51 protein-coding genes (2 of these 51 running past the window's edge) are annotated in these 56,531 nt (G+C 74.0%); 20 read left to right on the plus strand and 31 right to left on the minus strand.

Going from position 1 to position 56,531, the window contains the following annotated elements; translation table 11 throughout:
- Positions 1-89 carry the 3' portion of a DUF5994 family protein gene (locus ACA514_RS21250; RefSeq protein WP_375042934.1) on the plus strand. Its footprint begins 319 nt before the window's first position, so 89 of the gene's 408 nt are visible here — the last part of the coding sequence; its start codon lies off the left edge, out of view; it ends in the stop codon at positions 87-89.
- A gap of 67 nt (positions 90-156) precedes the next feature.
- The gene (locus ACA514_RS21255; protein ID WP_375042935.1) at positions 157-552 is read left to right on the plus strand and encodes an STAS domain-containing protein; all 396 of its coding nucleotides are present in this window, start codon (positions 157-159) and stop codon (positions 550-552) included.
- A 42-nt stretch (positions 553-594) separates the two neighbouring features.
- Here ACA514_RS21255 and ACA514_RS21260 read toward each other — a convergent pair whose 3' ends face one another.
- From ACA514_RS21260 to ACA514_RS21270, 3 genes are all read right to left on the minus strand, one after another.
- Complete coding sequence (locus tag ACA514_RS21260) at positions 595-891, minus strand: hypothetical protein (protein WP_375042936.1); 297 nt, start codon at positions 889-891, stop codon at positions 595-597.
- Between the two features lie 131 nt (positions 892-1,022).
- Positions 1,023-1,421 (minus strand): STAS domain-containing protein, encoded by a 399-nt coding sequence (locus tag ACA514_RS21265; RefSeq protein ID WP_375042937.1) that lies wholly within the window; start codon positions 1,419-1,421, stop codon positions 1,023-1,025.
- Positions 1,422-1,435: 14 nt separating this feature from the next.
- Entirely contained in the window at positions 1,436-1,825 is a 390-nt protein-coding gene (locus ACA514_RS21270) for an STAS domain-containing protein (protein WP_375042938.1), read from the minus strand.
- Positions 1,826-2,557: 732 nt separating this feature from the next.
- On the opposite strand from ACA514_RS21270, the gene ACA514_RS21275 reads away from it, so the two are divergent.
- Positions 2,558-2,830 carry a MerR family transcriptional regulator gene (locus ACA514_RS21275; RefSeq protein ID WP_375043122.1) on the plus strand — a complete coding sequence of 91 codons (273 nt, stop codon included), beginning with the start codon at positions 2,558-2,560 and terminating at the stop codon, positions 2,828-2,830.
- Positions 2,831-2,902: 72 nt separating this feature from the next.
- Here the strand turns inward: ACA514_RS21275 and ACA514_RS21280 are convergent, their stop codons facing one another.
- Entirely contained in the window at positions 2,903-3,799 is an 897-nt protein-coding gene (locus tag ACA514_RS21280) for a LysR substrate-binding domain-containing protein (RefSeq protein WP_375042939.1), read from the minus strand.
- A 71-nt stretch (positions 3,800-3,870) separates the two neighbouring features.
- Here ACA514_RS21280 and ACA514_RS21285 point away from each other — a divergent pair, with 71 nt between their 5' ends.
- The 3 genes from ACA514_RS21285 to ACA514_RS21295 are packed head-to-tail and all read left to right on the plus strand — an operon-like array spanning position 3,871 to position 6,393.
- Entirely contained in the window at positions 3,871-5,067 is a 1,197-nt protein-coding gene (locus tag ACA514_RS21285) for a thiolase family protein (RefSeq protein ID WP_375042940.1), read from the plus strand.
- On the plus strand, positions 5,064-5,759 hold the full coding sequence (locus ACA514_RS21290; protein ID WP_375042941.1) for a 3-oxoacid CoA-transferase subunit A: 696 nt from the start codon (positions 5,064-5,066) through the stop codon (positions 5,757-5,759). The genes ACA514_RS21285 and ACA514_RS21290 overlap by 4 nt, the downstream gene beginning before the upstream one ends.
- 1 nt (position 5,760) lies before the next feature.
- On the plus strand, positions 5,761-6,393 hold the full coding sequence (locus tag ACA514_RS21295) for a 3-oxoacid CoA-transferase subunit B (RefSeq protein WP_375042942.1): 633 nt from the start codon (positions 5,761-5,763) through the stop codon (positions 6,391-6,393).
- A gap of 58 nt (positions 6,394-6,451) precedes the next feature.
- Here the strand turns inward: ACA514_RS21295 and ACA514_RS21300 are convergent, their stop codons facing one another.
- Genes ACA514_RS21300 through ACA514_RS21315 form a run of 4 tightly spaced genes read right to left on the minus strand, consistent with a single transcriptional unit; the run spans position 6,452 to position 10,356 of the window.
- Positions 6,452-7,705, minus strand: a complete 1,254-nt coding sequence (locus tag ACA514_RS21300; RefSeq protein ID WP_375042943.1) for an FAD-dependent monooxygenase — start codon at positions 7,703-7,705, stop codon at positions 6,452-6,454.
- Between the two features lie 22 nt (positions 7,706-7,727).
- A complete protein-coding gene (locus tag ACA514_RS21305; protein ID WP_375042944.1) occupies positions 7,728-8,357 on the minus strand; it encodes a maleylpyruvate isomerase family mycothiol-dependent enzyme in 630 nt (209 codons plus the stop codon).
- Complete coding sequence (locus ACA514_RS21310) at positions 8,357-9,187, minus strand: fumarylacetoacetate hydrolase family protein (RefSeq protein WP_375042945.1); 831 nt, start codon at positions 9,185-9,187, stop codon at positions 8,357-8,359. The genes ACA514_RS21305 and ACA514_RS21310 overlap by 1 nt, the downstream gene beginning before the upstream one ends.
- The gene (locus ACA514_RS21315; RefSeq protein ID WP_375042946.1) at positions 9,187-10,356 is read right to left on the minus strand and encodes a cupin domain-containing protein; all 1,170 of its coding nucleotides are present in this window, start codon (positions 10,354-10,356) and stop codon (positions 9,187-9,189) included. The genes ACA514_RS21310 and ACA514_RS21315 overlap by 1 nt, the downstream gene beginning before the upstream one ends.
- Positions 10,357-10,401: 45 nt before the next feature.
- Here ACA514_RS21315 and ACA514_RS21320 point away from each other — a divergent pair, with 45 nt between their 5' ends.
- Positions 10,402-11,193, plus strand: coding sequence for an IclR family transcriptional regulator (locus ACA514_RS21320; protein WP_375042947.1), 792 nt, complete (start codon positions 10,402-10,404; stop codon positions 11,191-11,193).
- 161 nt (positions 11,194-11,354) lie between these two features.
- Here ACA514_RS21320 and ACA514_RS21325 read toward each other — a convergent pair whose 3' ends face one another.
- Positions 11,355-12,380, minus strand: a complete 1,026-nt coding sequence (locus ACA514_RS21325) for a saccharopine dehydrogenase family protein (protein ID WP_375042948.1) — start codon at positions 12,378-12,380, stop codon at positions 11,355-11,357.
- 106 nt (positions 12,381-12,486) lie between these two features.
- Between ACA514_RS21325 and ACA514_RS21330 the strand changes: the two genes are divergently transcribed.
- Positions 12,487-13,449 (plus strand): helix-turn-helix domain-containing protein, encoded by a 963-nt coding sequence (locus ACA514_RS21330; RefSeq protein WP_375042949.1) that lies wholly within the window; start codon positions 12,487-12,489, stop codon positions 13,447-13,449.
- Between the two features lie 17 nt (positions 13,450-13,466).
- On the opposite strand, the gene ACA514_RS21335 is transcribed toward ACA514_RS21330, so the two are convergent.
- From ACA514_RS21335 to ACA514_RS21370, 8 genes are all read right to left on the minus strand, one after another.
- Positions 13,467-13,871: a hypothetical protein gene (locus ACA514_RS21335; protein WP_375042950.1), complete on the minus strand. Its 405-nt coding sequence runs from the start codon at positions 13,869-13,871 to the stop codon at positions 13,467-13,469.
- Between the two features lie 106 nt (positions 13,872-13,977).
- Positions 13,978-19,461 (minus strand): carboxyl transferase domain-containing protein, encoded by a 5,484-nt coding sequence (locus tag ACA514_RS21340; RefSeq protein WP_375042951.1) that lies wholly within the window; start codon positions 19,459-19,461, stop codon positions 13,978-13,980.
- A gap of 183 nt (positions 19,462-19,644) precedes the next feature.
- Positions 19,645-21,705: a SpoIIE family protein phosphatase gene (locus tag ACA514_RS21345; RefSeq protein WP_375042952.1), complete on the minus strand. Its 2,061-nt coding sequence runs from the start codon at positions 21,703-21,705 to the stop codon at positions 19,645-19,647.
- Between the two features lie 69 nt (positions 21,706-21,774).
- Entirely contained in the window at positions 21,775-22,431 is a 657-nt protein-coding gene (locus tag ACA514_RS21350; RefSeq protein WP_375042953.1) for a GntR family transcriptional regulator, read from the minus strand.
- 146 nt (positions 22,432-22,577) lie between these two features.
- A complete protein-coding gene (locus tag ACA514_RS21355) occupies positions 22,578-23,411 on the minus strand; it encodes an ABC transporter ATP-binding protein (protein WP_375042954.1) in 834 nt (277 codons plus the stop codon).
- Positions 23,408-24,196, minus strand: coding sequence for an ABC transporter permease (locus ACA514_RS21360; RefSeq protein WP_375042955.1), 789 nt, complete (start codon positions 24,194-24,196; stop codon positions 23,408-23,410). The genes ACA514_RS21355 and ACA514_RS21360 overlap by 4 nt, the downstream gene beginning before the upstream one ends.
- Positions 24,193-25,023, minus strand: a complete 831-nt coding sequence (locus tag ACA514_RS21365) for an ABC transporter permease (RefSeq protein ID WP_375042956.1) — start codon at positions 25,021-25,023, stop codon at positions 24,193-24,195. Before ACA514_RS21365 ends, ACA514_RS21360 begins: the two co-directional genes overlap by 4 nt.
- The gene (locus tag ACA514_RS21370) at positions 25,020-25,979 is read right to left on the minus strand and encodes an ABC transporter substrate-binding protein (RefSeq protein ID WP_375042957.1); all 960 of its coding nucleotides are present in this window, start codon (positions 25,977-25,979) and stop codon (positions 25,020-25,022) included. The genes ACA514_RS21365 and ACA514_RS21370 overlap by 4 nt, the downstream gene beginning before the upstream one ends.
- Positions 25,980-26,293: 314 nt before the next feature.
- Here ACA514_RS21370 and ACA514_RS21375 point away from each other — a divergent pair, with 314 nt between their 5' ends.
- Positions 26,294-28,105, plus strand: a complete 1,812-nt coding sequence (locus tag ACA514_RS21375; RefSeq protein WP_375042958.1) for a tannase/feruloyl esterase family alpha/beta hydrolase — start codon at positions 26,294-26,296, stop codon at positions 28,103-28,105.
- Between the two features lie 109 nt (positions 28,106-28,214).
- Entirely contained in the window at positions 28,215-29,009 is a 795-nt protein-coding gene (locus tag ACA514_RS21380) for an SAM-dependent methyltransferase (protein WP_375042959.1), read from the plus strand.
- 6 nt (positions 29,010-29,015) lie between these two features.
- On the opposite strand, the gene speB is transcribed toward ACA514_RS21380, so the two are convergent.
- Both speB and ACA514_RS21390 read right to left on the minus strand, forming a co-directional pair.
- Entirely contained in the window at positions 29,016-30,041 is a 1,026-nt protein-coding gene (gene speB / locus ACA514_RS21385; protein ID WP_375042960.1) for an agmatinase, read from the minus strand.
- An 86-nt stretch (positions 30,042-30,127) separates the two neighbouring features.
- Entirely contained in the window at positions 30,128-31,048 is a 921-nt protein-coding gene (locus ACA514_RS21390) for an SDR family oxidoreductase (RefSeq protein ID WP_375042961.1), read from the minus strand.
- A 186-nt stretch (positions 31,049-31,234) separates the two neighbouring features.
- On the opposite strand from ACA514_RS21390, the gene ACA514_RS21395 reads away from it, so the two are divergent.
- A complete protein-coding gene (locus tag ACA514_RS21395; RefSeq protein WP_375042962.1) occupies positions 31,235-31,972 on the plus strand; it encodes a TetR/AcrR family transcriptional regulator in 738 nt (245 codons plus the stop codon).
- 152 nt (positions 31,973-32,124) lie between these two features.
- Complete coding sequence (locus ACA514_RS21400; RefSeq protein WP_375042963.1) at positions 32,125-32,529, plus strand: hypothetical protein; 405 nt, start codon at positions 32,125-32,127, stop codon at positions 32,527-32,529.
- Between the two features lie 136 nt (positions 32,530-32,665).
- Here the strand turns inward: ACA514_RS21400 and ACA514_RS21405 are convergent, their stop codons facing one another.
- Both ACA514_RS21405 and ACA514_RS21410 read right to left on the minus strand, forming a co-directional pair.
- On the minus strand, positions 32,666-33,397 hold the full coding sequence (locus ACA514_RS21405; protein ID WP_375042964.1) for a response regulator: 732 nt from the start codon (positions 33,395-33,397) through the stop codon (positions 32,666-32,668).
- Positions 33,394-34,662 carry a sensor histidine kinase gene (locus ACA514_RS21410; RefSeq protein WP_375042965.1) on the minus strand — a complete coding sequence of 423 codons (1,269 nt, stop codon included), beginning with the start codon at positions 34,660-34,662 and terminating at the stop codon, positions 33,394-33,396. Before ACA514_RS21410 ends, ACA514_RS21405 begins: the two co-directional genes overlap by 4 nt.
- A 224-nt stretch (positions 34,663-34,886) precedes the next feature.
- On the opposite strand from ACA514_RS21410, the gene ACA514_RS21415 reads away from it, so the two are divergent.
- A complete protein-coding gene (locus tag ACA514_RS21415) occupies positions 34,887-35,579 on the plus strand; it encodes an ABC transporter ATP-binding protein (RefSeq protein ID WP_375042966.1) in 693 nt (230 codons plus the stop codon).
- The gene (locus ACA514_RS21420; RefSeq protein ID WP_375042967.1) at positions 35,576-37,969 is read left to right on the plus strand and encodes an FtsX-like permease family protein; all 2,394 of its coding nucleotides are present in this window, start codon (positions 35,576-35,578) and stop codon (positions 37,967-37,969) included. The genes ACA514_RS21415 and ACA514_RS21420 overlap by 4 nt, the downstream gene beginning before the upstream one ends.
- Before the next feature lie 7 nt (positions 37,970-37,976).
- On the opposite strand, the gene ACA514_RS21425 is transcribed toward ACA514_RS21420, so the two are convergent.
- The gene (locus tag ACA514_RS21425; RefSeq protein WP_375042968.1) at positions 37,977-38,903 is read right to left on the minus strand and encodes an oxygenase MpaB family protein; all 927 of its coding nucleotides are present in this window, start codon (positions 38,901-38,903) and stop codon (positions 37,977-37,979) included.
- 84 nt (positions 38,904-38,987) lie between these two features.
- On the opposite strand from ACA514_RS21425, the gene ACA514_RS21430 reads away from it, so the two are divergent.
- Positions 38,988-39,605 (plus strand): TetR/AcrR family transcriptional regulator, encoded by a 618-nt coding sequence (locus tag ACA514_RS21430; RefSeq protein ID WP_375042969.1) that lies wholly within the window; start codon positions 38,988-38,990, stop codon positions 39,603-39,605.
- Here the strand turns inward: ACA514_RS21430 and ACA514_RS21435 are convergent.
- The gene (locus tag ACA514_RS21435) at positions 39,590-40,264 is read right to left on the minus strand and encodes a phosphatase PAP2 family protein (RefSeq protein ID WP_375042970.1); all 675 of its coding nucleotides are present in this window, start codon (positions 40,262-40,264) and stop codon (positions 39,590-39,592) included. The genes ACA514_RS21430 and ACA514_RS21435 overlap by 16 nt on opposite strands.
- 174 nt (positions 40,265-40,438) lie before the next feature.
- Between ACA514_RS21435 and ACA514_RS21440 the strand changes: the two genes are divergently transcribed.
- Entirely contained in the window at positions 40,439-41,692 is a 1,254-nt protein-coding gene (locus tag ACA514_RS21440) for an alpha/beta hydrolase family esterase (RefSeq protein ID WP_375042971.1), read from the plus strand.
- Between the two features lie 36 nt (positions 41,693-41,728).
- Here ACA514_RS21440 and ACA514_RS21445 read toward each other — a convergent pair whose 3' ends face one another.
- A complete protein-coding gene (locus ACA514_RS21445) occupies positions 41,729-42,649 on the minus strand; it encodes an NADP-dependent oxidoreductase (RefSeq protein WP_375042972.1) in 921 nt (306 codons plus the stop codon).
- Positions 42,650-42,678: 29 nt separating this feature from the next.
- Positions 42,679-43,872, minus strand: a complete 1,194-nt coding sequence (locus tag ACA514_RS21450; protein WP_375042973.1) for an MFS transporter — start codon at positions 43,870-43,872, stop codon at positions 42,679-42,681.
- A gap of 60 nt (positions 43,873-43,932) precedes the next feature.
- Here ACA514_RS21450 and ACA514_RS21455 point away from each other — a divergent pair, with 60 nt between their 5' ends.
- Positions 43,933-44,922 carry a transcriptional regulator gene (locus ACA514_RS21455; protein WP_375042974.1) on the plus strand — a complete coding sequence of 330 codons (990 nt, stop codon included), beginning with the start codon at positions 43,933-43,935 and terminating at the stop codon, positions 44,920-44,922.
- Between the two features lie 26 nt (positions 44,923-44,948).
- Here ACA514_RS21455 and ACA514_RS21460 read toward each other — a convergent pair whose 3' ends face one another.
- The gene (locus ACA514_RS21460) at positions 44,949-45,383 is read right to left on the minus strand and encodes a hypothetical protein (protein ID WP_375042975.1); all 435 of its coding nucleotides are present in this window, start codon (positions 45,381-45,383) and stop codon (positions 44,949-44,951) included.
- A 204-nt stretch (positions 45,384-45,587) separates the two neighbouring features.
- Entirely contained in the window at positions 45,588-46,202 is a 615-nt protein-coding gene (locus ACA514_RS21465) for a TetR/AcrR family transcriptional regulator (protein ID WP_375042976.1), read from the minus strand.
- Positions 46,203-46,352: 150 nt separating this feature from the next.
- Between ACA514_RS21465 and ACA514_RS21470 the strand changes: the two genes are divergently transcribed.
- Together ACA514_RS21470 and ACA514_RS21475 are read left to right on the plus strand one after the other, a co-directional pair.
- Positions 46,353-47,522 carry an acyl-CoA dehydrogenase family protein gene (locus ACA514_RS21470; protein ID WP_375042977.1) on the plus strand — a complete coding sequence of 390 codons (1,170 nt, stop codon included), beginning with the start codon at positions 46,353-46,355 and terminating at the stop codon, positions 47,520-47,522.
- Position 47,523: 1 nt separating this feature from the next.
- A complete protein-coding gene (locus ACA514_RS21475; protein ID WP_375042978.1) occupies positions 47,524-49,635 on the plus strand; it encodes an acetate--CoA ligase family protein in 2,112 nt (703 codons plus the stop codon).
- Positions 49,636-49,694: 59 nt separating this feature from the next.
- On the opposite strand, the gene ACA514_RS21480 is transcribed toward ACA514_RS21475, so the two are convergent.
- Together ACA514_RS21480 and ACA514_RS21485 are read right to left on the minus strand one after the other, a co-directional pair.
- Positions 49,695-50,834, minus strand: a complete 1,140-nt coding sequence (locus ACA514_RS21480) for a thiolase (RefSeq protein WP_375042979.1) — start codon at positions 50,832-50,834, stop codon at positions 49,695-49,697.
- The gene (locus ACA514_RS21485; protein ID WP_375042980.1) at positions 50,831-51,286 is read right to left on the minus strand and encodes a Zn-ribbon domain-containing OB-fold protein; all 456 of its coding nucleotides are present in this window, start codon (positions 51,284-51,286) and stop codon (positions 50,831-50,833) included. The genes ACA514_RS21480 and ACA514_RS21485 overlap by 4 nt, the downstream gene beginning before the upstream one ends.
- Positions 51,287-51,421: 135 nt before the next feature.
- Here ACA514_RS21485 and ACA514_RS21490 point away from each other — a divergent pair, with 135 nt between their 5' ends.
- Positions 51,422-52,930: an MFS transporter gene (locus tag ACA514_RS21490; RefSeq protein ID WP_375042981.1), complete on the plus strand. Its 1,509-nt coding sequence runs from the start codon at positions 51,422-51,424 to the stop codon at positions 52,928-52,930.
- A gap of 49 nt (positions 52,931-52,979) precedes the next feature.
- Here ACA514_RS21490 and ACA514_RS21495 read toward each other — a convergent pair whose 3' ends face one another.
- Entirely contained in the window at positions 52,980-55,778 is a 2,799-nt protein-coding gene (locus ACA514_RS21495) for a hypothetical protein (RefSeq protein ID WP_375042982.1), read from the minus strand.
- A 60-nt stretch (positions 55,779-55,838) separates the two neighbouring features.
- Positions 55,839-56,531 carry the 3' portion of a M20/M25/M40 family metallo-hydrolase gene (locus tag ACA514_RS21500; protein ID WP_375042983.1) on the minus strand. 465 nt of this gene lie beyond the right edge of the window, so 693 of the gene's 1,158 nt are visible here — the last part of the coding sequence; its start codon lies off the right edge, out of view; the stop codon is at positions 55,839-55,841.

Here is a 56,531-nt window from a genome sequence, read left to right on the forward strand (position 1 = left end):
AGGCCCTGGCCAAAGCCGCCGCCGGGACCGGCGACGCGTTGCCGGCGGAGATCCTGGCCTCCTGCGACATCTCCACCGCCCGGCCCTGAGCCCGCGCTTCCGCACGGCTCCCCGGCCGCCGTCAGGCCGGGACCCCTTCCGTCATCGGAGACCACCATGACCACCTTCATCACCGCCGCCGCCGTTGCCGGGGCCGCGGCCAAGGCTCCCGCCGAAGTGGCGATGCCCGCTCACCGGCGCCCGGCCCACACCATCGTCGCGCTGCACGGCGCCCTGGACGCGGCGGCCGCACCGGCGCTGCGCGAGGACCTGATCGGCGTGCTGCGGAACTGCGGCCGGCTACTGACCCTCGATCTCAGCGGGGTGCCGTCCGGCGACGAGACCGGGCTCGCGGTCCTGGTCGGCACCCTGCACCGCGCCGCGGCGCTGGGCGTCACCGTCCGCCTCGACGCACCCGGCGGGCAGCTCGCCGAACTCCTCCACCTCACCGGGCTGGACCGGGTGTTCCGCACCCCCCTGACTCCGCATGGAGGCATCGAGTCCGCGGCGTGACGACCGCACGGCACCGGCACCGGCGCCGGCGGCCGTGCCCGGCTACAGGGGCTCGCTGACCCACTGCCAGCCGCCGTCCGCGGGCCGGGCGCTGATCAACTGCGGGCTGCCGGAGTCCGCGACCTCGGCGATCGTCCGGATCAGCCGGCGGTGGAAGTCGTCGGGCGGGTTCGCGCCGCCCGTCGAGCCCTCCAGCAACGTCACGCTGACCTTCGCCTCGTCGCGCAGCTGCACGGTCAGCCGGCCGGTCTTGTCCAGCCGGAGGATCACGATCGCATCGGCCCGGATCAGATCCCCGTCGGCCGCCATGATCCACACTTCGGGCATCGTCCCGCTCATGAGGCTCACCTCCCTGTACCGGGGAGTCCTGGCCCCCACCACTCCAACATACGGTGCTCCTTCCCGCTCTCACCGGTGCGGGGGCGAACGGTTATCCGCCCGGTACCGGGCTATCGGCAGGGCCGTTCCGGTCAGCCGGGCCCGTGCGGCCCGGCCTGGTGGATCACGACGGCCGCCTCCACCGAGGGATAGATCGGAATGATTCGGGTGAAGCCGGTGGTCCGCAGCACCTGGCGAACGCGCTGGTTCACCGCCGCGACGGCGAGCGTGCCCGCCTGATCGCCGCGGTCGTCCGCCTGCTGTGACGGCTGGAGGAGGCGGTGCAGGCCGGCCAGCACGCTGAGGCCGTTGGAGTCGACGAACTCGACGCGGGCGAAGTCCAGGATGAGATGGTCGGCGCCGTCGCCGAGCAGAGCGGCCAGGTGACCGCGCAGCTCGGAGGCGGACGCGACGTCCAGGTCACCGGCCAGCGACACGACGGCCAGACCGGCACCGTCCGGCGCGAACCGGCTTTTCACGGTCAAGCCCATTGCGGACACCCCCGTCAGTGGGGAGCGATGCGGTGGATGGCGTGCCGGACGGTGGGACTGACCCCGATGTGCTGGTCCAGGCCCGTGCGGGCCAGGATCCTGCGGCACACCTCCGGCGGCCGGGCCACGACCAGGTCCCCGCGGTGGGAGCGGACGGTCTTCCATATGGCGACCAGGGTGTTGAGCCCGGACGAGTCGCAGAAGGTCACCTGGTCCAGGTCCAGCACGATCCGCGGCCGGCTGAGCGAGGCGGTCGTCGCGATCGCCCGCTCCCGCAGCTCGCCGGCGGTGAACACGTCGATCTCTCCATGGACGTGCACCACCGCGCAGGACGCGGCGTGCTCGATCTGGACCCGCAACCGGCCTTGAGGGGCTCCCTCCCGGGAAGCGGCCATCTGCGTCATCCCGTCTCACCTCCAAGTGCCGGACGGTCTACCCCCGCGCGGCCGGAGCACTCATGATCGATGCAGGGAAGCAGGGAATGTGATCTACGAAACTCTGTAGTGATCGAGGTAGATTTTCGAACCGAGGCCGGGTAGTGTTCCTGTCATCGAAGAGAGACGAGTCCATGAGAGGCGGCAGAGGACGAACTGCCGGAACGTATGGATGACGCCGACCGGGCGTGCCGGGGCCAACGCAGTGGAAGGGGCTCCGGCAGCCGGCCGGCACCGCGGCCAACGGGCCGCGGTGAGCGACACAACGCAGGAAAACGCAGTACTCAGAGAAACACGTAGTACCGGTAGTGATGTCGAGGAAAGGAGGGTTCGACGCCATCGGGATCGCCCGCTGCAGGCTCCAGTCACGCCGCACGGGTACCGCAGCTCCACGGATTGGACGGTGGTCTACGGTCACACATCCGCGATCCCTGCGACGCCGCCCCCGTCTGGGCGGCCGACGTGGAAGACCGGTTCGTCAGAGCCGGTAGATGGTGTTGTACCTCTGGGCCCCGGCGCCGCAGTCTGGCGCCGGGGCCCCTGTTGTCGTCGCTGCCGACCGAGGGCAGTACGGAAGGTTTAGTGAACGCAACCGAGTCGGCCCGCGCCGGCGACCAGTCACACCAGGACGACCCGCGTACAGGCGCGCTCGCAGGCGCACTCGAGGACAAGTTCGACGACGAGGACTACCCGGCCTACAGCATGGGCCGCGCCGCCGAGATGCTGGGCGTGACCCCCGCGTTCCTGCGCAGCCTCGACACCTCCCGGCTGATCGTCCCGCAACGCTCCTCCGGCGGCCACCGCCGCTACTCCCGCTACCAGCTGCGCATGGCGCAACGTGCCCGCGACCTGGTCGACCAGGGAACCCCCCTCGAGGCGGCCTGCCGCATCATCATTCTGGAAGACCAACTCGCCGAAGCCCAGCGCATCAACGCGCAACTGCAGCAGGAGCGCACCTCCCCGCACCCGGAGTAGCCGGACGGGGCACGGCTGTCCTGCCAGGGCCGCCGCGGAACCGCGCGCCCCTGGCGGGCGACTGTGGTGGGCTCACGCTGGCGTGCCTCGGACGATCTGCCGGACGACGGCGACGGCTCGGGCGAGGTGGGTCTCCGTGCGGTCGGTTCGGTGGGCGAGCGCGAGGTCGACGCTCACGGCGGGCCGGACCAGCGGGCGGAAGACGACGCCGTCCAGGGCCAGGGCCGTCACGGGTTCGGGGACGACGGCCACGCCGAGGCCGCCCGCGACGAGGGTGACCAGGGTGGAGGTCTCGCCGACCTCGTGGCGGATCCGGGGCTCGGCGGCGGCGTCGCGGAAGAGGCCGAGCACGACGTCGTACATCACCGAGCGGCGGTCCGCGGAGTGGACGATGAGGTCGGCGTGCGCGATGTCGGTGACCCCGATGCGCGGGAGGGCGGCCAGGGGGTGGTCGGCGGGGACGGCGACGACGAGCCGGTCCCGGCGCAGCGGCAGGACGGTGAGCGAGAGGTCGGCGATCGGCGGGCGCAGCAGCGCCAGGTCGATCGCACCGGTCCGCAGGGCCGCGGCCTGGTCGGGCACCAGCATCTCGCCGCGGAAGGAGAAGTCGACTCCGGACAGCTCGAGCGAGAGGCCGCGGGACAGGGCGGGCAGCAGGCTGTAGGTCGCCGAGCCCACGCAGCCGATCGTGAGGTGGCCGACCGCGCCGGCCGCGATCCGGCGGGCCTCGTGCGCCGCCTCGTCCACCTCGCCGAGGATCCTGCGGGCGCGGGCCAGGTAGCCGCGGCCCGCGTCGGTGAGGTCGACCCGGCGCGTGCTGCGGTGGAGCAGCTCGACGCCCAGGTCGCTCTCCAGCCGGCGGATCGCCTGCGACAGCGGCGGCTGGGCCATGTTGAGCCGCTCGGCGGCGCGGCCGAAGTGGAGTTCCTCGGCGACGGCGACGAAGTACCGCAGGTGACGTAGATCCATATTTGCTGCATATCAATGGGAGCGAATATTGATACTTCACTGTATCAAGGGAGGTCACCTAGCCTCGGGGCATGAGCTCCTTTCTGTACTCGGCCGTCCGGACCCCGTTCGGGCGGTTCAACGGCGCCCTGTCGGGCGTGCGGCCCGACGACCTCGCGGCGGGCGTGATCACCGCGCTGCTGGAGCGGGCGCCCCGGCTGGACCCCGCGGCGATCGGCGAGGTCGTCTGGGGGAACGCGAACGGTGCGGGCGAGGAGAACCGCAACGTCGGCCGGATGGCCGCGCTGCTCGCCGGGCTGCCGACGAGCGTGCCGGGGACGACCGTCAACCGGCTGTGCGGGTCCAGCCTCGACGCGGCGATGACCGGGTCCCGGACGATCGAGACCGGCGACGCCGACGTGGTGCTGGCCGGCGGGGTCGAGTCGATGACCCGGGCGCCGTGGGTGCTGCCGAAGCCGCCCAAGGGCTTCCCCGCGGGCGATCTCACCGCCGTCTCGACCACGCTGGGCTGGCGGCTGGTGAACAAGCGCATGCCGAAGGAGTGGACCGTCTCCCTGGGTGAGGCCAACGAGCTGCTCCAGGAGAAGTACGGCGTCGGCCGCGAGCGCCAGGACGCGTTCGCCCTGCGCTCGCACCGGCTCGCGGCGGCCGCGTGGGACGAGGGCTTCTACGACGACATCGTGGTCCCCGTCGAAGGGTTGAAGCGGGACGAGGGCATCCGCGCCGACACCTCGCTGGAGAAGCTGTCCGGGCTCAAGCCCAGCTTCCGCCCGGACGGCACCATCACCGCCGGCAACGCCTCGCCGCTGAGCGACGGCGCGTCCGCGCTGCTGCTCGGCTCCGCCGAGGCCGCCGACCGGATCGGCCTGGAGCCCATCGCGCGCATCGCCGGACGGGGCGCGTTCGCCCTCGACCCGCAGGAGTTCGGGTACGCCCCGGTCGAGGCGGCGAACCGCGCCCTCGCGCGGGCCGGGATCGGCTGGGACCGGGTGGGCGCGGTCGAGCTCAACGAGGCCTTCGCCGTCCAGTCGCTGGTCTGCGTCGACGCCTGGGGAATCGACCCGGAGATCGTCAACACCAGGGGCGGCGCGATCGCGATCGGCCACCCGCTCGGGGCCAGCGGCGCCCGCGTCCTCGGCACGCTCGCGAAGGTGCTGCGCGAGCGCGGCGAGCGCTGGGGCGTCGCCGCCATCTGCATCGGCGTCGGGCAGGGCCTGGCCGTCGTCCTGGAGAACACGGGCGTGAACGGCGCGGAGGCGGGGGCATGAGCCGGGCGGAGATCCTGGAGAGCGTCGACGAGGCCGTCCGCGGGATCGAGGACGGCAGCACCGTCCTGGTCGGCGGCTTCGGCTTCGCGGGCATGCCGTTCGACCTCATCGACGGGCTGATCCGGCAGGGCGCGAAGGACCTCACCATCGTGTCCAACAACGCCGGGAACGGGGACGTCGGGCTGGCCGCGCTGCTCAAGGCCGGGCGCGTCCGGAAGGTGATCTGCTCGTTCCCCCGGCAGAGCGACTCCCACGTCTTCGACGGGCTGTACCGGTCCGGGAAGATCGAGCTGGAGGTCGTGCCGCAGGGCAACCTCGCCGAGCGGATGCGCGCGGCGGGCGCGGGCATCGGCGCGTTCTACTGCCCGACCGCCGTGGGCACCCCCCTGGCCGAGGGCAAGGAGACCCGGACGATCGACGGGCGCGTCCACATCCTGGAGTACTCGATCAAGGGCGACGTGGCGCTGATCAGCGCCCACCGCGCCGACACGATGGGCAACCTCGTCTACCGCAAGACCGCCCGCAACTTCGGCCCCGTCATGGCGACGGCCGCGACCACCACGGTCGTGCAGGTGGGCGGGGTCGTCTCCGCCGGGGACCTCGATCCGGAGGCGGTCGTCACGCCCGGCATCTTCGTCGACCGGGTGGTGCGGGTCGAGGAACGCCACTACACCGTCCAAGGAGCGCGCTGACATGTCCCTCACTCCGGACGAGCTCGCCGCGGTCGTCGCCCGCGACATCCCGGCGGGCTCCTACGTCAACCTCGGCATCGGCCGCCCCACCAAGGTCGCCGACCACCTCCCGGACGGCTCCGGCGTCGTGCTGCACACCGAGAACGGCATGCTCAACATGGGGCCGGCCGCGACCGGCGACCAGGTCGACCCCGATCTCACCAATGCCGGCAAGGTCCCGGTGACCGAGCTTCCCGGGGCGTCGTACTTCCACCACGCGGACTCGTTCGCGATGATGCGCGGCGGCCATCTGGACGTGTGCGTGCTGGGCGCGTTCCAGGTGTCGGCCACCGGGGACCTCGCCAACTGGAGCACCGGCGCGCCGGGCGCCATCCCGGCCGTCGGCGGCGCGATGGATCTCGCCATCGGCGCCAAGCAGGTCTTCGTGATGATGACGCTGTTCGACAAGGAGGGCCGGTCGAAGCTGGTGCCCGCGTGCACCTACCCGCTGACCGGGGTCGGCTGCGTCAGCCGGGTCTACACCGACGTCGCCGTCATCGACGTGGGCCCGGACGGGGCGGCGGTCCGCGAGACCTTCGGCATCACGGTCGACGAGCTCCGCGACCGGGTGCCCGTCCCCCTCAAGGGCGCCTGAACGGCCGGGATGGTCCGGTGTCGGGCCGGCGGCCGAGCCCGCCGGCCCGACACCGGGCTCAGCCGCCGATGCCGGTGAGCGCGTCCGCTTTCGCGGACGACAGCGGGATCGGCGTGAACATCGGGGGCTCGTCGGCGGGGTCCAGCGCGGTCGGCCCGTAGAGCCAGTCCACGAACGTGTAGTCGTAGGTGTCGCGCTGCCGCAGCAGGACGTTCCGCTGCCGCCGGGCGAGCCCGTCGAGGTGCCACAGCTCGCCCCAGGCGCGGGAGGTGGTGACGACCCGGCGGCAGTGCTCCGGCCGGACGGCCTGGTAGGCGGCGAGGACCGCCGGCCAGCCCTCTTCGGCGAGGTGGCGGGCGACGTGCTCGCCGAGCACCCAGCCGTCCTCGATCGCCATGATCGCGCCCTGGGCGATGTACTGCAGCGGGGGGTGGGCGGCGTCGCCGAGCAGCGCGATGTTGCCGTTCACCCAGGTCATGACGGGATCGCGGTCGTACATCCGCCACCAGCGGTCGCGCCACATGTCGGGCAGGCCGCCGCGGACGAAGTCGCAGGTCCGCGCGAAGGCGGCGTCCAGCTCGTCGGGCGTGCCCCAGTCCTCCTCGCCGGCGCGCGCCTTGGGCGACTCGAAGACGGCGACCTGGTTGAGCAGCTCGCCGCCGCGCAGCCCGTAGTGGACGAAGTGGCAGCGCGGGCCGACGTGCACGACGACCTCGGACAGGTCGACGTCCGCCGCCCGGCCGCTCGCGGCCGGCGTGGTGCCCCGGTAGGCGACGTACGCCGACGACACCGGCTCGTCGTCCACCAGCAGCCTGCGCGCCACCGAGTGCAGCCCGTCGGCCGCGATGACGATCCGCGCCTCCTCGGCGCGGCCGCCGGCGAGCGTCACCCGCGCGCCGTCCGGGGTGTTCTCGTAGGCGGTCACCTGCTGCGACGTCCGCAGGTCGACGCCGGCGCGCTCGCACGCGCGCAAAAGCATGGCGTGCAGGTCGCTGCGGTGGATGACCAGGTAGGGGAAGCCGTAGCGGCGTTCCAGGTCGCGCAGGTCGAGCCGGGTCAGCTCCGTGCCGTCGACGGCGTCGCGCATGATCATCGCGTCCGGCCGGACGCCGAGGCTCCGGGCCTCGTCCAGCAGGCCGTAGTCGTCGAGGATGCGCGTGCAGTTGGGGGCGAGCTGGATGCCGGCGCCGACCTCGCCGAAGGCGGCGGCCCGTTCGAGCACGCGGACGGCGAGGCCCCGGCGGGTCAGGGCGTAGGCGGCGCCCAGCCCGCCGATGCCGCCGCCGACGACGATCACATCAGGGTCGATCATGGTGTCTTCCTTCCCGGACGCGTCAGAGCCAGGGACCGAGGTCCGGGGCGCCGGCGAGGGCGTGCGGCCGTCCGGCCAGCCAGGCGGCCACCTCGGGCAGCGGCCCGTCCGGCAGGGTCGCGGCGGCCGGCTTCCGCTTGGCGGCGATCTCGGTGACGAGGGCCTCCAGGAAGCCGCCCGGCAGGTCGGCGAAGGAGATTCCCCGGTCGAGATCGACGGCGTGGACGAGGACTTCCCGCGAGCGCAGCCACGGCACCTCGGTGGCGGGGACGCCGCGGCCCTGCGCCGTGACGACCTCGGCCTGCCACTGCCGGTCGGTGAGCGCGTCCATCGCCGTCCGCAGCGCCGCGCAGGAGGAGGTCAGCCGGCCGGTCAGCTCGGCACCGCTCATCCGGGGGCCGCGCTCGATGCCGGCCGCGCGCTCTTCCGGCGAGGCGTACATGGGGGTCTTCTCGCCGGTGGCCGCCCAGTGCACCAGGTTGCCGAGCGCGTCGGCGTTCGCCGCGACGTGCGCGACCAGGTGCTTGCGGGTCCAGCCGGGCAGGAGGCTCGGGGCGTCGTACTCCGGTTCGGTCAGGCCTCCGGCGGCGTCGAGGAACAGCTTCGTGCCGTCCTGCATCCAGCGGAGGGCGTCGGCGGGCGTGCGGGCCATCAGGCGTCCTTGACGATGCGGTTGGTGCACGCGCCGAGGCCCTCGACCTCGGTCACGACCGTCTCGCCGCCGGTCAGGTAGACCTTCGGGTCGCGGGCGTGGCCCACGCCGGCCGGGGTGCCGGTGGCGATCAGGTCGCCGGGACGCAGCGTGATGATCGTGGAGATGTACTTGACCAGGAAGACCGGGTCGAACAGCAGCGTGCCGGTGTCGTCGGACTGCATCTCCTCGCCGTCGACCACCGTCCGCACGCGCAGCGCGGGACGGACGCCGCCGACCTCCTCCGGAGTGACCAGGTAGGGGCCGACGGGGGTCGAGGAGTCCCAGATCTTGCCCTGGGTCCACTCGATGGTGCGGAACTGCCAGTCGCGCACCGAGACGTCGTTCATGACGGTGAACCCGGCGATCGCCGCCTCGGCCTGCGCGTCGTCGGCGCGGCGGACCTCCTCGCCGATGACGACGGCGAGTTCCACCTCCCAGTCGAGCGCGTCGGTCTCGGCGGGCTTGACAATGTCGTCGTGCGCGCCGATCAGGGAGTCGGCGAACTTCGGGAACAGCGTCGGGTACGCCGGGAGCTCCCGTCCCATCTCCTTGATGTGGTTGGAGTAGTTGTGGCCGACGCAGATCACCTTCGACGGGCGGGGCACGACGGGCGCGAAGTCGGCGCCTTCCAGGCCGTGGACCGTCCCGGCGGTGTCCGCGGCCTTCGCCCGCCAGTCCGGCTCGGCCAGGAGGGCGCCGAGGTCGGGGTACCCGAGGTCGACGAGCCCGCCGTCGTCGAGGCGGACGGCGCGGGTACCGGCGGCGGTGCGGATGGTGGAGAGCTTCATCAGGCGTCGTCCTTGGCGGTTCGGTGGAGTTTGAGGGCTTCGAAGACGGGGGCGTCGCCGAAGCGGAACAGGTCGAGGGCCCCGGAGTCGGAGTCGGACGGTCCGGCCTCCGACCGCACCGAGAACGGCTCCCACGACGGCACGACGAACAGGTCGCCGCGGGTCACCGACCAGGTCCGGCCGCCGACCGTCACCGTGCCGGAGCCGTCGAAGACCTGGTAGACGCTGGAGCCGGTCTCGCGGACCGGGACCGTCTCGGCGCCCCGCGCCACCCGGTGGAACTCGGCGCGCAGGGTCGGGAGCACGTCGGTGCCGTCGGCCGGGTTGGTGTACCGGACGGCGGCGTGGCCGGGCTCGACCGTGGCGGCGTGCCCGTCCTTCTCCAGCGCGAGCTGGTCGGCCAGCGCCCGGTCGGTGTGCTCCCACTTGTAGGACAGCAGCGGCGAGCCGGGCGCGGTGTGGCCGACACCGACCGGGCGCAGCCCGGGATGGCCCCAGAGCCGCTCGGAGCGGGACCGCTCCGGCGTGATGCGCTCGGCGTCGGAGATCTCCTCCCGCCCGAACTCGAAGAACTGCGCCTCGGTCAGGTACTGGAAGGGGATGTCGAGGCCGTCGATCCAGGCCATCGGACGGTCGGTCGCGTTGTGGTGGGCGTGCCAGTTCCAGCCGGCCTGCGGGAGGAAGTCGCCCCGGTTCATCGGCACGGGGTCGCCGCCGACGACCGTCCACACGCCGGAGCCCTCGACGACGAAGCGGAAGGCGTGCTGGGTGTGGCGGTGCTCGGGCGCGTCCTCGCCGGGCATCAGGTACTGGATCGCCGCCCACAGCGTCGGGGTGGCGAACGGACGGCCGCCCAACCCCGGGTTGGCCAGCGCGATCGCGCGGCGCTCGCCGCCGCGGCCGACCGGGACGATGCGGCCCGCCCGCTCGGCGAGGCGGACCAGCCGGTCCCACTTCCACACGTGCGGGACGGCGCTGGAGCGCGGATGGGGCGGCATCAGGCCGCCGATCTCGGTCCACAGCGGCACGAGCAGTTCGGCCTCGAAGCCGCGGTAGAGGTCTTCGAGCTCCGGGGTGGCGTCCGGCTGGCCGGGCGCCTCGACAGCCCGCAGCTGCACGGGCGAGTCCGCCGAGGATGCCGCGAGAGCGTCGGCTGGAGTGCTGGTCATGGGGGAATCGTCCTGCTTGTACGCTGTGAAGAAGAGAAAATTCTGTTGTCCAGAATCGGGGACCGGGTGGACAAGCCGCTCAAGGCACCGCCGCCGTACGCGATCAGGAGCGTCGACAACGCGCTGCGCATCGCGACGATGCTGCAACTGGAGGGCCCGCTCACGGTCAGCGAGGTCGCACAGCGGCTCGGCGTCGCGAACTCGACCGCGCACCGGCTGCTCGCCATGCTCGTCTACCGCGACTTCGCCGTCCGCGACGCCGACCGCGCCTACCGCGTCGGCCCCGTCCTGGAGCTCGCCGCCCACTCCCAGTCGGCCGCGGCCCGGCTGCGGGCCGCCGCGCTGCCGCACCTGCAACGGCTGGTCGAGCTGCTCGGCGAGTCCGCCAACCTGACCGTCCGCACCGGCGACACGGTGCGCTTCATCGCCAGCGCCGAGTCGCGGCAGGCGCTGCGGGTCGGCTCGCGCGAGGGCATGGTGTTCCCCGCCCACCGCACCACCGCCGGCCTGCTACTCCTCGCCGAGCTGCCGCCCGACCAGCTGGAGACGCTCTATGCGGCCGAGCGCTACGACCAGTACCCGGACGACCGGCCCGACCTCGACGCCCTGCGGACGGAGCTGGCGCGGGTGCGCCGCAACGGGTTCGTCGTCAACCAGGGCCGTTCCGAGCGGGGCGTGGTCGCGATCGGCGTCCCCGTGCACGCACCGGACGGCGAGGTCGTGGCCGGCCTCTCGGTGTCGATGCCGGGCGCCCGCTACGAGAAGGAGCGGCTGCCCGCGCTCGTCGCCACGCTGCGGACGGTGGCCGACGGGCTGGAGCGCGATCTGACACGGTAAGGCCGGGGCGGCCGGGCGGTCAGCGGGCGCCGAGCAGGCCGAACCAGCTGTCGGTCAGCTCCTCGAGCATCTCCTCGCGGCTCAGCCCCTCCCGGTGGGCCGCCCCGTCACCCACAAGGTCTACCGAGACGCCGCCCACCCCTCCCGCCTCGTCCTCCCCTTCACCAAGCGCCCGGAGCGGGCAGGTCGACGGTGATGTGGGGGGAGAGGGCGCGGAGGAAGTCGGGGGCGTCGAAGATCTTGCCGGCGGACGCGGCGCCCGCCGTCCTGGTCCGGCCGGTGAGGAGGCGGTGGACCGCCTCAACGGCGAGCGGCGCGGTGACGGCGTAGATGTCGTGGCCGGTCGCCACCGCGCGCCGTTCGGTGCCGCCGGAACGGACGACGACGTCGACGAGGAAGGTCTGCGCGGACCGTCCGCGCTCGTCGGCCGGGGCCGGGGCCGGGGTGTCCGGGTCCGCCAGGTCCCTGGCCGCCTCGACCGTCATGTAGGTGCGCACCTCGGGGACGGACAGGTGGCTGGGGACGGTGACGACGTCGGCCATGGCGAACTCCCCGATGACGGTCCGGGGGCCCATCGGGTCGGGGAAGGGCCACTCCAGGGTCGGCGCCGCGTCGTCGCGGTACTCCAGGCGCCCGCCGGCGTAGCGGACGCGCCGGCCGTCCCGGCGGCGGTGGGAGACGGCGCCCGCGGCGCGCGTCCCGCGGGTGGGGTGCCAGCTGCTCAGCCCGTAGGCGACGTGCACCTCGTCGGCCTCCGTCCGGTCGCCCAGCGCGGCGGTGGCCAGCAGGTCGCCGAGGCCCCCGAAGAAGGCCATGGCGGGGACGACCGCCGTTCCGCCGGCGCGGTCCGCGAAGTGCGCGAGCGTGTCGGCGTTGGCCTCGATCTCGGCGGCCACGTCCACGTACGGGATCCCGGCGCGCAGGGCCGCCTCGATGACGGGCGCCGCCGTCACGGCGAAGGGCCCGGCGCAGTTGATCACGGCCGCGGTACCGGCCAGCGCGCGGTCGAGCGAGGCCGGGTCGTCGACCGAGGCCGGGCGGGCCTCCAGCCCCGCACCGGATGCCAGGGCGTCCAGCTTGCCCGCGTCGCGGCCGGACGGGACCGGGACGTACCCGCGCGCCCGCAGCTCGTCCACCACGAAACGTCCGGTGTGCCCGTACGCGCCGAACACCGCGACCTTGTCCATGGGTTTCTCCACCTCGTGCTCTGCTTCGATCCGTCGTGGACATCCTGGCGAGCGCGGGCTTCCGGGCGTGAGTGTCCGTAACGCCATTACCCATACAATTCCGGCCATGACCACCGTCGCGCTGGCCGTCGCCGAGGGAATGCTGCACTTCGAGCTGTCCATGGCGTACGAGGTCTTCGGCTCGAAACCGCCCAGCGTCCCCGGCCCCTGGTACGACCTCGTCGTCTGCGGTGAGGGCGCCGTGCGGGCCGGCCGGTTCCGGCTGGAGCCCGATCACGGCCTCGACCGGCTGCCGTCCGCCGACACCGTGATCGTCCCCGGCTGGGACGTCGACGTGGATCCGCCGGGCCGCCTGGTCGACGCGGTGCGCGCGGCCCACGAGGCGGGCGCGCGCGTGGCCTCCCTCTGCACGGGCGCGTTCGTGCTGGCCGCCGCGGGCCTGCTGGACGGGCGGCGCGCCACCACCCACTGGGCGCACACCCAAGCCCTGGCCGAGCGCCATCCCGGGGTGGAGGTCGACCCCGACGTCCTCTACGTGGACAACGGCAGCGTGCTCACCTCCGCCGGCAAGGCCGCCGCCATGGACCTGTGCCTGCACCTCGTCCGCCTCGACCGCGGCTCCGCGGTCGCGAACACGGTCGCCCGCCGCCTGGTCGTGCCGCCGCACCGGGACGGCGGCCAGGCCCAGTTCGTCACCGCCCCGGTCCCGGCCCCGGGCGACCACCCGCTCGCGGGCCTGCTCCCCTGGGCGATCGAACGGCTGGACCGCCCGCTGACCGTGGCGGACCTGGCCCGCCGGGCGCGGATGAGCCCGCGCAACCTCGGCCGCCACTTCCGGGCGGTGACCGGTACGACCCCGCTGCAATGGCTGCTGGCCCAGCGGATCCGCCACGCCCAGCAGCTGCTGGAGACCACCGACGACGGCGTCGACGCCATCGCGGCGGCCACCGGCATGGGCACCGCCACGACGCTGCGCCGGCACTTCAACCGCACGGTCGGCGTCCCTCCGGACACCTACCGCCGCACCTTCCGCTCGCGCGCGGCCGGACGCCCCGGTCCCGCGTCCTGATCACCGGACGGCCGGGTTCAGGCCCTCGTCGCGTCTCCGCGGGCGTCACTGGCGCCCGTGCCCATGTGCCGGACGCGCCGCTCGACGTCCTTCCTGGCGCCGTCGGTGCCGGGCACCGCGTGCCCCAGGAGGTCCCCGCCGGCCCCGCTCGCGCCCGTGCCGACGTGCCCGACGCGCCGCCGGACGTCCGCCCGGGCGTCCTCGATGGCGGGGCCCGCGTCCGGCGGGACGCCTCCGACGTGGTCGTCGCCGCCCGTCCCCATGTGCCGGACGCGCCGCTCGACGTCGGTCTCCGCGTCGCCGGCGCCCGGGGCGGCGTCCGCCCCGAGGTTCCCGCGGGCACCGCTCGCGCCGGTGCCGACGCGCCGGACGCGCCGCCTGACGTCCGTCTCGGCGTCCGCCCTGCCGGGTCCGTCGTTCATCTTCCGCTCCCCCCCCTCGGCGCGCCGCCGTCAGGCCGGCGGCACAACCCGCTGGTACCCGGCTGACCAGGGCACATGCGTCCGGCGCGGCGAAGGGGGGCCGGGCTCACACCGGACGGGCCCCGATGGCCTCGATGATCCGCGGGCGCAGCTCCGCCGCGCGGATGACGGCGTCGACCGAGCCGACCTCGACGGCGCGCCGGATGTCGTGCACCCGGTCGAACTCCGCGGCCACCTCGCCGAGCTTCTCCGCGCGGACCGAGGAGCGGAGCTCGTCCAGTTCCGCGGTCAGCGTGGCGGCGCGGACCGGGCCGGTGGCCGCCGCGACGCGGGCCTCCAGGTCCCGGACGCGCGGGTCGGCGGCGGTGCGGGCGTCGACGTCCCGGCTGAACACCGCCGCGGCGGCGGGGGCGCCGCCGAGCACCGAGGCGAACGAGCCCTCCAGCGCGAACACGGTCATGTTCGGGTTCAGCGCCTTGGAGAACACCACGAACGCGCCGCCGTGGTACCGCGAGATCACGCAGAACACGATGGGGCCGCGGAAGTTCACGACCGCGCGGCCGATCTCGGCGCCGTACTCCAGCTGGAGCTTGCGCATCGACTCCGGCGAGCCGTCGAAGCCCGACAGGTTCGCCAGCACCACCAGCGGCCGGTTGCCGCTGGCCGCGTTGATCGCCCGCGCCGCCTTCTTCGACGAACGGGGGAACAGCGTGCCCGCGGTGTAGGCGTCCGGGCCGTCGGTGGGCGGGAAGCCGCGCCGCGGCACCGCCCGCGACTCGATGCCGAGCAGGCACACCGGCGTGCCGCCCAGGTGGACGTCCTGGACCACCGCGGTGTCCGCGTCGGCCATGCCCGCCCAGCGCTCCAGCACCGGGTGGTCCTGGTCGGACAGCGCCCGCATCACGGTCCGGATGTCGAACGGCTTCTTGCGGTCCGGGTTGGCCTCGGCGGAGAAGATCTCGCCGACGGTGGCGAAGTCGCTGCCCTCCACGACGTGCGGGAAGTCGGAGACGTCCCGGTCGACGGGGTCGGTCGTGACGGCCCGGCGCGGCGCCTGCTCGCCGGGCGCGACGTAGGTGTGGTCGTAGTGCGCCATCAGGATGTCCCGGGCGGCGGTCAGGTTCGGCGCCCAGTACTGCGCCTGCCCGTTCGGGCCCATGACCCGGTCGTAGCCGCCGATGCCGAAGTTGTCCTCGGCCGACACGCCGCCGGAGAAGTCGAGCGCCTGCTTGCCGGTCAGCACCATCGCCGAGTCCGGCGTCATCACCAGGACGCCCTTGGTGTGCATCAGCATCGTCGCCTCGGCGTTCCAGTACGGCTGGGCGCCGACGTTGATCCCCGCGACCACGATGTTGATCTCGCCGCCGTCCTGGGTGAACTCGACGATCCGCTTGAGGGCCGCGGCCACCCAGTCCATGTTCTCGGTGCCGGACTCCATGGAGATCCGGGCGCCGGCGGACAGCGCGTACCACTCCAGCGGCACCCGCATCCGCTCGGCGAGGTCGAGCGCGGCGATCACGCGGCGGCACTCCGGCTCCGACAGCGCGCCGAGCGCCTTGGTCGGGTCGCCGAGCAGCACGACCCGGGTGACGCCCTCCGGGTGCCGGTCGGTCCGGGTCGTGACGACGCCCGCGACCATCGCCGCGGTGTTGCGCCCCTTCGGCCGGTCGACGGGCACCAGGGCGTTGTCGTCGTCTAGGTCGTGCTCGACGAAGTCGCCGAGCATCCCGGTCAGCTCGTACGGGTAGACCGTGTTGCGGGCGCTCGCGCGCAGCACCTTCTGCCGGTAGCCGTCGACCGGTTCGATCGGCTCGTCCGACGGCTCCCCGATGGTCAGCTCGGCACCGCCGGCGGCGTCGAAGGACAGCCGCACCGCGATCTTGGTCAGCTCGCCGGTGCTCCGGTCGCGCTGCCGCCCGATGAGCAGGATCTCCTCCAGCCCGGCGCCCGCGGTCGTCGGCAGCACGCGCCCGACGATCGTCTCCAGCTCCGCGCGGGTGAGGTCGATCGGCGGCCAGACGTACAGCACGATCCGGTTGGTGTTGAAGCGGTTCTTGGACGGCCGCCGCGACTGCGCGCGGCGGATCGAGTCGAGGCAGGTGGCGATGGAGTACTCGGCCATCGGCAGGGTGGCGAGCCGGCCCTCGTTGTCGCGCAGCTCGGTCAGGTCCCGCACCTGCGCGAACGCGACGAGGCGGTCGTCGGACGGGTTCTCCCGCGCCACGCACTGGAAGAGGTAGACCTCCTCGTCCGCCGACGGCAGCCGGGTGAGGTCGAACCTGCCCAGCCGCTCCAGCTGCATCCGCTGCGCGATGTGCGGGTGCAGCCCGCGGATCAGCCGCTCCTCCGCCATGCCGGTGGTGGACGGGCGGAACGTGAAGTGGTGGTGCATCACGTCGCCGGCGCTGCCCGCGACGGTGGCGGTGAGCCGGCGGACCTGCCGCGGCAGCGGATGCTCGGCGATGACCTCCTGCAGCGCGGCCGCCATCGCGTCGAAGTCCTCGGGCTGGTTCTCCCAGGCGAGGTAGATGTCGGCGTCGAGGGCGTCCTCGCCGCCCGCCAGCTCGGCGAGCCCGTCGAGGGCGTCGCCCAGCGACTCGAACCGCACGGCGGCGGACACCAGGGACGACCCGGCGCGCTCGGCGACCACGAACCGGCAGCCCGCGGTGTCGCCGTCCCGGCGGGGCACGACCACGGTGCGGACGCCGGTGAGGCCCTTGTTGCCGTAGTACCGCCGGGTCAGCACCTCCAGCATGACCGAGTTGTCCTGGTCGTGGCGGACGAGCCGCTGCCCGAGCAGCCGCACCAGCGGCTCGGTGCTGCGCACCATCTCGGCGATGCGCTCGGCGCGGTCGGGGGCGTCGGGGTGCGCGTCGAGGTGGCGCAGGTGCCGGCGGACGCCGGCGTAGACGCGGGCGCGGTTGCGGCGCAGCAGCGGCTGGGCGAACCAGGCGAACACCACGCCGCACGCGAGGTCGTAGACGACGGGGAAGCGCACCTGCGCCGCGGCGACCAGCCGTTCCAGGGCGAGGCCGACGGGCTCGCGCAGCGACTCGTCCGGCGGCGGCTCCTGCAGCCACGCGCGCAGCAGCGCCAGCACGACCGCGGCGTCGGCGGACGCGCGCTGCTGGGCGAGGAAGATCCGGAACACCGCGGCCTCGAGCTCGGGCGTGCGCTCCAGGTCGGTGATCCCGTAGTGCCCGAGCGCGTTGGCGAGCTTGGCCTGGAACGCCTCCGGCAGCCCGGCCCGCTCGACGTCGAGGCTCTGCAGGTAGGTGTGGAAGTACTCGCGGGCGCTGTGCACGTGGCCGCCGTCGGCGCCGTCGCCGGCGGCCGGGGCGTCGCGGCTCAGCGCGGCGAGGTCGGCGAACGCCTCGACCAGCGCGAGCTCCGCGGCCAGCGGGCTGCGGCCGTCCGCGGCGGCGGCGCGGCGCGCGGCGAGGTAGTCGTCCAGGGCCCGGCGCTCGTCGTGCGGGTCGGCGTCGAAGCCCAGCAGCCGGCAGCGCAGGTCCTCCCGGGCGCGGGCGGCGCGCTCCGCCGCCGGGACCGCCGCGGGCGCGGCGGGCAGGTCCAGTTCGACGGTGCCGGCGGCGGCGTCCTCGGCCTCGTCGGCGTCGGCGAGGGGCTCCAGCCGCAGCAGCGGCGCGCCGGTCTCCACCTGGCCGCCGACGGAGACGAGGCACTCCTTCAGCCGCGCCTTGAACGGCGCGCGCAGCACCGTCTCCATCTTCATGCTCTCCAGCACGAGCACCGGCGCGCCGGCCTCGACCTCGGCGCCGACCTCCAGCGGCGTCGCGACGACCAGCGCGGGCGCGGGCGAGCGGACGACGCCGCCCTCGTCGCGGCTGACGCGGTGCGTCACGCCGTCCACCTCGACCAGGTGGACCGGCCCGTGCGTGCCGGTGACCAGGCGGTACCGGGCGCCGTTGACCACGATCTGCCCGGTGTGCCGGTCGAAGCGGTCCAGCTCGACGACGGCGGTGCGGACCTCGCCGTCGCCCGCCTCGATGCCGGCGCGGAACCGCTGCGCGCCGACCCGCGCGACGCGCACCCGGTAGCCGGCGCCGCGCAGCTTGAGCTCCAGCGGCCGGCCGCTCTCGTGCCGGACCTGCGGGCGCCCGCCGGACGCCGTCGACAGCAGCTGCCGCCGCCCGGCGGCCTCCTCCGCCTCGTAGGCCTCGATGGCGGCGGCCGCCAGCGCGACGGCGGAGTGCCGGTGCGAGACGAGCCCGCCCTCGGCGCGGACGCGGTCGATCCAGCCGGTGTCGGCGCTGCCGTCGATCACCTCGGGCCGGTCGAGCAGGTCGAGCACGAAGCTCTTGTTGGTGGCGCCGCCCTCGATGATCACGGTGGTCTCGGCCATCGCGCGGCGCAGCCGGCCGAGCGCCTCGGCGCGGTCGCGGCCGTAGGCGATGATCTTGGCGATCATCGAGTCGAAGTCGGCGGGGATGGTGTCGCCCGCGCCGACGCCGGTGTCGACCCGGACGCCGGGCCCCGCGGGCAGGTCCAGCCGGGCGATGCGGCCCGGGGACGGGGCGAAGTCGCGGTCGGGGTCCTCGGCGTTCAGCCGGGCCTCGATGGCGTGCCCGCGCTCGGCCGGCGGCGCGCCCTCCAGCCGTCCGCCGGACGCCACGTGCAGCTGCGCCCTGACCAGGTCGAACCCGGTGGTGGACTCGGTGATCGGGTGCTCGACCTGGAGCCGGGTGTTGACCTCCAGGAACGCCAGGAGGTCGTCGCCGGGGTGGTAGAGGAACTCCACGGTCGCCGCGCCGCGGTAGCCGACGGCGACCGCCAGCCGCTCGGCGGACGCCTTGAGCTCGGCGACCCGCGCGGGCGGCAGCACCGGCGACGCCGACTCCTCGATGATCTTCTGGTTGCGGCGCTGCACCGAGCAGTCGCGCACGCCGAGCGCCCACGCGGTCTCGCCGTCGGCGATCACCTGGACCTCGACGTGCCGGGCGCCGGTGACCAGGCGCTCCAGGAACACCACGCCGCTGCCGAACGCGCGCGCGGCCTCCTGGCTGGTGCGCTCGTAGGCGTCGTCGAGCTCGGCCTCGCCGGTGATGACGCGGATGCCGCGCCCGCCGCCGCCCGCGGTCGCCTTCAGCATCAGCGGGTAGCCGATCCCGGCCGCCGCGGCCCGGGCGGCCTCCAGGGTCTCGACCGCGCCGCGGCTCCACGGCGCGACCGGCACGCCGACCTCCTCGGCGATCAGCTTCGCGCCGATCTTGTCGCCGAGCCGGCGCATCGCGTCCGCGCTCGGCCCGACGAAGGCGACGCCGATCGTCTCGCACAGCTCCGCGAACGCCGGGTCCTCCGCGACGAAGCCCCACCCGACCCAGGCGGCGTCGGCCCCGGTCTCCACGAGGGCGCGCTCCAGCGCCTTCAGGTCCAGGTACGGGCGCGCGGACGCGGGGCCGAGGTCGTAGGACAGGTCCGCCTCGCGGACGAAGGTGGCCGTGCGGTCCACGTCGGTGTACAGGGCGACGGTCTCGATCCGCGTCCCGGTCTCGGCGGCGATGTCCCGTACGGCGTGGATGAGCCGCATGGCGGCCTCACCACGATTGACGATGGCGACACGACTGAACACCCGACCGAGCCCTCCTGTAGACCACGATGTGCGCCGGGAAACGATGGCTCTCGGCTGTGCCCACCCTTCCGGTTACCCGCGGGTAGCTCCATGTCGCTGACATCGCACGCTGCGCCGCCGGAGTTGTGGGAATCGTGCAAAGCCCCACCGGCCGGCGACCGCCGCCCGGCCGCCCGGGACGGGCTACGAACCGGCGGCGACCTCGGCGTCCGGGACGCGGAGGGCGATCAGCGCGAGGTCGTCGATGCCGGCGGTCGGGAGATGGGTGAGCAGACCGTCGCAGAAGGCCGGCAGCGGCCTGCGGGCGAGCAGCCCGGCCTCGTGGCAGAGCCGGTCCAGGCCCGCGCTCAGGTTCTCGCCGGGCCGCTCGACCAGGCCGTCGGTGTACAGCAGGAGCGTGCAGCCGGGCATGAGGTTCAGGGCCGCGCTGTCGTAGGGCCCGTCGTAGAGCAGGCCCAGGCCGAGGAGGGGATTGGAGGCTTCCTCCAGCAGGCGGGAGCGGCCGTCCGGGCCGACCAGCAGCGGCGGCGGGTGCCCCGCCGCCGCGTAGTCGAGCCGCAGCTCCCCCGGCCCGGACTCCTGGACGCGGGCCAGCGCGCAGGTCGCCGAGCCGTCGGGGATCAGCGTCTCCATCGCGATGTTCAGCCGCCGCAGGATCCGCCCCGGCGGCTCCGGGCGGTCGACGATCAGGGCGCGCAGGATGTTGCGGAGCTGGCTCATCGCCACGGCGGCGGCCAGATCGTGCCCGGTCGCGTCGCCGATCGCCAGCACGACCGCGCCGTCCGGCAGGACGAACGAGTCGTACCAGTCGCCGCCCACCTCGGCGGTCGCCGGACTGGCCCGGTACCGCGCGACGATCTCCAGGCCGGGGACCACGGGCGGCTCGGCGAGCAGGCCGTGCTGCAGGGCCAGCGCCACCCGCTGGGTGCGCTGGTACTCGATCGCGCTGCTCAGCGCGTCGTGGGCGTGGTCGAACATCTGCCGCATCAGGTCGACGTCGTCCTGCCCGAGCGGCTGGCGGTCCCCGCAGACGGCGGCGGTCACCACGGCCGCCACCGTCCCGTCCACGGCCACCGGCATCACCACCACGCTGTTGGCGTTGGACGCGGCCAGCCAGGCGGTGGTGCCCTCCGGCAGCATGTCGGCGGGCGGCCGCCCCGGCGCGAACGTGTGGTGCAGCGGGCGGCCGCGCTGCACGGTCCGGGTGAACCCGCTGTCGGCGGGGTACCACTCCTGGCCGAACGGCGGCTGCCGGGGCATCCCCTCCCGCGCGGCCGTGGCGACGCGCTCGGTGAGCAGCGGGGCGCCGTCGGGCCGGTCGACGTAGTCCGGCAGCAGGTGCACGCCGCAGCCGTCGGCGAGCGCCGGCACGATCACGTCCGCCACCGCGCCGAGCATCTCGCGCGGCCCGGTGTGCTCGGCGGTCGCGGCGGCGGTGCGGTCGAGCAGCCGCCGGCGGCGGTCCCGCCGCCACCGCTGCTCGATGTCGGCGCAGGTCCCGACCCATTCGACCACGTCGCCGGCCTCGTACACCGGCGCCGCGTTGACCTCGAAGTGCCGGTAGTCGCCGCCGACCGTCCGCAGCCGGTAGACGTACCGCCAGGGTCGGGCCTGCGAGATCGCCCGCTTCCACGACCGCACGGCCGCCTCGCGGTCATCGGGGTGCAGGGCCCGCGTCCAGCCCATCCCCCGGAACCCCTCCCAGGTCTGGCCGGTGACCCGCTCCCAGCCCGGGCTCGGTTCGACGGGCTCGCCCGCCGTGTTCGTCACCCACACGATCTCGGCGCTCACCCGGATGAGGCTCTGGAACCTGCGCAGGACGCGGCGCTGCTCGTCGGCGGTGGCGCCGGCCCGCCGGACCGCGGCGACGTGGTCGGTGACGTCCACCGCCACCGACAGCACCGCGGGCCCCTCCCCGGGCGCCCGGGACAGGCTGAAGGAGAAGAAGCGCTCCTCGTACCCCCGGTCGGGGAAGAACAGGCTCACCGGGGCCTCCTCGAGGGTGACCGGCTCCCCCGTCTCCAGGACGCGTTCGAGGAGGCCGAAGTAGCCGCGCTGCACGAGGTCGCGGAACGCCTCGCGGACCCGCTGCCCGACCGGCCGCTCCCCGAACATCTCGCGGAAGGCGTCGTTGGTGTAGGCGAGGCGGTGGTCCGGCCCGGCGATCAGGGCGACCGCGACCGGCGCCCGGTCGAACACCTCCAGCGCCAGGCCGCCGTCCCCGCGCGCCCGGTCACCGCCCAAGGCGCCTCCCCCAAGTCGCCGTCCGGACCGCTATCGGCTCCCCCTCACCTCAACATACATCGCGGCCGGTCAGATGCTCTTGAGGGCGTCGATCACGCTGAGGAGGTGGCGGCGGGCCGCGCGTTCCGCCGCGGCCGGGGCGCGGGCGCAGATCTCGTCGATGATGGCCAGGTGCTCGGCCACGGACACGCCGGGGCGGCCGGGGACCAGCGCCAGCTGGAACTGGTGCCGGACGTTCTGGGCGCGCAGCCGGCCCAGCACCCCGGCGGCGGTGCGCTGGCCGCTGATCTCGACGATGCGCAGGTGCAGCGCCTTGTTCAGCTCGGAGTACTCCAGGACGTGGCCCTGCGCGACCGCGCCGCGCATGGCCGCGCCGAGGCCGCGCAGCTCGGCGATCTCCGCGTCGGTGACGCGCTCGGCGGCCTTGGCCGCGCACAGCCCCTCGACCACCATGCGGATCTCGGAGATCTCGATCGCCTCCGCCACGGTCACGGCGCGGACCCGGGCGCCGCGGTTCTGCACGCGCTCGACCAGGCCCTCGTTGGTCAGCTCGAACAGCGCGGCGCGCACGCTGCTGCGGCCGACGCCGAACATGTCCGACAGGTCCGCCTCGACCAGCCGCTGGTTGGGGGCGAAGTCGCCCCGGACGATGGCCTCGCGGATCGCGCCGGCGACGTCCGGGCGTCCGCCCCCGGGGGCATCCGTGGTCTGCTCGTGCGCTGACATGCTTCCTCACTCGCGGCCTTCGCCGGGCGCGCGCCCGCCGCGTCGCCGCGTGGATCGTCGAAGGATCCGGCGACCGATTCTAGGGCCCGCCGCCCGTCCCGCCTCCCCGGCGCCGCCGCGCCCGCGGGCACGGCGGCGCCGGGGCCTCACTCCGCCGGCCGGTGGCCGTCCTTGGCCTGCTGGACGAGCTTGTAGATGCGCGCCCGCAGCTCGGCGAAGCGCGGGTCGGACCGGGTGGTGAGCTGGTCGCGCTCGTCCGGCAGGTCGACGGCGACCTCCTCCAGGACGACCGTCGGGGAGTTCGACAGGACGATGACGCGCTGCCCGAGGTACACCGACTCGTCGATGTCATGGGTGACGAACAGGACGGTCACCCCGAGGCGCTTCCACAGGGCGCGGACGAGGTCCTCCAGGTCGGCGCGGGTCTGCGCGTCGACCGCGGCGAACGGCTCGTCCATCAGCAGGATGTGCGGTTCGTAGGCGACCGCGCGGGCGATGGCGACGCGCTGCTGCATGCCGCCCGACAGCTGCCAGGGGTGGGCGTCGTGGACCTCGGCGAGGCCGACGGCCTCCAGCGCCTCGTCCACGAGCCGCCGCCGTTCGGCCTTGGCGGTCCGCTTCTCCTTCAGCGGGCGCTCGACGTTCTGCCGCACGGTCATCCAGGGGAACAGGCTGCGCCCGTACTCCTGGAAGACGACGGCCATGCCGGCGGGCGGGCCCGTCACCCTCTCCCCTTCGAGCACCACCTCCCCGGAGGTGCAGCCGAGCAGGCCCGCGACGCAGCGCAGCAGGGTGGTCTTGCCCGCGCCGGACGGCCCGACGATGCAGACCAGCTCGCCCGCGCCGACGGTGAACGTCAGGTCCCGGACGGCTTCGACGGCGCGTCCCCGGCCCTGGTAGACCTTCTTCAGCCGGCGGACGTCCAGCAGGGCCGCGGAGGTGTCCGGGCGCCGCGCCCCGCCGGTCGGTGCAGTGGTCATCTCGAGCCCTCCCGCTGTGCCCGGCGCAGGCCGGTGTACCAGCGCAGCACCCGCGCCTCCACGATGTGGAAGGCGGCCGACAGGGCGATGCCGATCAGCCCGAGCAGGATGATCCCGCTCCACATCTGTGGGATCGAGAAGCCGCGCTGGAACTGGATGATGGTGAAGCCGACGCCGTTGCTCGCGGCGAACATCTCGCTGATCACCATGAGGATGATCCCGATGGACAGCGCCTGCCGCGCGCCGGCGGTGATCTGCGGGCTGGCGCCGCGCAGCACCAGGTGGACGAGCCGCGAGCGCGGGCGCATCCGGTAGCAGCGGGCCGTGTCCCGCAGCACCTCGTCCAGCGCGCGGACGCCCTCGACCGTGTTGAGCAGGACGGGCCAGACGCAGCCGGAGACGATGACGAGGATCTTCATCCCGTTCCCGATGCCGGCGAACAGCATCAGGATCGGCACGAGCACGGGCGACGGGATCGCCCGGAAGAACTCCAGGACCGGTTCGAGCAGGGCCCGCAGCACCCGGACCGAGCCGATCGCGACGCCGAGGCCGACGCCCAGCGCCAGGGCCAGCAGGTAGCCCGCGAGCAGCCGGCCCAGGCTGGGCAGCACGTCGCCGGTGATCCGGCCGTGGAACCAGGTGTCGTCGAACGTGCCGAGGATCGTGCCGAGCGGCGGCCAGAAGAAGTCGGTGCTGTCCGCCGTCGCCACCCACCAGGCGGCGACCAGCACGACCGGCACGCCGAGCAGCAGCAGGACCCGGCGCACCGCGTCCAGGACCGTCACGAGACCACCTCCCGGCGGACGGAGGGATGCCAGCGCAGCACCCGGCGCTCGACCGCCCGCACGATCACGTTGACCACCACTCCGATCAGGCCGACGACGATGACCAGGGCGTACATCGAGGCGACCGCGTTGGAGCCCTGCGCGACCGCGATCTGCTTGCCGAGCCCCGGCGACCCGATGACGAGCTCGCCGGTGATCTCCAGGATCAGCGCGACCGCCGCGGCGAGCCGGAAACCGGTCATGACGTACGGCAGCGCCGTCGGCCACAGGACGGTCCGTACCTGCGTCAGCGCGCGGAACCGGTACGAGCGGGCTGTCTCGCGGGCCACCGGGTCCACGTCCCGCACCCCGTAGAGGACCTGCACGAGGACCTGCCAGAAGGAGGCGTAGACGACCAGCAGGAGGGTCGAGCGCATCGTGGTGCCGTACAGCAGGACGGCCAGCGGGATCAGCGCGACCGACGGGATCGGGCGCAGGAACTCGATCGTCGACGACAACGCCGCCCGCACCAGCGGGAGGCCGCCGATCGCGATGCCCAGCACCACGCCCGCGGCGGTCGCGACCGCCAGCCCGATCGCCCATCCGCGCAGCGTCTCCAGCAGCGCGCGCCAGAACGCGCCCGTCCCGGCCTCGTCGGCCAGCGCGGAGACCATGTCGCTGAAGGGCGGCAGGAACCGCTTCTCCACCAGCCCCGCGCGGGGCACGGCCTCCACCAGCGCCATCAGCGCGGCCAGGCCGGCGAGGCCGAGGAGCCAGCCGGGAACGGTGCGGTGACGGCGTCCGCCCCAGCCGTCCCCCACGGCGTCCGCCGTCACCGCCGCCGTCACGGCAGCAGGTCCTTGACGTCCGGGGCCTTCTCGACGAGCCCGTCCTGCACCGCGAGGTTCTCCAGCGTCTGGAGTCCGGCCTGGTCGACCTGGGCCGGGAACTTCGGCAGCGTGAGCGCGCTCGCCACCGACGTGTCGATCTTGGTGTAGGTGCCGAGGATCTTGCGCACCGCGTCGGGGTTCTGGTCGGCGTACTGCAGCGACTTGCGCATCGCCGCCGCGAACCGCTTGACCAGGCCGGGCTTGGACGCGGCGGTCTTCTGCGAGGTGAAGTAGGCGGCGATGCTCAGGTTCGGGGCGGTGTCGACGTAGTTGGACGCGACGAGCCGCCCGCCGTTCTTCAGCGCGGTGGTGAGGAACGGCTCGACGACCTGGACCGCGTCCACGTTCCCCTTGTCGAGCGCGGCGAGCATGTCGGGGAAGGCCAACTCGGTGAACTTCACGTTCTTGGGGTCGCCGCCGGCCTTGCGGATCGAGGCGCGGACGGTCGTGTCGTTGATGTTGTTCAGGGTGTTGACGGCGACGCGCTTGCCGACGAGGTCCTTGGCCGTCCTGATCGGGCTGCCGGATTTGACGACCACCCCGCCGAAGTCCTTCTTGCCGGCGCCGGTCGAGGCGTTGCCGGGCGCGACGACCTTGAGCGGGAGGCCCTTGGACCGGGCGAGGACCAGCGAGGTGTAGTTGCTGAACCCGAAGTCGACCTGGCCGCTGACGACGGCCGGCACGATCGCCGCGCCGCCCTGCGCCGTCTCGAACTGGAGCTTCAGCTTCTGCTCGGCGAAGAAGCCCTGCTGGGCCCCGAGGTAGATGGGCGCCACGTCGACGATCGGGATGACGCTCACCTTCACCGTCGCCGGGCCCTTGCCGGAGGCGCCGGAGGAACCACCGCCCCCGCCGCACGCTGCCGCGAGGAGGAGTACGGAGGCGGCGGCCAGAGCCGCCCGGATTCTGTTCACAGTGCTTCTCCTGGGCGTCGGTCGGGTGGGGGACCCCTCTGGCGTGACGGCGATGCTAAGGACCGGCGGACAAGATTGTCAACGATTTGGGAACCAAAGTGGCGGCGCTTCTCGGTGTCCAGTTTCGGTCGCCCGTGGCCTGGCAGCGCCACACCCCCTGGCAGCACGCGTGGGCTCTGGACTTACATCCCGACTTTGTACTCCAGATTGCTTGTTTGATTGTCACCATTTTTGTAGCATCCGCCCTGCGGTTCACCCGGCCGCGGCGGCCGCCCGCCGGCGGCGGGCCCGCCCTTCCGAGGAGGCGGTACTCCATGCATGGGTTCTTCACTCGGGGCACGGTGTTCGGAACGGGCGTCCTGAGGCGGGTGCGCGGGCGGTTGCGGCCGATCGTCGGCTCGCTCGTCGCGGCAGTGCTCGTAGCGGCCCTGGTGTCGGCGCTCGGGACCGGCGGCGCGTCCGCGCAGCCCCGGCACCAGCGCGTCACGGCGGACGGGCTCGCCGACCTGCCCGCCGTCGAACCGGTGATGGACTGCGCCGACCTGGCGGGCCTCCGCCTGGACGGCGTCACCGACGCACCCGTCACGATCACGTCCGCGGCGGTCTCGACCGCGGGGGCGCCGGCGCCGTACTGCGACGTCCGGGGCACCATCGCCCCGGCGGACACCATCGTGATGCGGCTGCCCGTCCACGGCTGGACGCAGCGCTACCTGCAGACCGGCTGCGGCGGCGAGTGCGGCAGCTCGAACATCAACTACACCCAGGCGGCGACCTGCGCGCCGGTCGCGGACGGCACCATCGCCAGCGCCACGACCGACATGGGCCACCAGGGCTCACCGGACGGGTCGTGGGCCGCGAACGCCCCGCAGGCGCAGATCGACTTCGCCTACCGGGGCGTGCACGTGACCTCGCAGGCGGCCAAGGCGCTCATCGAGCGGTTCTACGGCCGCTCCCCGGCCTATTCCTACTTCGACGGCTGCTCCGACGGCGGCCGCGAGGCGCTGATGGAGGCGCAGCGGTACCCCGGCGACTTCGACGGCATCGCCGCCGGCGCGCCCGCGAACGACATGGTCGTCCAGAACACCTTCCACCACGCCTGGAACGTCCTGACCAACCTCGACGGCGACGGGCACTCCATCCTGCTCGCCGGCAGGCTGCCGCTCGTGCACCGGGCCGTGCTGTCGGCGTGCGACGGGCTCGACGGCCTGAAGGACGGCCTGATCGGCGACCCGCGGCGCTGCGACTTCGACCCGGCCACGCTGCTGTGCGGGTCCGGGCAGGATCCGTCGACGTGCCTGAGCAAGGCCGAGGCCGGCGTGGTCCGGCGGCTGCACGACGGCGCGGTGGACGAGCACGGCACGCGGCTGGAGCCCGCGATCTCCCATGAGTGGGGCTCCGAGCTCGAATGGACGCTGTTCATCCCGTCCAGGCAGGGGCAGACGGTCGGCAGCCAGAACTTCGTGGAGTCCTTCGCCCGCTATCTCGGCTACACCAACCAGGTCAGGCCCGACTGGAAACTGTCCGACCTCAAGTTCACCGTCGAATCGTTCTGGAACACCGTGCAGTCGTCCGGCCACCTCTCGGCGATGGACCCCGACCTCGGCCGCTTCCAGCGCGGCGGCGGGAAGCTGCTTCTGTGGCACGGATGGAGCGACCAGCACATCTCGCCCCAGGGCACGCTCGCCTACTACGACGCCATGCAGAAGACCATGGGCCGCAAGGCCGTCGACGACTTCGCCCGGCTCTACCTCTTCCCCGGGGTCGCGCACTGCGGCGGCGGCGAGGGGCCCGACACCTTCGACGTGCTCACGCCCGTGATGGCGTGGACGGAGAGCGGCCGGCGCCCCGGAAGGATCGTCGCGTCCAAGGTGGCGGACGGCACCGCGACCCGCACCCGTCCCGTCTACCCCTATCCGCAGGTCGCGCGCTACGACGGCACGGGCAGCACCGATGACGCCGCGAACTTCACCGCCGCAACGCCCCGGGACGAGCCGCGCACCGGCTACCGCTGGCTGGGAGAGCGGCTCTACTCGGGCGGCTACCAGACCTGGTGCCGGGCGGACGGCACGCTCCTCGCCTGCCGGCCGTCGCAGACCTGGCTGACCCGCAAGGCGACCCGGGCCTGACCGATGGCGGCCGAAACCGATTCGGCACGGCGGCGAATGGGGCGCGCGAGCCCCGCCCATCGCGGCTAGTTTTACGGGGAAAGGCCGACCGCGAATTGGGGAGTGTGCCGTGGCCGAAGAGGCGGGCAGCATCATCGACACGTCCGTACCGCATTCCGCGCGCATCTGGAACTACTGGCTCGGAGGCAAGGACAACTATCCCGTCGACCGGGAGGCCGGCGACCAGTATCTGCAGGTCTACCCGGGAATCGCGGACATCGCGCGGGCCGGCCGCAACTTCCTCGCCCGCGCCGTCCGCCACCTGGCGGGCGAGCAGGGAATCCGGCAGTTCCTCGACGTCGGGACGGGGCTGCCGACCGTCGACAACACGCACGAGGTGGCGCAGCGCGTCGCACCGGATTCGCACATCGTCTACGTCGACAACGACCCGCTCGTCCTGTCGCACGCGCACGCCCTGCTCACGAGCCGTCCCGAGGGCGAGACCAGCTACATCGAGGCCGACATGCGCGACCCGGAGCAGGTCCTGCGCATGGCACGGGAGAAACTCGACTTCGACCGGCCGATCGCGGTGATGCTCATGGGCGTGCTCGGCCATATCGACTCCTACGACGACGTCCTGCACATCATCCGGACGCTGACGGGCGGCCTCTCCTCGGGCAGCTTCCTCGCCCTTTATGACGACACCGACACCGACGAGGCGCACAACGAGGCGCAGCAGCAGTACGACGACACCGGGGCGGTCCCCTACCGGCTCCGCCCGCCCGAGCAGATCACCGCCTATTTCGACGGACTGGAGCTGGTCGAGCCCGGCGTGACGGCCTGCGAGAAATGGCGTCCCGAGCCGAATCCGTTCGGCGACACACCGGTCACGTCCACGCTCTGCGGCGTCGCCCGCAAGCCCTGATCCGGGTCAGCGGCCGTCCAGCAGCGGGCGCCGGGGGTCCCAGGCGGCGCCGTCCCGGGCGTCGCGGCGGCGCCGGGCGATGCCCGACAGGGCCTCCAGGACGACGCGGTTGGCCAGCGCCGAGGTGATGTCGGCGTGGTCGTAGGGCGGTGACACCTCGACCACGTCGACGCCGGCGACCGGGAGCTCGTAGGCGGCGCGGCGCACCGCGTCGAGGAGCTGGCGCGCGGTGAGGCCGCCGGGCTCGGGGGTGCCGGTGCCGGGGGCGTGGCCGGGGTCGCAGACGTCGATGTCGACGGACAGGAACACCCCGTCGCATTCGTCGGTGGCGGTCGCGAACGCCTCGGTGAGGCATGCGTCGAGGCCGCGCGCGACGATCTCGGTCATCTCGTAGGAGCGCATGCCCTGCGCGGCCATCCAGGCGAGCGTCTCCGGGCCCGGCCAGTAGCCGCGCAGGCCGAGCTGCAGGAACCGGTCGCCGCGGACGGCCCCGGACTCGATCAGCCGCCGCATCGGCTGCCCGTGCCCGACCAGCGAGCCGAAAGCGACGTCGCCGGTGTCGGCGTGCGCGTCGAAGTGGACCATCGAGACGCGGCCCTGCCCGAGGTGCCGCGCCACCCCCGCGGCGTCGGGCCAGGCGATGGTGTGGTCGCCGCCGAGGACCAGCGGGATCGCCCCGTTCCTCGTGACGGTGTACACCGCCTCCTCCAGGTCGCGGACGGAGCGCGCGGCGTCGCCGGAGTACATCTCGACGTCCCCGGCGTCGAGGACGGTGAGGTCGCCGCGGAGGCCGTCCACGCGCAGCGCCAGCGACGGCCGCGACCCGTCCTGCGGCAGGTAGCAGGTCTGCCGGATGTACTGCGGCCCGAACCGGGTGCCGGGCCGGTGCGAGGTGCCGCCGTCGAACGGGGCGCCGAGGACGACCACGTCGGCGCCGGTGTAGGTCGCGGGGTCCGACCAGGTGCAGCGCGGCACGCCGAGGAAGGTGATGTCGGGGCCGAACTGCGGTCCGTACCGTTCTTCCCGGGTCATCCGCGTCCTCTCTGCCGCAACGGTGATGCCCGGGTGTTCTTCCCCGTCCGGGGCGTGCCGTCACCTGGGGGCGCGGGGCGGCCCGGTCATGCTCCGGGTTCGGGGGTGACGCCGTCGGGCATGACGTTCGGGCGGGCCTTCGCCACCAGGGCGGGGATGACGTCGTCCAGCTCGTGCGGGTCCCAGCGGGCGCCCTTGTCGACCACCGGGCCGGCGCGCCAGCCCTCCGCGACGCTGATCCGCCCGCCCCGCACGTTGAACACCCGGCCGGTGATCGCGCGCGCGCCCGGGCTCGCCAGCCACACCACCAGCGGCGCGATGTTGGACGGGTCCGCCGGGTCGAAGCCCTCGCGCGGGCGCTCGCGCCCCGGCGCCAGGTTCTCGGTCATCCGGGTCAGCGCGGCGGGCGCGACCGCGTTCACCGTGACGCCGTAGCGCCGCAGCTCGCGGGCCGCGATCACGGTCAGCGCGGCGATCCCGGCCTTGGCGGCGCCGTAGTTGCCCTGCCCGGCGTTGCCGTAGATGCCGGACGACGAGCTGGTGTTGATGACGCGGGCGTCGACCTCGTGCCCGGCCTTGTGGCGTTCCCGCCAGTACGCGGCGGCGTGCCGCAGCGGCGCGAACGTGCCGCGCAGGTGGACGTTGATGACCGCGTCCCATTCCTCGGCGGACATGTTGACCAGCATCCGGTCGCGGAGGATGCCCGCGTTGTTCACCAGGACGTGCAGGTCGCCGAACCGCTCGACGGTCGAGGCGACGAGCCGGCGGGCGCCCTCGAAGTCGGAGGCGTCGGTGCCGTCGGCGACGGCCTCCCCGCCCATCGCACGGATCTCCTCGACGACCTCGCCCGCCGGGCCGGCGGACGAGCCGGTGCCGTCCACCTGCGCGCCGAGGTCGTTGACCACCACGCGGGCGCCGTGCCGGGCGAACTCCAGCGCGTGCTCGCGGCCGATCCCCCGGGCCGCCCCGGTCACGATGACCACCCGTCCGTCGGCGATCGCGGACATGCTCGCTCCCTCCCGCCGCGGACGGGCCGGGCACCCGTTCCGGCGCACGCTTAACTAGAGTTGGTTTCTAGAATTAACTTTCAAAACCATGCGACGGGAACACCCGGATGTCAATGGGACCGGCGCCGCCGGACGGGATGGACGGGCGCACCGGCGCCGGGAGGCCCGATGGGATAGCTTCCAACGGTGGAATCCGCTGGAGTGTCCCTCGGCGGGGCGCGGCGGCCCGGCCGGGACGACGGCACGCACGCCGGCGACGCCGCGCACGCCGGGAGCCCCGCGTCCTTCCGCGGACGCCTGCTGGCGGGGCTGGCCGACTCGATCCGGGAGCGCGGCTTCCGCGAGACCACCGTCTCCGACATCGTCCGCCACGCCCGCACGTCCCGGCGCACCTTCTACGCGGAGTTCCCCACCAAGGACGCCTGCTTCGTCGAGCTCCTCCAGGTCACCAACCGGATCCTGCGCCGCCGCGTCACCGAGGCGATCGACCCGGCGGCCCCGTGGGAGACGCAGATCCGCCAGGGCGTCCAGGCGTACGTCGAGATGGTCGCCTCCGAGCCGGAGATCACGCTGAGCTGGATCCGCGAACTGCAGGCGCTCGGCGCCGGCACCGCCCGGCGGATGCAGCGCGAGGCGGTCGACGCGCTGTTCCGGCTGCTGCAGGACGTGACGGGCAACGCCGGGATGCTGCGGGCCGGCACCCGCCCGGTCGGCCGGCCCTTCGCGCTGCTGCTGATCGGCGGGCTCCGCGAGCTCACCGCCACCCTCGTCGAGGACGGCGCGGACGTCGGCGACATCACCGAGGTCGCGGTCGAGGCGACCATCGCGCTGTTCCGCCCGGTGCCCGAGAACGGCCCGGCGCCGATGCCCGGCGGCGCGCGCCCGCCGCGTTACGACGACGGTATTGCGGACCCGCGGAACTGATCTTCCGAACGGCGCCCGCGCCGCCGAATTTCCCTTCTCCGGCACGGTAGGCGGGCGTTCCGCACCGTGGTACCGTCCCGTACCACATCAACCCCGGTGCCCTTCGGCACGCGGGGCCGCCATGCCGAGAGCATCGTCCAGAAGAGCGCGCGATGGCCGACATTGACGAGGACGACTTCACCGAGCACGCCGTCCACCTGGAATACACATGGCGGACCTGGCGGTACATGCTCACCAGCACCGCGGTGCCCGCCCTGCTGTGCGTGAGCGCGAACGGCATCCTGCGGCTCGGCAGCTTCGTCGACCACGGCGCCGCCGAGCGGGTGTTCTGGGACGTGGTCACGCTGGCCATCCAGGACGCCGGCGGCCATCTGGCGGACATGCGGGTCAACAGCACCCGGGCGGCCGTCGTGCTGGAGGGCCCGCCGGACGGCCGCGCGCACCTCGCCGTCCGCTCGGCTTCCGGGTTCAACCTCGCGCACTGCTACGACACTTCCTACGACGCGCTCGACGCCTGGGCGCAGATGGCGAGCGAACTGGCGCTCAGGCCGTGCTGACCGCGCGAACCGCCGATCTTCCGGGAAATTGCGGAAGGCCGGCATCGGCCTCGCCGAAATTCAGAGGATCGACCATGTGAACGCCCGCTCCGGTGAATTCACCGGACCGGGAGAACACCGTCCGGCGGACGCGCGATCAAGGAACGGAATCGCCGCCTCCGGACGGTCCCCGGCCCGCCGACACCAGCCCGGTCTCATAGGCGAGGACGACGGCCTGGACGCGGTCGCGCAGGTTCAGCTTGGACAGGATCCGCGCCACGTGCGTCTTGACGGTCGCGGCGCTCAGCGTGAGGCGCTCGGCGAGCTCGGCGTTCGACAGCCCGGTGGCGAGCAGCCCGAGCACCTCCAGCTCGCGCGGCGTCAGCTGCGACAGGTCGCGGTGCACCGCGGGCCGGACCGCGTCGAGGGCCTCGTCGCGGGGCGCGAAGCGCTCGATGAGGCGGCGGGTGATGGCCGGCGCGAGCAGCGCGTCCCCCGCCTGGACGAGCCGGACCGACGCGGTGAGCTGCTCGGGCGTCACGTCCTTGAGCAGGAAGCCGCTGGCGCCCGCCGTGAGCGCCGCGTAGACGTAGTGGTCCAGGTCGTAGGTGGTGAGGATGAGCACGCGGGCGCCGCCGCCGGCGGCGGTGATCTGCCGGGTCGCCTCGATCCCGTTCGTCTCCGGCATCCGGATGTCCATCAGCACCACGTCCGGGCGCGTGCGGCGGACGGCGGCGACCGCGTCCGCGCCGTCGGCGGCCTCGGCGACGACGTCGATGCCGTCGGCCGCGAGGATCATCCGGAAGCCGGTGCGGACGAGCGCCTGGTCGTCGGCGATCACGACCCGCAGGCCCGCGCCGCCCGCGGCGGCGGCGCCGGGCCCGGTCACGGCGCCCGCCAGGGGATCGTGGCGGCGACGCGGAACCCGCCGGCCAGGGTGCGGCCGGACTCCAGCGTCCCGCCGTAGACGGCGAGCCGCTCGCGCAGGTTGATCAGGCCGCGGCCGTTGCCCGCCCGGGCCCCCGCCGCGCCCTCGCCGGGCGCGCCGCCGGTGTCGGTGATCTCGATGCGCAGGTCGTCGCCGTCGCACCGGACCGCCACCGCGGCGGACGCGCCGGACGCGTGCTTCATCGCGTTGGTCAGCGCCTCCTGGACGACCCGGTAGGCGGTGAGGTCGACGCCGGGCGGCAGCGGCCCCGGCGGCGGGTCGAGGTCGGCGGTGACGCGCAGGCCGGTGGCGCGGACCCGGTCGATGAGCGGGCCGAGCCGGTCCAGGCCCGGCTGCGGGACGGGCACGCCGGCGGCCTCGTCGACGGACGGCGCCAGCAGGCCCATGACGTGCCGCAGCTCCGCCATCGCCGCGCGCCCGCTGGCCTCGACGTCCAGCAGCGCCTTCTTCGACAGCTCCGGGTCGGCGTCCACCACCTTGCGGGCCGCGCCGGTCTGGATCACCATCACGCTCACATTGTGGGTCACCACGTCGTGCAGTTCCGCCGCGATCCGGGCGCGCTCCACCTCGACGGCGCGCCGCGCCGCCTCGTCCCGCTCCCGCTCGGTCTCGGCGAGCCGGCGCCGCCAGGAGCGCACCGTCATGGCCAGGACGCCGGCGGCGAGCAGGATGAAGAAGGGCGCCGACCAGTCCGGCAGCGAGGCCGCGGTGCCGCGGTAGGCGAGGCCGGCGAGGACGGCGGCGGCCCCCAGGCTCGCGACGGCCTGCGTGCGGTAGCGGCTGTGGGCGATGGCGCTGAAGCCGCCGACCAGGCAGGCGAGCACCGTCACCCAGCTGAGCCCGTTCTTCAGGGCGCACGCCGCCACCAGCACCACCCAGAACGTGGTGAGCGGGTACACGCGCCGGAAGGCCAGCGGCAGCACCGACAGGACGGTCAGGCTCCAGGACGGGTGGGCCGCGCCGGTGCCGTCGTCGACGCCGTCGGGCGGGGCGGGCGGGGCGGGCGGCGCGTCCGGGCCGAAGTCCATCTTCTGCGGATGGTCGCCGCCCGTCTTCGCCGCCACGAGCAGCGCCACCGCGGTCAGGATGAGGGCGAACGCCGCGTCCGTGGCGAGGGCGCGGCGCGAGGGCGGTTCGTCCGCCGGTTCGGGCCGGAGCAGCCCGCGCAGCCCCTCGCGCCAGTCGCGCGGTCCGTCCACCTGCATGCCCCACATTGTGTCTCCCCCCGCGCCGGCCCGGTATCGGCTGAGCGGGCGGGATCCTCGCCCGTGCGGCGTACATCGCGAGGATGACGCCCGGCGGAGTCGTCCGCGCGGCGGACCGGATGTCGGTGCGGCGGCGGACGCCCCGGCCGGCCCGCCGCGCATAGCTTCACGTCCGCTGACACCGGGCGGCGGCGTGCCGCCCGCAGGCGGAGGGCGGGAGCCTCATGGGAGACGTGATCGAGCTGGACGGCGCGACGAAGGAGTACGGCGGCGCGGCCGTGCCGGCGCTCGGGCCGGTGTCGCTGGCCGTCGAGGAGGGCGAGGCGCTGGCGGTCGTCGGGCCGTCGGGCAGCGGGAAGTCGACGCTGCTGAACCTGGTCGCCGGGCTGGACCGGCCGTCCGCCGGGACTGTGACGGTGGACGGGCGGCGCGTCGACCGGCTCGGGGAGGCGGCGCTCGCCCGGTTCCGGCGGGAGCGGATCGGGTTCGTGTTCCAGTTCTTCAACCTGCTGGACGACCTCACCGTCGCCGACAACGTGCGGCTGCCCGCGCAGCTGGCGGGGGTGCCGCGCCGCAAGGCGGCGGACCGTGCCGCCGAGTTGCTGGAGACGCTCGGCATCGGCCGGCACGCGGGCGCCTACCCGGGGCGGCTGTCGGGCGGCGAGCGGCAGCGCGTCGCGGTCGCGCGGGCGCTGGTCAACCGGCCGGCGCTGCTGCTGGCCGACGAGCCGACGGGCGCGCTGGACACCGCGTCCGGCCACGAGGTGCGCGAGCTGCTCGCCGAGGTGCACGCGGGCGGGCAGACGATCGTGCTGGTCACGCACGACATGGCGCTCGCGCGGTCGCTGGCGAGCCGGACGGTCGCGCTGGTCGACGGCGCGATCGCCGCCGACGAGCGGGCGGGGGCGCGGCGATGAGCGCGCTCGGCCGGGTCGTGCGCTCGGGCGTGGGGCGGCGGCGCGTCCAGACGCTGGTGGTCGCGCTCGCCACGCTGATGTCGGTGGCGTCCGCGGTCGTCGCCGGGTCGCTCATGGTGGCCTCGTCGGCGCCGTTCGACCACGCGTTCGGGCGGGCGCACGGCGCGCACCTGACCGCGCAGCTCGACGGCGGGAAGGCCACGGCCGCGCAGGCCGCGGCGACCGCGGACCTGCCGGGCGTCACGGCGAGCGCCGGGCCGTTCCCGGTCGCGGTCGTCTCGCTCACGGCGCGGGGCGGGGCTCCCCTGCCCGAGCTGACCGTGGCCGGGCGGTCCTCCTCCGGCGGCCCGGTCGACCGGCTGGAGATCACGGCGGGCCGGTGGCCGTCCGGGCCGGGCGAGATCGTGATGCCGGTGCAGGTGCCGCCCGACGTCGGCGTCGGGGCGGTGCTGACCGCGCCGGGCGGGCGGACCCTGAAGGTCGTCGGGCAGGCCCGCTCGGTCACCGGCTCCGCCGACGCGTGGACGACCCCGGCCGGTCTCGCCGCGCTCCGCACGGCGAAGACGCCCGCGACGACGCAGATGCTGTACCGGTTCTCGGGGTCGCCGGCGAAGTCGGCGCTGGCCACCGACCGCGCGAAGCTGGCGGCGGCCCTGCCGAAGGGCGCGCTGGCCGGTACCCAGTCGTATCTGGACGCCAAGTACGCCGCCGACCGCGAGGCGGCCACGTTCGTTCCGTTCCTGATGGCGTTCGGCGCGCTCGGCCTGGGCATGTCGATCATCGTCGTCGCCGGCGTGGTCGGCGGCACGGTCGGGGCGAACCTGCGGCGGATCGGGATACTGAAGGCCATCGGCTGCACGCCCGCCGAGGTCGTCCGCGCCTACGTCGCGCAGGCGCTCGTCCCGGCCGCCGTCGGGACCCTGCTCGGCGTGGTGGCCGGGAACCTGATCGCCTACCCGCTGCTCGGCGACGTGCAGCAGGTGTACGGGACGACCGGCCTGTCGGTCGCCTGGTGGGTCGACGCCGCCGTCGCGGCGGGCGCGCTGCTGGTCGTGGCGGTCGCCGCCCTGGTCCCGGCGCTGCGGGCGGGACGGCTGCGGACCGCCGAGGCGATCGCGGTCGGCCGGGCGCCGAGCACGGGACGCGGCCGGCGGGCGCAGCGGATCGCCGGGCGGCTGCCGCTGCCGCGCGCGGTGACGCTCGGGCTGGCGACGCCCTTCGCGCGCCCCGTCCGGTCGGCGTCGATGCTCGCGGCCGTGGTGTTCGGGACCGCCGCCGCGACGTTCGCGATCGGCCTGGCGGCGTCGCTGAACGTCATCGGCGACGCCCGCGACCCCGCCACGTCCGCCGCCGTCAGCGTGATGGGCGGGAGGCTCGCTCCTCAGGAGGCAGGGCCGCCGCCCGGCCAGGGACCGGAGCGGAAACCGGCGCAAGGACCTGCGCGAGGACCTGAGCAGGGGCCGCCTCCGATGGACGGGGCGAAGGTGAAGGCCGCGATCTCCGCCCAGTCCGGCACGGCGTCGTTCTACGGAGTCCGCAGCGCGCAGGCGACCGTGACGGGCGTCGTGGGAGCGGTCGACATGCGGCTCTACCAGGACGATCTGCGGGCGGGCGCGTACGAGATCATCGCGGGGCACTGGGTCACCGGCCCAGGCCAGGCCGTGGTGCCGACGCACTTCCTCGACGTGACCGGCCACCGCATCGGCGACACGATCACCGTGCTGGACCAGGGCACCGCGGTGCGGCTGCGGATCGTGGGCGAGGCGTTCGACCTCGAGAACGACGGGATGCGCGTGCACGCCGCCGCCTCCTCGTTCTCCGGAGTCGGGGACCGGGGCGCGGCCGACGAGTACCTCGTCCGGTTGAAGCCGGGGGTCTCGACGGCGTCCTACCTCGGCGGGCTGAACCGCGCGCTCAAGCCGCTCGGCGTGCAGGCGATGGCGACCGGCGGCGACACCAGCAGCACGATCGTCGTCCTGGACTCGCTGGCGGCACTGCTCACGCTGCTGCTGGTCACGGTGGCGGGGCTCGGCGTGCTGAACGCGGTCGTGCTGGACACCCGGGAACGCGTGCACGACCTGGGCGTCTGCAAGGCGATCGGGATGGCACCGCGGCAGACCATCGCGATGGTGCTCGCCTCGGTCGCCGGGCTCGGCGCCGCGGGCGGCCTGCTCGGCCTGCCCGCGGGCGTCGCCCTGCACCACCTGGTCATGCCGCTGATGGGGGACGCCGCGGGCACCCGGCTGACCGCGCGCATGACGGCGGTCTACGACGTCCCGCTGGTCGTCCCGCTGGCGCTCGGGGGCATCGCGATCGCGATGCTCGGCGCGCTGCTGCCGGCCGGCTGGGCCGCGAAGGCCCGCACCGCGACCGCCCTCCGCACCGAGTGACCCGGCCTCAGAGGGGGCGGGTCTCCAGGACCTGCCGGAGTTTCTCCTGGGCGCGGGCGGCCTGGCGGGCGCGGTAGGCGATCGGCATGTAGCGGAGGCGCTCGGGCAGCAGCGGCGTGCTGCGCCCGATGACCTGCCCGACGGCGCGCAGTCTCCGCTCGTCGGCCTTGCTCCACGACAGGCCGAGCTTCTCGCGGGCGCCCGGCGGGAGCGTGCCGACGGAGATGAGGCGGCCGAGGCGGCCGGTGGCGGCGATCAGGGGCGTCGCCACCGGCCGCAGCGGCGCGGGGACGCCGGGCGGGAGCTTGTCCATCCGGTCGAGGACTTCGAGGGCGACCTTGTGCGGGACGAGGGTGTTCTCCACCATGTCGTCGAAGTACGCCCAGTACTCCTCGATGGTCTTGGGCAGCATCCGCTCGGGCACCTGCAGGATCCGGCCGAGGTTGAGGAACTCGTCGAACACCTGCTGCTGCTCGTCCGGGGTCATCGGCGCGGGCGCGAAGTACTTGGACGCGGTGACGGCGGCGTAGAAGCCGGTCAGGTGCACCCATGCCCATGGTTCCGCCGACAGCGCGTGGTGGCTGGTGCCCTCCTCGTCCACCGCGCTGAGCGGCTTGTGCATCTCGCGGAGCCGCCTGCCCTCCTCGATCGCGGTCCGCCCGCCGTACACCCAGGTCTGCACGGACGCGAAGCTGCGCGCGGCGCGGCCCAGCGGATCGCGGCGGAAACTGGACAACCGGTCGACCACGGTGCCGATCGCCGGATGCATGGTCTGCAGGATGAACACGCTGTTGCCCGCGATCGCCGAGGTGTAGAGCCCCATGGTGTCCCAGAGGATCGAGCCGGGCTCGAACGGGACGGGCTCGGGGCGCGCGGCGCCCCGGGCCGCGGCGTCCGCTGCTGGCGCGGTGGCCGCGTTCTCGGTCATCGTCATGGTCTCGCCTCCCGATGCGTCTCGCATTACAGTGGAACGCGAATAAGTAGTCGCTTACAAGTCGCGTTCCGGAAGGGTCCCCCGATGCCCCGCTCACCTGGGCTCTCGCCCCGCCGGACGCCGCGCCAGGACCGGTCGCGGCAGACGGTGGAGCGCATCCTGGACGCCGCCACTCGCGTTCTGTCCGAGCACGGCTACGACGGCGCGTCCACCAACCGCATCGCCAGGGCGGCCGGGATCAGCAACGGCTCGCTCTACCAGTACTTCCCCAACAAGGACGCGATCGTCATCACGGTCATCGACCGGTTCGCCGACCATCTCGCCGACCGGCTCGGCGCGCAGATCGAGTCGACCATGCACGCGTCGTGGCAGGAGGCCGGCCGCGCGCTGCTGGACGTGCAGATGCGGCTGTTCGAGGAGCACGCCGACCTGCTGCGGATCATCGTCGAGCAGATCCCGCGGCTCGGCCCGTTCGACAAGCTGGCCGCGCTGCAGCGGCGGCTGACCGACCTCGTCCGGGTGTACCTGCTGGTGAACCGGGACGCGTTCCGCGACGACCTGGACGTGGACGCCGCGCTGTGGATCCTCGCCGAGGCCGTCGGCGAGCTGTCGATCAAGTACGTGCTGGACCGGCCGCCGATCCCCCGCGAGCGGATGATCGACGAGCTGGCCGAGCTGGTGATCCGCTATATCCGCGGGTAGCCGGCCCGCACCGGCTCGCCCGGCCACAACCGGCGGGTGAAGGGGTCCGCCGCCACCAGCCCGGTCAGCAGCACCGGCCCGAGCGCCAGGCTGAACAGCACGTCGGTGAGCCAGTGCTCGTCGGCGAGCGTGAGGGACGCGCCGGTCAGGAACCCGGTGACCAGCGCGGCGTCGCGCCGGGCCCGCGCCGTCAGCCGCCGGCCGAGGGCCGGGACGACGATGACGAGCAGTTCGACCGCGACCCAGATGAGCAGGAAGCCGTTCAGGGTGTGGCCGGACGGATAAGCGTCGCCGTGCGTCCACAGGACGTCGGTGTTCCCGTACGGATACGTTCGCGGGATCACCGACTTCACCCCGATCTGGAGCAGCGACAGCAGAACCACGACCGCGAACGGCACCAGTGCGGGACGCGGCGAACGCGTCCGGAGAACCCCGAGAACCGCCAGGGGGACGAGGACGTATTCCACGATGACGCCGCGCTGCCCGAGCTGGGTGAAAACCCCGACGACCGACATCCACCCGCCCCGGACATCGGCGTCGTAGAACCTGTGGACCGTCCAGTCGAGATGCCGGAGCGGGCCGTCCGCCAGAACGTCGGCCGTGACACCGGCCATGACGATGGCGGCGAGGACGTACCAGCCCCACGACCGCCAGCGCATACGGAGGGTCTTCCCCGATCACCACCCGTGACGCATGGGGCACGGCCCCATAGCGGGCCGGGGGCGACATGGGCGCCCCGCACATTTCGAAAGGGCACCGCATTGGCTTGACTGCCGGATGGGCGCCCCTCCTTCCCGATCCCCACCCCGTTCGACCGATCCGGGAGAGCCCTCATGCATCGACCACCCCCGCGCATTCTGCGGCGCCTCGCGAAATGGCTCGCGTCCGCCGCCGCCCTCACCCTGCCCGCCGCCGTGCTGGGCGCGGTCGCGACCACCGCCCCGGCGCACGCCGCGACCGGCACCTACCAGCAGGTCACCGGATTCGGGTCCAACCCCGGGAACCTGCAGATGTACGAGTACGTCCCGGCCGGGCTGCCGTCCGGCGCCCCGCTCGTGGTGGCGCTGCACGGCTGCACCCAGAGCGCGGACGACTACTACTCCCATTCGGGCTGGCCGCAGTTCGCCGACCAGTGGAAGTTCGCGGTCGTGTTCCCGCAGACGACCACGTCCAACAACATCCAGAAATGCTTCCAGTGGTTCGATCCCGCCAAGGACGCGCGCGGCGGCACCGAGTCGGCGTCGATCGTCCAGATGGTCTCCTACGCCGAGCAGAAGCACGGTTCGGATCCGCACCGGGTGTTCGCCACCGGGCTTTCGGCGGGCGGCGGAATGACGGCCGACCTGCTCGCCGCCTACCCGGACGTCTTCGCCGGCGGCGCGATCGACTCGGGCCTTCCGGCGCAGTGCGCCACCAGCCTCGCCGCCGCGAGCGGCTGCCAGATGAACAATCAGAACCTCACGCCCGCGCAGTGGGGCGACAAGGTCCGCAACAGCCACTCCGGCTACACCGGACCGTGGCCGCGCGTCGCCATCTGGCAGGGCACCTCCGACTACACCGTCTATCCGGTGAACGCCACCGAACTGCGCGACCAGTGGACGAACGTCTGGGGTATTTCCCAGACGCCGTCGAGCACGCACAGCCTGCCCGGCGGCACCACGCAGAGCGTCTACAACGACGCGAACGGGAAACCGGCCGTCGAGGTGTACTCCATTTCCGGGATGGGCCACGGCCTCGCCGTCGACCCCGGCTCGGGCACCGACCAGTGCGGCACCACCGGCGCGTACTTCCTCGACGCCATCTGCTCCACCTCGTACACGGCGAAGTTCTGGGGGCTCGACGGCTCGGACGGCACCGACCCGGGCGATCCAGGTGACCCCGGCGACCCGGGTGACCCCGGCGGGCCGCAGCAGTGCTTCACGGCGAGCAACTACGCGCAGGTCGTGGCGGGGCGGGCGCACATGAGCGGCGGCTACACCTACGCCAACGGCTCCAACCAGAACATGGGCCTCTACAACGTGTTCGTCACGCACACGCTGAAGGAGACCTCCACGAATTACTACGTCATCGCCGATTCCGGCTGCTGAACCCCGGACCGGGCCGTCCGCTGGGGCGGCCCGGTCCTACGGCGTGATGACGAGCTTCCCGCGCGTGTGGCCGCTCCGGCTCTCGTCGAAGGCGGCGCCGACGTCGTCGAGGGAGAACGTCTTGGCGACGTCCACCCGCAGCGCGCCGCGTTCGACCATGGCGGCCAGGTCCGCGAGCTTCGCGCCGTCGGGTCGCACCCAGATCCAGTGGCCGCCGTGCTGCTCCACGCTGTTGTCGGCGACGGACACGTGCCGCCCGCCCGGCGCGAGGACGGCGAGCGTCGCGTCAAGCTGCCCGCCCACGAAGTCGGCGACCGCCGTGACGCCGTCCGGCGCGAGCTCGCGGACCCGCTCCACCAGCCCGTCGCCGTAGGCGACCGGTTCGGCGCCGAGTTCGCGCAGGTGGTCGTGGTTGGACTCGGACGCGGTACCGATGACGCGGGCGCCCCGGTCGACGCCGATCTGCACCGCGAAGCCCCCCACTCCCCCGGACGCCGCGTGCACGAGCAGCACGTCGCCCTTGCCGACCTCCAGCCGGTCGAGCGAGCGCTGCGCGGTCATCCCGGCGAGCGGCAGCCCGCCCGCCTCGTTCCAGCCGAGCGCCGCCGGCTTGCGCGCGCAGTGCACGGCCGGAACCGCGACGTACTGCGCGAACGTCCCGGCGTGCACGACGCTCTTGCGGGCGTAGGCCATGACCTCGTCGCCCGGCGCGAACTCCGGCGTGTCCGGGCCGGCCGCGCGGACGACCCCGGCGACGTCCCAGCCGGGGATCACCGGGAAGACGACGTCCATCATCGCGTCGAGCCCGCCGGACATCACCTTCCAGTCCACCGGGTTGACGCCCGCCGCGCGCACCTCGACCAGCACCTCGCTCGGGCCGAGCTTCGGGTCGGGCGCCTCGCCGGCGGTGAGGCGGGAGTTGTCGGAGGCATAGGAGTCATAGGTGGCGGCACGCATGTCCCTCAACCTGCCACCGGGCCCGCCCGCTAAACCCGCTCGCCCACGGGTGCGGTGCCGGGTGCGGGACGCACCCGCAGCCCCGGCACGAGGGACACGGTGACCGCGACCGACGCCGCCCCCATCACCGCCATTCCCGTCGCCGGCGAGGTGGCCTGCGCGATCCCGCCCGCGAGCGCGGCGCCGACCCCCTGCATGGCGAGCATCCCCGACGAGTGCAGGCCGAGGGCGTGGCCGCTCAGCTCGTCCGGGGTGAGCTGCAGCAGCCGGTCCTGGAGCAGCAGGGTCGCGCAGTACCCGACGCTCGCCGCGGTGATCGCGGCCACCGCGACGGGCAGCGGCGGGTTCAGCGCGAAGACCAGGTAGGGGGCGGCGAGCAGCAGCCGCATGGGCGCGTCGAGGGTCTTGCGCCAGGCCGGCGGGACGAACCGCCCGGCGAGCGTGTCCCCGGCGAGCATGCCGACCGCGCTGGCCGCGAGCAGCAGCCCCGCGTTCCGCGGCGCGTACGGGACGAACAGCGACTCGCAGCCGACGATCAGCCCGTTCGGCACCCACAGCGCCAGGTAGACGGCCCGCCGCGGCCCCGACGACCACAGCCGGACGTTGTTGCGCCACGTCTCCCCGGCGGTCGCGCGCCCGGTGGCGCGCGGCGCGCGGGCGCTCAACCCGAACCGGGCGGTGGCCGCCGCCGCGAGGTACAGGGCCGCGCCGATCAGCAGCGTCCCGCGCGCGGAGAGCGCGTTGACCAGGACGCCGCCCATCGCGAACCCGATGATCTGCATCAGCCCGACCGACATGTTGAGCACCGACCGGCCGAGCAGGTACCCCTCCCGGTCGAGGATCTCGTTCAGCAGCCCGTACCGCACCCCGCCGCCGACCGCGCTCACCACCCCGAGGGCGAGGACGAGGGCGAACACGCCCCACACGGCCAGCCCCGGGACGGCCTGCGCGGCGGTGCCGGCGGCGAACAGCAGCGACAGGCCCGCGAGCGCGGCGCGCGGCGGAAGGCGGTCGGCCGCCGACAGCAGCGTCAGCGCCCCCGCGAGCTGGGCGAGCATCGGCCCGAACATCGCCAGCGACGACAGCAGCGGCGAACCGGTCCTGGCGTACACGAGCGTGCCGAGCGCCAGCCCGCTCACCGTCTGCGCCGCCACCTGGCCGGCCGAGGTCAGGAACAGCGGCGTGAACTCCGGCGTGCGGAACAGGTCCCCGTAGGTGCGCATGATCGAATTCTCCGGGGCATCCCGCCGGGCCCGTTACTCTTTCGCGGGGAGGCGAAACCATTGGGCTGGTGGGAGATCAACGCGGACACGCTCGCGGGGAGCCGGTTCGTCGTCTCGCCGCTCGCCGAGGCCACCGCCTGCCTGAAGGCGCTGCGCTGGGAGAGGGCCGGGAACCCGGCCGAACGCGCGTGGCTGGACGCCCACCTGCCGGCCTACCGCGCGCGGATGGCCGCCGACCCCGTGACGGCGCGGCTCGTCCAGGCGGCCTTCGTGCCGAGGTGGAACGCCGACTTCGTCACGCCCACCCCGACCGGCGAGCCGGAGGCGTCGTTCGAGGCCGAACTGGAGTGGATCCGGGGCACGGCCCCCGAGGCCGCCCGCGCCGACCTCGCCGTCTCCCTCGACGGCCCGCCGCCGTCCGTCCTCGACCGCGACGACCTGCCCGAACGCGCCGCCGGCCTGCTCACCTGGGTGTGGCGGGAGATGGTCCGGCCCGACTGGCCGCGGCGGCGCCGGATCATCGAGGCCGACATCGTCTCCCGCGTCGCGCACCTGAGCCAGGGCGGCTGGGCCGCGGCCCTGAGCGACATGCGCCCCGGCATGCGCTGGCTCGGCGCGAACCGGCTGCAGATCAACACCGCCGACTACCCGCCGCGCGACCTGGCGGGGAAACCGCTGATGTTCGTGCCGGTCACCCCGGGGCAGTCCTGGGTCTCCTGGGATCGGGCGTCGTCCCGGTACGCGATCGTCTACCCGTGCTCCGGCACCCTCGCCGACGCGGACGCCGCCCCGGTGCCCGACGCGCTCGGCGCGCTGCTCGGCCCCGTGCGCGCGTCGGTGCTCGTCCTGCTGGACACCCCGAAGAGCACCACCCAGCTCGTGGCCCTGACCGGCCGCGGCCTCGGCAGCGTCGGCCGCCATCTGAAGATCCTGCTGGACGCCCGGCTCGTCCGCCGCCGCCGCGCCGGCCGCTCGGTCCTCTACTACCGCACCCCCGCCGCCGAAGCGCTCCTCGCGGCCCAGCGGACGTCCCGCCCGCGCGGCCGGTGAGCCGGCCGCGCGGGCGGGACACCGGGTCAGCAGCCGCTCCGGGTCAGCCTGATCTTCCAGGCCGGGGTCCAGTCGACCTCGGCCGTGATGGGAGCCGCGGGAACGCAGTCGATCTGCGCGCCGCCGCGGTTGTAGAGCCTGACCGCGGCGCCGCCGGTCTGCGCATTGGTGAGGCCGCCCTGGCCGCGCCAATTGCTCAGGTTGTAGGTGCCGTACTTGTAGAAGTCGAAAACGTAGTATCCGCTGCCGTAGGAGACGATGGCGCAGGCGCGCCCCGAAGGGCATTTCGGAATATTTCCGGCATTGCTGTAGTACTTGTGCGAGACGGCGGGCGACGTGGACGGTGCCGCCGCGGCACTGGCGGGAGGCGCCGCGGCGACGAGCGCGAGCGCGGCCGCGCCGAGTCCGACGGCGATTCCGGCCTTGCGCCGAGCCCCTGCGATTCCACTGGACATGCTCATGGATTTGCTGCCCTCGCTTTCCCCCGGGTGCACACCCCGTGACGACATGGTCGATTCCGCTCGTTACAAGCGGTCAACGCCAGTGACTCTATGTGGCGCAACCAATCATGTAAAGAGCAGAAAAGTGTTACCGCATGCCGCCGTCGCGTTCCGAAATGCGGCGTCCCTTTTCCATTCGCGGAAACGTCCGTAATCCGGGCCCGGTCAGCAGGCGGTGGCGCGGTCGAAGCGGCGGATCAGCTCGATCGCCGCGTCGATGACCTCCTGGGCCTCGGCCTCGTCCTCGCTGGTGGCGACCTCACGGCCGGCCTCGCCGATGACGGTGGTGAGGACGGCGACGGTGAGGCGGTCGATCGGCTCGCCGCCGAGCGCGAGCAGCACGGCGTTCTGCCGGACCCAGTCGCGGCGGCGGGTGCGGCGCATCAGGTCGAAGCCGGGCGGGCCGTCGCCGTCCATGAACAGGCGGGCGAGGTCGCGGCGCTCCCAGGAGCCGGCGAGGAACGCCCGGGCGCCGGCGATGAACAGCTCGACGGGGTCGTCGACGCCGGCGTTCTTGGCCTCGGCGACGCTCGCGGTGGCGGCCTTCTCGTGCGCGCCCTCGTGCTCCTCCCACAGGGCGAGGAACAGCTCGGTCTTGCCGCCGAAGTGGTGGTAGAGGCTGCCGACGCTGGAGCCGGCGCGCTCGACGACCTCGGAGATCGCGGCGTCGGCGAAGCCGTGCGCGCAGAACACCTCGCGCGCCGCCTCGAGCATCGTGCGGCGCGTCTGCGCGGTGCGGCTCCATTCCCAACCGCCCCTGCCGCTCGGCTTGCGGGCCATCGGTCCCCCGTCCGTCGGCGGCCGCCGTCCGGCCGTCGGTGGAACAGATTCTAGAAAGCGCTCCGGACGGCTTGACGGCGGGACGGCCCGATGCGCAACCTAGAACCGATTCCTAGAAATAGATTCTAGGATTGATCGGAGGGCCGGCCCATGGACTTCTCGCTGAGCGCCGAGGAACGTCAGATCCGCGACACCGTCCGCTCGTTCGTCGAGCGGGAGGTCGTGCCGCTCGAACCGGACGTGCTGCGCAACGAGCGCGCCGGGCGCCCGGGGCTCGACCCGCAGGTGCTGCGCGACCTGCGCGACAAGGCGCGCCGGTCCGGGTTCTGGGGGATCAACACGCCCGAGGAGTACGGCGGCGCCGCGCTCGGCCCGCTGATGTCGGCGATCGTGGCGATGGAGACCGGCCGCACGTTCGTCCCGTTCAGCTTCGGCGGCACCGCCGACAACATCCTGTACGCCTGCGACGAGCGGCAGAAGCGCGCCTACCTGGTCCCGACGATCGAGGGCGAGCGGCGGTCGTGCTTCGCCATCACCGAGCCCGGCGCCGGGTCGGACGCCCGCAGCATCCGCACCCGCGCCGTCCGCGACGGCGACGACTGGATCATCAACGGCGAGAAGACCTTCATCACCGGCGGCAACGAGGCCGACTTCGTCATGGTGTTCGCCGTGACCGACCCCGACCTCGGCGCGGACGGCGGCGTCACCTGCTTCCTCGTCGACCGGGACATGGGCTGGAAGTCCGAGCCGATCCCGACCATGGGCGAGTGGGGGCCGGCGTCGCTGGTGTTCGAGGACGTCCGGGTGCCCGGCGCCAACGTGCTCGGCGAGGTCGGCAAGGGCTTCGACCTGGCGATGCGGTGGATCGGGCAGGGCCGCTACATGATCCCGGCGCGGGCGATCGGCGCGGCGGAGCGGATGCTGCAGATGGCCGTCGACTACGCCAAGGTGCGCGTGTCCATGGGCCACCCGATCGCCGACTACCAGGCCATCCAGTGGATGATCGCCGACTCGCAGGTGGAGATCGAGGCGGCGAAGTGGCTGACGCTGTACGCGGCGTGGCGGGTGCAGGAGGGGCTGGACGCGCGGCACGCCTCGTCCATCGCCAAGCTGAACGGCGCGGTCATGGCGAACCAGGTCGTGGACCGGGTGCTGCAGATCCACGGCGGCATGGGGTACACCAAGGAACTGCCGATCGAGCGCTGGTACCGGGAGCTGCGGCTGCTGCGGATCTTCGAGGGCACCGACGAGATCCAGCGCCGGACCATCGCCCGCAACCTGCTCAGGGGGCACGTCCGCCTGGGCGCCATCGGGGAGTGAGATGACCTCTCGCGATCCGCGGGCCGGGGTCCGCGCGCTGTTCAATCCGGGCTCGATCGCGCTGGTCGGCGCGAGCGACAAGTCCGGCTGGTCGGTGAGCACGTTCGGGAACCTGCGGGCGCACGGGTTCGCCGGCCCCGTCCACCTCGTCAACCCGCGCGGCGGGCTCGTGCACGGGCACGCCGCGTACCCGAGCCTGGCGGAGCTGCCCGGGCCGGTCGACCTCGCCTACGTGATGGTGCCGACGCGCGCCGTCCTGCCCGTGCTGCGGGACGGCGCCGGGGCCGGCATCAGGAACTACGTCGTGCTGACCGCCGGGTTCGGCGAGGCGGGCGAGGACGGCGCGCGGCTGGAGGCCGAGGTCGTCGCGTTCGCGCGGGAGGCGGGGCTGACCGTGCTCGGCCCGAACGGCAACGGCTACATCAACGCCGCCGCCGGGATCACCCCGTACGGGCTGCCGATCCCCCCGCCGCTGCTGCGCGGGCCGGTCGGCGTCGTGCTGCAGAGCGGCGCGCTGGCCAGTTCGGTGCTGGCGTTCGCGCAGGCCCGCAACATCGGGCTCAGCCTGCTGACCTCGATGGGCAACGAGTCGCTGGTCACCGTGCCGGACGTCGTCGACTACCTGGTGGACGACCCGGCGACCCGGGTCGTCGCGCTGTTCCTGGAGTCGGTGCGGGACCCGGAGGCGTTCGCGCGGGCGGCGCGGCGGGCGCTGGCGGCGGGCAAGCCGGTCGTCGCGCTGAAGATCGGGCGCAGCCGGCTGGCGTCGCGCACCGCGCGGGCGCACACCGGCGCGCTCGTCGGCGACGACGGCGTGGTGGACGCGGCGTTCCGGCGGCTCGGGGTGATCCGGGTCCGGTCGCTGGAGGACCTCATGGTCACCGCCGGGCTGCTGGCCTCCGCCGGGCCGCTGCCGGGGCCGCGGATCGGCGTGGTCACCCCGTCCGGCGGGGCGTCGGAGATCATCGCGGACCGGGCCGAGGACGAGGGCCTCGAACTGCCCGCGTACGCCCCGGAGACCACCGCCGCGCTGGCGGAGATCCTGCCGCCGTTCGCCACCGTGCAGAACCCCCTGGACGTCACCGGCTACGTCCTCATCGACCGGACGCTCCTCGGCCGCGCGCTGGAGATCGTCTCCGCCGATCCGGGCATCGACGCGGTGATACTGCTGACCGACCTGCCCCGGTTCACGCCGCCCGACCCGTCGGTGCCGATGGCGAACTTCGAGGCGCACGCCCGCCGCATCGCCGCGTCGCCGCGTCCGGTCGTGGTGGTCGGCAACACGCTGACCGACGTGTCGGAGTTCGGGCGGACCGTCCAGGAGAAGACCGGGTTCCCGCACGTCGTCGGCGGGATCGAGCACGGGATGCAGGCGATCGGCGCGGCCGTCCGCTGGTCGGCGGCGCGGCGGCGCGCCTTGGAACGCCCGGAGCGTCCCGCGGCCGGCGAGCGCATCGCGGTGGACGGCGCGACCGGCGTGTGGGCCGAGCACCGCGCCGCCGCGCTCCTCGCCGGAGCCGGGCTGCCCGTGGTGCCGTCCGAGCTGGTCGGCGGCGAGGACGCGGCGGTCGCGGCGGCGGACCGGTTCGGCTATCCGGTCGTGCTGAAGGCGGCGGCGGACGGCCTCGCCCACAAGAGCGACATCGGCGGCGTCCGCCTCGGCCTGGCCGGTCCGGACGCGGTCCGCGCCGCCTACCGCGAGGTCGTGGCCGCGCTCGCGGGGCACGCCGGTGCGGGCGCGCTCGTCCAGCCGCAGCGGTCCGGCGGCGTGGAACTGCTCGCCGGGATCGTCCGCGACCCGGCGTGGGGCCTGACGCTCGCGGTCGGGCTCGGCGGCGTGTGGGTCGAGGTGCTGCGCGACTCCGCGCTGCGCCTGCTGCCGGTGGACGCGCGCGACGTCCGGGAGGCGCTCGGCGAGCTGCGCGGCGCCGCGCTGCTCAACGGCGCGCGCGGCGCCAAGCCCGCCGACCTCGACGCGGTCGCGAACGTGGTGGCGCGCGTCGCCGCGGTCGCCGCGTCCCTCGGCGACCGGCTCGAGGCGCTGGAGGTCAACCCGCTCCGCGTCGACGGCGCCGAGGTCGAGATCCTCGACGCCCTCATCACCTGGAACTGACGCCGTGGCGGTGCGCCGCCCCCTGTGACGGCCTGCCTTGGGGGGCGGCACACCGCGGCTCAGCGGTGCGAGGCCAGCACGAGCACGGCGGCGGACATGAACATGCCGCCGTTGCCCAGCACCACGCTGACCTCCGCGTCCGGCACCTGCGCGGCGGCCTCCTTGCGGAGCTGGCGGACGGCCTCCTGGATCGCGAACATCCCGTACATGCCGGTGTGGGTGTAGGACAGGCCGCCGCCGTTGGTGTTCAGCGGGAGCCGGCCGCCGGGCGAGGTGTGGCCCTCGGCGATGAACGCGCCCGCCTCGCCGCGCCCGACGAAGCCCATGTCCTCCAGGCCGTAGATCGGCAGGTGCGCGAACGCGTCGTAGATCATCACATGGTCGACGTCGCCGTGCCCGATGCCCGCCTCGGCGAACGCGGCGCGGGACGCCCGGCGGAACCCCGCCGAGCTGGTCAGGTCGGCCATCTGCGAGATGATCGGCGACTCGGCGGACTCCCCCGCCCCCAGCAGGTGCACGAGCGGGCGGCGGGTGCCGAGCGCGCGGGCGCGGTCCTCGGACGTGACGACGAGCGCGCCGCCGCCGTCGGTCACCAGGCAGCACTCCAGCAGGTGGAACGGGTAGGCGACCATCCGGGACGCGAGGACGTCCTCGACCGTGATCGGCTCGCGGTACATCGCCCGCGGGGTGAGGTTCGCCCAGCGCCGCTGCGCCACCGGGACCTCGGCGAGCTGCTCGTGGGTGAGGCCGGTGTCCTTCATGTACCGCAGCGCGGTGAGGGTGAAGGCGCTCGTCGGGCCGAACACGCCGTACGGGGCCTCGAACTGGCCGCTCAGCGAGTCGGGCGAGCGGGCGTAGCGGGGCGCGCCGACGCGGGAGCGGCCCGATTCGCCGTGCGTGATGAGGACGGTGTGGCACATCCCGGCGCTGATCGCCGCCGCGGCGTGCCGGACGTGGAACAGGAACGACGAGCCGCCGACCTGCGTGCCGTCCAGCCAGGCGGGTTCGATCCCCAGCGAATGCGCGATCTCGACCGGGCCGGGGGTGCCGACGGCGGCGACGCCGTCGATGTCGTCCTTGGTCAGCCCGGCGTCGGCGAGGGCGTTGCGGGCGGCTTCGAGGTGCAGCTGCCGGGTGGAGTGGTCGGGCAGCCGGCCGATCCCGTCGGTCTCGGCCGCACCCGCGATGACGATGTTCACCGGGCCTCCGCGGGGGTGAAGAGCGGTAGGCGCACGTCGCCGCGCGGCTCGAAGACGACGCGGAGCGGCAGGTCGAGCGGCAGGTGCTCGGGGTCGGCTGGGACGCCGACGAGGTTGCTCATCATCCGGACGCCCTCCTCCAGCTCGACGATCGCGATGACGTAGGGCGCCTCGTCCTCGAAGCCGGGCGCCGGACGGTGGTTGATCACGTACGAGTGGAGCGTGGCGCGCCCGCTGGCGGTCACCCACTCGACGTCGCCGGAGCCGCAGTGCGGGCAGGCGGGGCGCGGATAGAAGAAGTGCCGGGCGCAGCCGCGGCAGCGCTGGACGCGCAGCTCGCCGGCGGCGGCGCCGTCCCAGAACGGCCGGGTGTCGGGGGTGGGCCGCGGGACGGCCTTGGACGGTGCCTTGGGCTGGGCCTTGGACGGTGCGGGCCTGGAGGCGGTGGACATCGCCCTCCTCGTTGAGAGTTCTAGATCGAGATTCTAGAACTTTGCTCTGGAAAATTTAAGGACCCGAATCTAGAGTTCGCTTCTAGAACCACCGGGCCCGAAAGCCCCCCGCCGGGACAACCGGAAAGAGGTGCCATGACCACCCTCGATCACCCGGCCGCCCCTGAACCCAGAGCCGCGATCGACCGCCTCTGGAAGCGCGACCTCGACCGCTACCCGGAAACCGGCCCCCGCGTGTGGTACCTCGCGGTGGTCGTCCTCGCCACGATCGTCCTGTACTGCGAGCAGTACGTGACCGGCGGCGTCGCGCCGCTGGTGCTCGCCCACTTCGAGATGTCCTTCCTCTTCTACGTCAACGCGCTGGTCATCGGGGGCCTGGTCGGCGCGTTCGGCGCGCTCGCCGCCGGCCTCTGCGACAAATGGGGCCGCGCGAACCTGGTCGCCTACGGGCTCGGCGTCACCGGCGTGCTGACGCTGCTCATCCCGTCCATGCCGAACAAGTGGGCGTTCGTCGTGCTGCTCACCGTGATCGGGATGGTCGAGGGGGTGATCCTGGTGGCCACGCCCGCGCTGGTCCGGGACTTCTCCCCGCAGCTCGGCCGCGCGTCGGCGATGGGCTTCTGGACGCTCGGCCCGGTCGTCGCGAGCCTCATCGTCAGCTTCGTCGCGAACCGGACGCTGGAGCGCCTCGACGACAGCTGGGCCAGCCAGTACTACATCATGGGCGCCTTCGGGCTCGTCGTGTTCGCGATCGCGCTCGGCGGCCTGCGGGAGCTGAACCCCGGCCTGCGCAGCCAGGTCATGGTCAGCGCCGAGGACCGCGCGAAGGTGGAGGCGCGCGCCGAGCAGGCCGAGGCGAGCGCCGACCTCGGCCGGCCGTGGGCGCAGATGATGAAGCTCGACATCCTCGCCCCGGCCGCCGGGATCTCCATCTTCCTGATCATCTACTACACGGCGGTCGGGTTCTTCACCATCTACCTGACCACCACGTTCGGGTTCTCCACGTCCCGCGCCAACGGCATCAACACCTGGTACTGGGCGATGGACGCGATCGCGCTGGTGATCGTCGGGGTCGTGTCCGACCGGACGCGGGTGCGCAAGCCGTTCATGGCCGCGGGGACCGTCCTCGCGGTGGTCATGACGTACGTGTTCCTGACCCGCGCCTCCCATCCGCACACGAGCTTCGCGACGCTGGCGACGATCGTCAGCCTCCTGGCGGTCGGCCTCGCCATCGCGTACGCGCCGTGGATGGCGGCGTTCACCGAGACGATCGAGCGCCGCAACCCGGCGGTGATGGCGCACGGCCTCGCCGTCTGGGGCTGGACGACCCGGATCGCGGTCGCCGGCTCGGTCTTCGCGCTGCAGTACGTGGTGAGCAGCGCGAACACCCTGGTCGACGCCCCCGGGAAGCTCGCGGAGGCCAAGGCGGCGCAGGAGGCGGGCCACGCGCCCTCGGCGGCGCTGATGCACCAGCTCGCCGACATCAAGCAGGCGGCGGCGGACGCGCCGCACCAGTGGCAGCACTGGTGGTGGGTGTGCATCGTCGCGCAGCTGCTGTTCTTCGCGCTGATGCTGCCGCTCGCCGGGCGGTGGAGCCCGCGCGCCGCGAAGGCCGACCTGGAGGCGGCCGAGGCGGAGAGGTAGGCGGTCCGCCGGCGGCCGTCCCGCGGACCGGTGGTCCGCGGGGCGGCCGTCAGCGGTGGCTGTGGGCGCGCGACCACAGGGCCGTCCAGCCGCCCGCGCCGAGCCAGGACGAGGGGACGCGCAGCCCGTGCTCGGCGATCTCGTCCCAGAACAGCGCGGTGTCGGCGCCGAGCTCGGCGGCATCGGGCAGCGCGCGCCGCCACGGCCCGTCCTCGTCCTCGAGGGTGGTCGCCGGATAGCCGGGAACGGCCACCTCGCGCGGCGGCACGACGGTCGCGAGGGGGACGTCCGGCGCGTCGCAGGTGACGAGGACGGCCAGCGCGCACAGCGGCGGCTCGGTCGTGCGGTGCGCCACGGCGCGGGCGACGGCCGGATCGTCCTGGACGGCCAGCCGCCCGACCGCCGCGCGGACCCGGCGCGCGACCAGGTCCAGCGCGTACGGGCCGGCGATCGCGGGCAGCGTGACGAGCCTGCGCAGCGTCTTCGGCAGCGGCGGCTCGCCGAGCAGCAGCGGCAGCCGGTCGAAGCGCTCCCGCAGCGCCGGGTCGAGGCCGTCCAGCGCGGTGGCGAGCGGCCGCGCGCCCGTCGCGTCCCACAGCCGGACGAGCGGGACGGCCCCGGTGCCGAGCGCGCGGCGGACGGCGGCGGTGAGCTGCGCGGACCCGAGGCGGCGCAGCCGGGTGAGCGCCGCGTCCGGCGGGGTCGCGGCGAGCGCGGCGAACACCTCCAGCGTCCCGGCGCCGGTGCGGTCCCAGGCCGCGCGGGCGAGGTCGCCGAGCGCCGGTCCGACCTCCTCGACCAGGCGCGGCGCGGCCCGCCGGCGCGGCGTCCGGACGGGCGGCACCTCGTCCGGCACCGGCTCCTCGGGCGGCCTCGTGCCGGGGATCGCGCCGACCCAGGCGCGGAACCGGCGCTCCAGCTCGGGGTCGGGCGCCTCGTTGAACCGCGCCGCGATCTCGGTGACCCGCCAGCCGCGCGACAGCGGGCGGCGCGGGCTCACCTCGGCGTTGACGACGAGCACGCCGTCCTGGTCGTAGAGGCCGAGCAGGGCGACGCGGCCCTCGCGGGCGTCTTCGACGTACCAGTGGCCGGCGATGCAGTTGCCCATGTAGTCCGACCATTCGGCGAGGTCGCGCGCGCTGCGGGCCGCCTTCACCCGGACCTTCGCGCCGGGCACGGCCATCCCGTCCAGGGCGGCCAGCGCGGGCGGGACCTTGAACGCGCCGGTCAGCGCCTCCCTGATCGCCGTCCCGGCGGCCAGGCCCGCGGTGAACCCGGTCCAGGTGCGCGCGCCCTTCGGCGGGACGCCGCCGAGCGCGATGAGCTGCGCGGCGCCCGACACCGCCAGCGTCACCGAGTCGAGCCGGGGCGTGAGGGGCTCCGGTTCCTCCGGCGGCGGCGGGTCGTGGTCGAACCAGGGGGCGCCGGTGCCGTCCACCGAGCGCGCCGCGTCGTGCCCGTGCAGCTGGGCCAGCGCGTCGATCAGGTCGACGTACCAGAGCAGGTCGCCGACGAGCTCCTCGCGCTCGCGCAGCGGCTCGCGGTCGCCGAGGAGCGGGCCGGTCCACGGCGGGATGCCGCCCCATCCGGCGAGCGGCCGCACCGCGCTGTACCCGGACGCGGCGCGCCAGCCGCGCAGGCCGTGCCCGCCCCAGTCGCGCAGCAGGTCGTCGTGGTGCCCGATCATCCGGTCCATGACCGCCTCGACGGTCTCGACGACGAGGACGCCGAACTCCTTGGCGCGGGTCAGCCGCGGCTTCACGAAGCCGAAGAGCCGGGCGTCGACGGGCTTGCCGGCGGACAGCCTGCGGTGGATCTCCCCCACGGGGACGGTGGGCCGGGCGGGTAGCCCGCCGGAACGGCCGCGGCCGCCGGCCCACGCGGGGCACCGCTCGATGACGGCGCCGAGGAGCGCCGCGGAGCGCGCGAGCCCCTCCTCGAAACCGTGGTCGGCGACCGCGACGGCGGTGCGCAGCAGGGCGGTGGCGGCGATCGCGTCCTGGAACGTCCGGACGAGCTGGTCGCGCCAGTAGGCGTCGGGCGGCGTCCACCGCGCCGCGTCGGCGAGCGAGGGCTCGTGCCCGAGTTCGCCCCTCAGCCATCCGGCGACCACCTCGTCCTCGTAGCGGACGCGGCTTTCCCGCAGGTCGTCGAGCCGGTCGCGGCGGCCCTGCGTGGCCAGGCGGCGGTCGCGGCGGCCGAGTCGCTCCTGCTGTCCGAGCACCCGCGCCCACAGGTCGAGGAGCAGGTCGAGCCGGCGCGGGCGCGGCACGTCCGCCAGCACCCGGCGCAGGTAGCCGGCGAGCACGGACGGCGACCCCGGCACGGCGGTGTCGGGCCCGTCGAGGTCGAGGACGCGCTCCAGCTGCTCGGGCCCGAGGACGTCGCTCGCGGCGGACGCCAGGTGCAGCGCCGCCCACCGTCCCTCGCCGGCCGCCTTCGCCGCCGCCGCGCCCACCCGCCTGGTGACCGACGGGCCGAACAGCGCCACCAGGAGCCGGGTCCGGTCGCCCAGCCGGTCCGCGTGCTCCAGCCCGAGCGCCCGCAACGCCGCGAGGACCGCGTCGCGCTGGTCGCCGCGCGCCCCCTCCAGACGGGCGGAGCGGAACCCGGCGCCGAGGTCGGCGCCCGCCCCCGCGGCGACCACCCCACCGGCCTCGACCAGCGCGGACAGCTCCCCGACGGCGTGCCGGACGTCCTCGCCGGACGCGCCGGCGGGCCCCAGCGCGACGGCCGCGCCGGGCTGCGCCCCGGACCCGTCGGCGACCCGGACCGGGGCGCCGGACGGACCCGCCGTCCACGCGCCCATGTCCGAGGCGACGACTCCGCCCGCGAGCCTGATCTTCACAAGGTCAAGTCTTGCCCGCCCGGCTCGCGGAGTCGACCGGTTTCCGACGTTCTGGACGGGTCAGGGGCGGAACGGCGCGGCGATCAGCGCGGCGAGGAGGGCGGCGCAGCGGGACAGGTCGGCGGCCTCGATGCGCTCGTCCGCGGCGTGCGCGCCCCGGCCGCGCGGGCCGAGGCCGTCGAGCGTGGGCAGGCCGCGCGAGCCGGGCAGGTTCGCGTCGCCCGCGCCCGCCGCCGGACGGCCCCGGACGGTCTGCCCGAGCGCGGCGCCCACCTCCGCCAGGTGCGCCAGCAGCGGGTTGCCGGGGTCGTCCTGCCAGGTCGGGCGGGACGTCAGCACCTCGGCCTCGACCTGAGCGCCGTCCCGGACCGGGCGGGCGGCGCGGAGCACGTCCAGCATCCGGCGCTCGGATCCGGCGTCGGTAAAGCGGAGGCCGATCTCCGCCCAGGCGTCCCCGGCGATCACGTTGGCGCGGCGGCCGCCCTCGATGCGGCCGATGTTGAGCAGGGTCGTCCCGTCGTCCGGGACGGCGGCGCGGACGGCGGCGAGCTGGTCGAGCAGCTCGTCGATCGCGGACACGCCGCGGCCCGGGTCGAGCGCGGCGTGCGACTCGCGGCCCCGGACCCGCAGCGCGACGCGGGTGCTGCCGCGCCGCGCGGACTTCAGCGCGCCGTCGGGGTGCGGCGACTCCAGGCCGATGACCGCCGCGGCGCCCTCCATCTCGGCCTCGACGAGCGCGCGGCCGGTGGGGCT

The sequence above is a fragment of the Actinomadura sp. NTSP31 genome, from assembly GCF_041951385.1.
Taxonomy (GTDB): domain Bacteria; phylum Actinomycetota; class Actinomycetes; order Streptosporangiales; family Streptosporangiaceae; genus Spirillospora; species Spirillospora napierensis.

Coding starts and splice junctions, on each gene's coding strand:
- ACA514_RS21255 (WP_375042935.1), top strand. CDS start 157: ATGACCACCTTCATCACCGCCGCCGCCGTTGCCGGGGCCGCGGCCAAG.
- ACA514_RS21260 (WP_375042936.1), bottom strand. CDS start 891: ATGAGCGGGACGATGCCCGAAGTGTGGATCATGGCGGCCGACGGGGAT.
- ACA514_RS21265 (WP_375042937.1), bottom strand. CDS start 1,421: ATGGGCTTGACCGTGAAAAGCCGGTTCGCGCCGGACGGTGCCGGTCTG.
- ACA514_RS21270 (WP_375042938.1), bottom strand. CDS start 1,825: ATGACGCAGATGGCCGCTTCCCGGGAGGGAGCCCCTCAAGGCCGGTTG.
- ACA514_RS21275 (WP_375043122.1), top strand. CDS start 2,558: ATGGGCCGCGCCGCCGAGATGCTGGGCGTGACCCCCGCGTTCCTGCGC.
- ACA514_RS21280 (WP_375042939.1), bottom strand. CDS start 3,799: ATGGATCTACGTCACCTGCGGTACTTCGTCGCCGTCGCCGAGGAACTC.
- ACA514_RS21285 (WP_375042940.1), top strand. CDS start 3,871: ATGAGCTCCTTTCTGTACTCGGCCGTCCGGACCCCGTTCGGGCGGTTC.
- ACA514_RS21290 (WP_375042941.1), top strand. CDS start 5,064: ATGAGCCGGGCGGAGATCCTGGAGAGCGTCGACGAGGCCGTCCGCGGG.
- ACA514_RS21295 (WP_375042942.1), top strand. CDS start 5,761: ATGTCCCTCACTCCGGACGAGCTCGCCGCGGTCGTCGCCCGCGACATC.
- ACA514_RS21300 (WP_375042943.1), bottom strand. CDS start 7,705: ATGATCGACCCTGATGTGATCGTCGTCGGCGGCGGCATCGGCGGGCTG.
- ACA514_RS21305 (WP_375042944.1), bottom strand. CDS start 8,357: ATGGCCCGCACGCCCGCCGACGCCCTCCGCTGGATGCAGGACGGCACG.
- ACA514_RS21310 (WP_375042945.1), bottom strand. CDS start 9,187: ATGAAGCTCTCCACCATCCGCACCGCCGCCGGTACCCGCGCCGTCCGC.
- ACA514_RS21315 (WP_375042946.1), bottom strand. CDS start 10,356: ATGACCAGCACTCCAGCCGACGCTCTCGCGGCATCCTCGGCGGACTCG.
- ACA514_RS21325 (WP_375042948.1), bottom strand. CDS start 12,380: ATGGACAAGGTCGCGGTGTTCGGCGCGTACGGGCACACCGGACGTTTC.
- ACA514_RS21330 (WP_375042949.1), top strand. CDS start 12,487: ATGACCACCGTCGCGCTGGCCGTCGCCGAGGGAATGCTGCACTTCGAG.
- ACA514_RS21335 (WP_375042950.1), bottom strand. CDS start 13,871: ATGAACGACGGACCCGGCAGGGCGGACGCCGAGACGGACGTCAGGCGG.
- ACA514_RS21350 (WP_375042953.1), bottom strand. CDS start 22,431: ATGTCAGCGCACGAGCAGACCACGGATGCCCCCGGGGGCGGACGCCCG.
- ACA514_RS21355 (WP_375042954.1), bottom strand. CDS start 23,411: ATGACCACTGCACCGACCGGCGGGGCGCGGCGCCCGGACACCTCCGCG.
- ACA514_RS21375 (WP_375042958.1), top strand. CDS start 26,294: ATGCATGGGTTCTTCACTCGGGGCACGGTGTTCGGAACGGGCGTCCTG.
- speB (WP_375042960.1), bottom strand. CDS start 30,041: ATGACCCGGGAAGAACGGTACGGACCGCAGTTCGGCCCCGACATCACC.
- ACA514_RS21390 (WP_375042961.1), bottom strand. CDS start 31,048: ATGTCCGCGATCGCCGACGGACGGGTGGTCATCGTGACCGGGGCGGCC.
- ACA514_RS21400 (WP_375042963.1), top strand. CDS start 32,125: ATGGCCGACATTGACGAGGACGACTTCACCGAGCACGCCGTCCACCTG.
- ACA514_RS21410 (WP_375042965.1), bottom strand. CDS start 34,662: ATGCAGGTGGACGGACCGCGCGACTGGCGCGAGGGGCTGCGCGGGCTG.
- ACA514_RS21415 (WP_375042966.1), top strand. CDS start 34,887: ATGGGAGACGTGATCGAGCTGGACGGCGCGACGAAGGAGTACGGCGGC.
- ACA514_RS21420 (WP_375042967.1), top strand. CDS start 35,576: ATGAGCGCGCTCGGCCGGGTCGTGCGCTCGGGCGTGGGGCGGCGGCGC.
- ACA514_RS21425 (WP_375042968.1), bottom strand. CDS start 38,903: ATGACGATGACCGAGAACGCGGCCACCGCGCCAGCAGCGGACGCCGCG.
- ACA514_RS21430 (WP_375042969.1), top strand. CDS start 38,988: ATGCCCCGCTCACCTGGGCTCTCGCCCCGCCGGACGCCGCGCCAGGAC.
- ACA514_RS21435 (WP_375042970.1), bottom strand. CDS start 40,264: ATGCGCTGGCGGTCGTGGGGCTGGTACGTCCTCGCCGCCATCGTCATG.
- ACA514_RS21440 (WP_375042971.1), top strand. CDS start 40,439: ATGCATCGACCACCCCCGCGCATTCTGCGGCGCCTCGCGAAATGGCTC.
- ACA514_RS21445 (WP_375042972.1), bottom strand. CDS start 42,649: ATGCGTGCCGCCACCTATGACTCCTATGCCTCCGACAACTCCCGCCTC.
- ACA514_RS21450 (WP_375042973.1), bottom strand. CDS start 43,872: ATGCGCACCTACGGGGACCTGTTCCGCACGCCGGAGTTCACGCCGCTG.
- ACA514_RS21460 (WP_375042975.1), bottom strand. CDS start 45,383: ATGAGCATGTCCAGTGGAATCGCAGGGGCTCGGCGCAAGGCCGGAATC.
- ACA514_RS21465 (WP_375042976.1), bottom strand. CDS start 46,202: ATGGCCCGCAAGCCGAGCGGCAGGGGCGGTTGGGAATGGAGCCGCACC.
- ACA514_RS21470 (WP_375042977.1), top strand. CDS start 46,353: ATGGACTTCTCGCTGAGCGCCGAGGAACGTCAGATCCGCGACACCGTC.
- ACA514_RS21475 (WP_375042978.1), top strand. CDS start 47,524: ATGACCTCTCGCGATCCGCGGGCCGGGGTCCGCGCGCTGTTCAATCCG.
- ACA514_RS21485 (WP_375042980.1), bottom strand. CDS start 51,286: ATGTCCACCGCCTCCAGGCCCGCACCGTCCAAGGCCCAGCCCAAGGCA.
- ACA514_RS21490 (WP_375042981.1), top strand. CDS start 51,422: ATGACCACCCTCGATCACCCGGCCGCCCCTGAACCCAGAGCCGCGATC.